Below are 57,671 nucleotides of genomic sequence, written 5' to 3' on the forward strand. Positions count from 1 at the left end.
CGGGTATCACGTAAGTGATGCGGTAGAGGAGCGTTCTGTAAGCCTGTGAAGGTGAGTTGAGAAGCTTGCTGGAGGTATCAGAAGTGCGAATGCTGACATGAGTAACGACAATGGGTGTGAAAAACACCCACGCCGAAAGACCAAGGTTTCCTGCGCAACGTTAATCGACGCAGGGTTAGTCGGTCCCTAAGGCGAGGCTGAAAAGCGTAGTCGATGGAAAACAGGTTAATATTCCTGTACTTCTGGTTATTGCGATGGAGGGACGGAGAAGGCTAGGCCAGCTTGGCGTTGGTTGTCCAAGTTTAAGGTGGTAGGCTGGAATCTTAGGTAAATCCGGGATTCTAAGGCCGAGAGCTGATGACGAGTCGTCTTTTAGACGACGAAGTGGTTGATGCCATGCTTCCAAGAAAAGCTTCTAAGCTTCAGGTAACCAGGAACCGTACCCCAAACCGACACAGGTGGTTGGGTAGAGAATACCAAGGCGCTTGAGAGAACTCGGGTGAAGGAACTAGGCAAAATGGCACCGTAACTTCGGGAGAAGGTGCGCCGGTGAGGGTGAAGGACTTGCTCCGTAAGCTCATGCCGGTCGAAGATACCAGGCCGCTGCGACTGTTTATTAAAAACACAGCACTCTGCAAACACGAAAGTGGACGTATAGGGTGTGACGCCTGCCCGGTGCCGGAAGGTTAATTGATGGGGTTAGCTAACGCGAAGCTCTTGATCGAAGCCCCGGTAAACGGCGGCCGTAACTATAACGGTCCTAAGGTAGCGAAATTCCTTGTCGGGTAAGTTCCGACCTGCACGAATGGCGTAACGATGGCGGCGCTGTCTCCACCCGAGACTCAGTGAAATTGAAATCGCTGTGAAGATGCAGTGTATCCGCGGCTAGACGGAAAGACCCCGTGAACCTTTACTATAGCTTTGCACTGGACTTTGAATTTGCTTGTGTAGGATAGGTGGGAGGCTTTGAAGCGTGGACGCCAGTCTGCGTGGAGCCAACCTTGAAATACCACCCTGGCAACTTTGAGGTTCTAACTCAGGTCCGTTATCCGGATCGAGGACAGTGTATGGTGGGTAGTTTGACTGGGGCGGTCTCCTCCTAAAGAGTAACGGAGGAGTACGAAGGTGCGCTCAGACCGGTCGGAAATCGGTCGTAGAGTATAAAGGCAAAAGCGCGCTTGACTGCGAGACAGACACGTCGAGCAGGTACGAAAGTAGGTCTTAGTGATCCGGTGGTTCTGTATGGAAGGGCCATCGCTCAACGGATAAAAGGTACTCCGGGGATAACAGGCTGATACCGCCCAAGAGTTCATATCGACGGCGGTGTTTGGCACCTCGATGTCGGCTCATCACATCCTGGGGCTGAAGCCGGTCCCAAGGGTATGGCTGTTCGCCATTTAAAGTGGTACGCGAGCTGGGTTTAGAACGTCGTGAGACAGTTCGGTCCCTATCTGCCGTGGACGTTTGAGATTTGAGAGGGGCTGCTCCTAGTACGAGAGGACCGGAGTGGACGAACCTCTGGTGTTCCGGTTGTCACGCCAGTGGCATTGCCGGGTAGCTATGTTCGGAATAGATAACCGCTGAAAGCATCTAAGCGGGAAACTAGCCTCAAGATGAGATCTCACTGGAACCTTGAGTTCCCTGAAGGGCCGTCGAAGACTACGACGTTGATAGGTTGGGTGTGTAAGCGCTGTGAGGCGTTGAGCTAACCAATACTAATTGCCCGTGAGGCTTGACCATATAACACCCAAGCAATTTGCGACTCGAGAGAGACCAGATTGCGGTGTGTGAAGACGAGATGAACCGAAAGTTCGACGCTTGCAAAACACCAGATTCTATTACATACCCAATTTGCTGAAGCGAGGCCGTCTGGCCACGACTCAGTACCCGAATTTCTTGACGACCATAGAGCATTGGAACCACCTGATCCCATCCCGAACTCAGCAGTGAAACGATGCATCGCCGATGGTAGTGTGGGGTTTCCCCATGTGAGAGTAGGTCATCGTCAAGATTAAATTCCAGAACCCCTGTTTGCTAACGCAGACAGGGGTTTTGTTTATGTAGAAGTCCATGAATTTCACCGGCACGTTGCTAGCGCAACGATCTGGTACACAGAATTTCTTGACGACCATAGAGCATTGGAACCACCTGATCCCATCCCGAACTCAGCAGTGAAACGATGCATCGCCGATGGTAGTGTGGGGTTTCCCCATGTGAGAGTAGGTCATCGTCAAGATTGAATTCCGAAACCCCTGTCTGCTAACGCAGACAGGGGTTTTGTCGTTTAAGGGGGGTCTGCGCCGATAATCGGCTGCGTAGCTACCGCCTGTCGGTCTCCCACTCTAAAAGAGGAAGATTCACACAAACCTCTAAGTTTTATTGATTTCTGGCCGAAAGCCTGACGAGCCATGCGTGCACCGAATTAGAGCGGTCGCAGAGTCCGCCTATCACGTTACATGGAATGTTCTACTCGGCACGCTCACCCCCCTTTGGCAAAAAGAAGTCGATGAAATGAATCTCAAGTTCAGTCATAAAATTCTGTTGGCTGCGTCAGGCGTCGTGGTTCTGGCCTTTGCGCTATTCACGCTCTATAACGATTACCTGCAGCGCAACACGATCAGGCAAAACCTCGCGTCCTCTATCCAGCAATCCGGGGAGTTAACCGCCAGCAGTGTGCAGAACTGGCTCGGCGGCCGAATCCTGGTTCTCGAAAACCTGGCACAAAACGTTGCTCATCAAGGGGGCGGCGCGGACCTTCCGGGATTGGTCGATCAACCGGCGCTCACGTCCAACTTCCAGTTCACCTATGTTGGCCAAGTCAACGGTGTGTTCACCCAGCGCCCCGATGCGAAGATGCCAGAGGGCTATGACCCACGTCAGCGCCCTTGGTACAAGCAAGCCGTAGCAGCCGATAAAACCATGCTTACCCCGCCTTATATGGCGGCTGTAGGCGGTCAGATCGTGACAATCGCCATGCCGGTGAAGAAAAATGGAGAGCTGCTGGGTGTGGTGGGTGGAGACTTGAGCCTGCAAACCCTGGTGAAGATCATCAACTCGGTAGATTTTGGCGGTATTGGTCACGCATTTCTGGTCAGTGGTGATGGCCAAGTCATCGTGAGTCCTGACCAGGACCAGGTGATGAAAAACCTCAAGGATATCTATCCTGGCACCCAAGTGCGCATCGAGAAGGTTAACCAAGACGTTGTCCTCAATGGACAAGACCGCATCCTCTCGTTTACGCCAATCAACGGTTTACCGGGGGCTGACTGGTACATCGGCCTGTCTATCGACAAAGACAAAGCTTACGCCGCACTGGGCAAATTCCGCACCTCAGCCTTGATAGCGATGCTTATTGCCGTGGTGGCGATTGCCGTACTCTTGAGTCTGTTGATCCAAGTGCTGTTGCGTCCGCTGACCACCATGGGCGTCGCCATGCAGGACATCGCCCAAGGCGAAGGCGATCTGACCCGCCGCCTCGACGTCACCAGCAAAGACGAGTTTGGCGAAGTCGGTAGCGCATTCAATCAGTTCGTCGAGCGGATCCACGCCTCGATTTCCGAAGTGTCCTCGGCCACACGCCAGGTGCATGACCTGTCCCAGCGCGTGATGGCCTCGTCCAACGCATCCATCATCGGCTCTGACGAACAAAGCGCTCGTACCAACAGCGTGGCGGCCGCTATCAACGAGCTGGGCGCCGCTACCCAGGAAATCGCACGTAACGCCGCTGATGCCTCGCAGCATGCCAGCGGTGCCAGTGAGCAAGCTGACGATGGACGCAAGGTGGTTGAGCAAACCATCCAGGCGATGTCGGAACTGTCGCAGAAAATCAGCCTGTCCTGCACGCAGATCGAAACCCTCAACGCCAGTACCGACAACATCGGCCACATTCTCGATGTGATCAAGGGCATCTCCCAGCAGACCAACCTGCTCGCGCTTAACGCGGCGATCGAAGCGGCCCGTGCCGGCGAAGCTGGGGCGTGGGTTTGCCGTGGTTGCTGATGAGGTGCGCAACTTGGCTCACCGCACCCAGGAGTCGGCAGAAGAGATCCACAAAATGATCACTTCCCTGCAAGTGGGCTCGCGTGAAGCCGTGACCACCATGAACGCCAGCCAGGTCTCCAGCGAAGAAAGCGTCGAAGTGGCTAACCAGGCCGGCGAGCGTCTGGTCAGCGTGACACAGCGAATCGTTGAGATCGACGGCATGAACCAATCGGTCGCCGCTGCTACCGAGGAACAAACGGCAGTGGTTGAAACCCTCAACGTCGACATCAACCAGATCAACCTGCTGAACCAGCAAGGCGTGGCCAATCTCAACGAGACGCTCAAAGACTGCGATGCGCTCTCCCAGCAGGCCAGCCGACTGAAGCAATTGGTCGATAGCTTCAAAATCTGATCCAGGCCGTGTCGGAGCGATACCTCGCTCCGACTGCCCAGCCAAGCAACTGACCTATTGGGCTTATAGCGAGCCCAAATCCACTCACAGAAAACCAATAATCCTGAGATAGTCACAGCCCTTGCGTAACAGCGCGGGGCTCTTTGGCGGATAGTGCGCGCCCATCTGCTCAAGCCCCCATTGAGCGTTGCCGTAATGGATCATCGAAGTGTCGCCGATGTCTTCATCCAGTCCATCAAGGTAGAAGCCCAGTACGCCAAACAACGCATTCTCACTGCGCACTGTTCGCAACGCCCTTTGCCATTGTCCAAGGCTCACCCGTTCGAAGGCATGTCCGGCCTGGCTGAACGCATCGAGGTATTGGTCCCAACTCAAAGGTTGTGGATTGTGCAGGTTGAAAACGTTTCGACTCGCGACAAAACGTGAGCTATGGAAGGCTATGAAGCGCGCCAGAAAGTCCACCGGCATCAGGTCGAAATTCGCCTCTATTCGAGGAACGATCCCCAGCTGCAGCGACCCCTTGAGCATCAATATCAATCGGTTTTTATGGGGCTGGCAGACGCCATTCTGACTGTTGAAGCTGATATTTCCCGGCCGATGGATATTCACCCAGGCCCCCTGTTCGACTGCACGCCCCAGCAACCGCTCGGCCACCCACTTCGAGAGGTTGTAGCCATTTTTTACGTAGAGCGGCAAGGTGCGGCTTGCGGGTGCTTCGAGTACATACCGTTCAGCGTCGATGCTGCTGCAGGCCGACAGCGTTGAAATGAAATTGAAGACCTTCTTACAGTGCGTCTCGCAAAGGCGCAGGCATTCAAACACCGGTTCGACGTTGTCCTTGGCCAGTGCTGTGTAGTCCATCACGTGGTTGACGTGCGCCGCATTGTGCACAAGCACGCCATGGTTGCGAGCGAGGTAGTCGTACGCCTCACAGGACAGGCCCAGGCGTGGTTGGCGCAGGTCGGCGGCGTGCACCTGCACTCGGCTCAGGTCCAAGTGTTCCAGGCGGTATTCACGCAACGCCTGGGTGAATCGGTCCGCCGCCGACTGGCCGGGGAGTGCGCGAACCAGGCACGCTACTTCCTGCGCCCCCCCAGCCAGCAGCGCCTGGACGATATGCACGCCGACAAAGCTGTTCGCCCCCGTGACAATCGCTTTGCGCGGGTCCCCGGCGCGCGCCTCGTGTAGCACTTCAAGCTCCAGGGCTCGGGACGCGTCTTTTTCCATTTGGCTGAACGATGTATCCGGCAGCGCCGCGCCCTCCATCTGCAAGGCCAGCGTACGAATCGTTGGCGCTTCAAAAAACTGGCTCAAGGAGAGGCTGCGGCCAAATTGCTCGCGCAGGCGCAGTAGCAAGGTGGACAGCAGGATCGAATGGCCGCCTAGGCTGAAGAAGCTGTCGTCGATCGATACTTCACCGGTAGACAACCCTAACAACTCCCCCCACAGATTCACCAACTGCGCCTGGACGGGCGTGTGCGCGCTGCACCGGGGCATCGCCTGGGCGCGGCTGTTCGATGCAGCCCGCAACGCCTTGCGATCGATCTTGCCGTTGCTCGACGAGGGCAGGGTTGGCAGTTCGCTCCAGGCCACGGGTTGCATGTACTCAGGCAGCCACTGCCGGGCATGTTCCTTCAGGCTGGCCAGCGTGGCGCCAGGTACGGGCTGGGCCGCAAAGCCCATGATTCTGTGCGCCTGATCAATCACCACCGCCACTTGGCGAAACAACCGACTGCTGCGCAGGCACTGCTCAATCTCCTGAGGCTCGACTCGAAAACCGCGGATCTTGACCTGGTCATCCCGTCGCCCCCCCAACTCGATCCCATCCTGCGTCCATTTCGCCAAGTCGCCGCTGCGGTAAGCCTGCAGTGATTGGCCATTGGGCAACGTCAGCGTGACGAACGGGGAATCGGCCTGCGCTGGCCCGTCCATATAGCCCAGGCTTACCCCCGGTCCTGTGATGTACAGATCCCCCGTCATCTGCTCATCCACCGGTTGCAGACGTTCGTCGAGGATAAAGACTTGGCTGTTAGCAATAGGCAAACCGATGTTGCGATTGCTGTCACCGAGCCGAAACGTTCGATGGGTTGCCAATACCGTGGCTTCGGTGGGGCCGTAGAGGTTGTGCAGGTGGCATTGTCCTGCCATCCGCTCAATCACGTGGGGCTCGCAGAAATCGCCACCAGTGAGCAGATGGGACAGGCCCAATGGCTGGTCCAGCGGCAAGATGCTGAGCAGCGCTGGGGGCAGGAAAGCATGGGTGATGCGCTGCAGGCGGATCAGCTCGACCAATTGCTGAGGATCGAGACGGTGGTCTGCACTGGGGACGATCAACGCTGCGCCTGCCATCAAGGCGGGAAAAATATCGATCAGCGACGAGTCAAAGCTCAGCGGCGAAAACTGCAGGACGCGACTCTGATCGTCCAGCGCTACACAGTGACTGAGCCAGGCGGTGAAATGCGCCAGATTATGTTGGCTGAGCAGCACGCTCTTGGGCTGGCCCGTGGTGCCAGAGGTGAAAAGCACCATGCACGGCGCGTCGGCGTGAGGACGATGGCGCATCAGCGCTTGAATGGGATCGATGCCGTGTGAGGTGAGCGTGGCCACATCGAGTGAAGTAAATCGATCCCGCAACACATGCAGGCCATTTTCCAAAAGTACACAGGCGCCCGCGCTTGTCAGCATGCTGTGCTGGCGTTTTATCGGATGATCCGCAGACAGTGGCAAATACACCGCGCCGCACCCCATTACCGCCAGAATGCTCGCGTAGAGTTCGGTAGATTTTTCCAAGCACACGCCCACCACGGCGGGTGTTTCGATGCCTTCCAACAGGGGCACCAGGCGTTGTTGAATCGCCACGGCTTTTTCCTGAAGTTGACGATAAGTCACCCTGCGACCCGTGATATTCAGGGCGGTACGATGGGCGAAGGTACCAAGGCTGGCTTGCAACCGTTCGATGATGGGCACCTGTGCCGCCCGCAGCAGTGCTGGATCGGCTGTACGGTTGAACCGGTGCATGAACGCCAGCACTTCGAGCCCTTGCAAACCCTGTTCGGGCGAGGTGTCCGGGTTGGTCGTCGAACAGAAATAGCCTGGGTCTCTCGAGAACCCGCTCACCAACGACGCTGCCCATTCCACCAAGGCGTGCGTCGCACGTGCACGCAGTCGCTGGCCATTGCCACTGGGCTCTTCTGCGACATCGTGCACGGCCAGCAGGCGCCGCTCACGGTCGTAGCAGCGAAACTGAAGTTCGGGTAGCCCGTTCTCGGACACTGGGCCGGTTGCCAAGCGCAGGCTCATCCATGGTGCTTCGGTGGATAAGGCTGACGATGGCTTGCTACCGTCTTCAATCACCAGGTCGACCGATCCCTTCCCGACGCTATGCCCGTATTGTTCGAGCACACGCTTGAGGGCCTCCAGCGCTTCGCTGGCAATGCCCCATTCAATTATCAATCGCCTCATGCCGGCCTTCCCGAAGCGGGCAAGTAGTTGTCCAGAGCCCGTGCCACGCAAGGGGTGTGCAGCATGCCGCTGTGCTGCAGGAAACTCATGATGTTGCCAATCAAGGGATGCTGGCGGGTGATGGGAAAGTCCATCGCAACGATTTCATTACGCAGCGCCAAACGAATGTCGGCACTGATATCCAGGTGTTCAATCAGTTGCAGGTCAAAGTTCTTCTGTATTTCGTTGGTCAGGTAATGGGTCAGAAACGTCGGTAGCACGCCTGCAATGCTGTCGCGGTCTTGCGCACTTGCCGACTGCCAGTAGATGCGCACCAGTTGTGTCCAGAACTGCGCGTGGCGCCCTTCATCAAACAGGTGGTCGGCCATCAAGCCGCGCACGGACGATTTCACACTGTCGTCCTTGGAAAAAGCCGCCACGTCATGGGTGACGGTGTTTTCAGCAATGGCCACGACGATCAACTCAACGGCATCGCGCAGGTGCTCCGGTGCCTGCGCCTGCGCTGCCGGCAAGGCGTGGCTCAGTTCGATTTGCACCGGCAGTTCAAGCGGCTGGATGCCGGTTAACGCCACGGCTTGCTGCAGGAAGTCCATCGCCACCAAGGCGTGGTAATCCTCGTCCACCACGACGGTCATCGCGTCGTAGCGGCAGGCGAGAGGCAGAGGCAGCGAAAAGCGATTTTTGGCAATACTGCGAGCCGTCTTGTCGACGATCTCGGTTTCGAAAATGACGACGTCATGGATGAATCGGTAAAAGCTTTGCGTCAGCACAAAATCGCGCCACTGCGAGCAGTGCTTGAGGAACGTCGCACTCAGTACCAGAGGCTGGCGGCATAGGGGATAGATCAGTTTTTCGTCGTTTTCCAACAGGCGGCGCGGGCGTGTGCGGATGGTTGCCCGACGCTCCCAGTCATCGGCAAAGGAGCGGTAGTCGGTGACGCTCATGGACTCACCTCCTGCATTGAGGCCTGCACGTCATCCCAAAAGGTAATGCGGCTTTGCAGTGCAACGAGGGCAGCGCTATTGGCTTGCTGCTGGCGAGTCGGGTCTGTGCCGATCAAACCCTGGAGCACCTGTTCTGCTGCTGGCCCGTGCTCCTGGCTATCCAGCTCGATATGGCGGTTGAGGTAGTGACACAGGGTGGGTGCCTGGCGAGCAATGACGGGGCTGCTGCGCAAAAGGCGCTCGAACATTGATGCAATGACCCCCTCACGACCATGCAGGAAGGCCGCCGCTACGCAGTGAGTGGGAGCGCTGAGTGCGATCTGCCAGGTACTGTCGACAAAGCGGGGCACACCGGGGGGCGCCCCGATCATTTGCAGCGCTGCGCTTATCTCCACGCCCTCATGTTGCAGGTCAATGAAGCGTGCGATGACGCGAGTGTTGGCGCCCACCTCCGCCATAGCGTCCAGGTACAACTCAAAGTGGCTGCAATGGCCCCGCGTCGGGTGTTCGTCCGACTCCTCACCTAGCACGATTTCATTGATCAGGCGTGCGGCTTGCGGATTGGCGGGCGGAAGCCAAGGTATCTGGGTACACGTGAGATCTTGTTGCAGGCGTTTAGTCAGGGTCATGAAGTCCCAGACCGCAAATACGTGACTTTCCATAAAGTGCTGTAATTTGCCAAGCGAAGTTATTTCTGCAAATAGCGGATGGCTGCACAAGTGCAGTTTATTTTGCTCAAGTAAATGATGATGCATGGTTGACGCCTATAAAGTTGTTGCGACTGCTCTAGTTGCAGTAATGGGATGTTGTAGTTGTTAGATGAACGATTAACGTCAAGGCTCGCCCACGCGCAGAGCACCGCCTCGAAACGCGCGAAGCTGTTGGAAAAGTTTGTTGGGTCGGCAAGTGATAATAAGCTGATTAAACGGTTGGATGAACTTATAAATGTATGAGATCTTTTTGCGGCAAAACTTTTTAAGGAGGAAGTTATTTAAAGGCGTGAGAGATTTCCTAATCGGTGCGCGATTAAATTAAGTGTGTTCGTTGATGGGCGGTGTTATCAGCGCGGGACGCTTCCTGATGAGGGAAGTTACCCCGCGTTGCGAAGGCTATAGAGAGCTGCGCCCGCCTTGAAACGTGCCTCTTGTATCTGCAGTGTCGAGGCTGTTGAGGTAGGTATTGATGACCTCCATGCCTCGCATCAAGTGATTACGCAGCGTCAGAATGCTTTCATCGATTTTCTTCTGCGCCGCCAGGCTGAGCAGCTCGCGGTGATCCTCCTGTGACGTCTCGCCCAGCCCCATCGCCTCAAGATTGAAGCGCAGAAACCGCTCCTCTTCATTCAGCCCATGCTCCACCAGCTTGAGCAGGCGATGGTTGGGCGCCTTGCCATACAACACCATGTGAAACACGCGATTGAGGCGGCCAATTTCGCTGTAGTCTTTCTCGGACTCCAGCGCATTGATACAGGCCTCTGCCTCGGCGATATCAGACTTGGTGAGCAATGGGATCGACAAGCGCAAGGCCTCGGACTCCAATAGCATGCGCAGCGCATAGGTCTCAGCCGAGTTGTCCTCAATCAAGGGTGCAACCACAGCACCCTTATGGGTTACCACATGCAAAAGGGATTGTGCTTCCAACTGGCGCAGCGCTTCGCGCACCGGCATGCGGCTGACGCCGAACAGGCTGGCGAGTTCCTGCTGGCGCATAGCGGTGCCACAGGGCAATCGCCCATCGAGAATGGCGTTGCGCAACGTTTCTTCAATAACAGCGCGGGCAGCATGAGCGGGAATAGGCCCGCTGATCTTGATACTGCTCAAAGGGTTCGGCTTCGGCGTCACGGTTACGCTATCCTCCTTTCTTGAATAATAAAGTGTGTTAATTGGATCCAAAGCACACTAGAGATGGCCCAAGCACTTGTCAAACAACCAAAGTTTCTGTTTGTAAGGGCCTACACGGGTATTTTATGCCTCCCACAGCAGACGGTTACAAACTCGTTCCAGCGATGAATGATCTCACTATGCCATTGTTTTTTGTGAGACGAAGCTTCACCATCCCTTGAAATTCCGTCTCTCTTCATGGACTGAACGCCTTGGCGGTAAGTTTTATTCCCTATCGAGTTTTTTGCTGGCTTTTAGCAGCGATCTTACTGGCCAGTCTGATGCTTGGCGGGCTGCATGCCGATTGGGATTTTTCGCAGATCAGCCGCAACGCTTCCGCCTTGTACGGGCCGTTGGGCGAGGGCCAGCAGCGTATTGATGCCTGGCAGCGGCTGCTGGTCAGCGAAAAACAGGTCAGCGAGCCAGAACAGCTCAAAGTCGTTAACCTGTTCTTCAACAAACAAATGACCTACGTGGAAGATATCGATCTCTGGCACGCGGTCGACTATTGGGAGACGCCCATCGAAGCACTCTGGAAGGGCGCCGGTGACTGCGAAGACTACGCCATCGCCAAGTATTTCAGTTTGCGTCACCTGGGCGTATCCAGCGACAAATTGCGCATTACCTACGTCAAAGCCTTGCGTCAGAATCGCGCGCACATGGTCCTGACTTACTATTCGACCCCCGAAGCAATCCCACTGGTGCTCGACAGCCTGATGGACGAAATCCTGCCGGCTACCCGTCGTACCGATTTGATCCCGGTGTACTCATTCAACGCCGAGGGGCTGTACCTGCCCGGCGCCAAGGGCAACAAGAAGGTCGGCGATACCAAACGCTTGTCGCGCTGGCAGGATGTGTTGAGAAAAATGCGTGCGGAAGGCTTCCCAGCCGAGCCTGCCAACTAGGAGTAACTGATCGGATGTCTCTGTTCAAACAGCTATTGATCGCAATCTGTCTGTTCCTGGTGGTCGCCTTCAGCGGCAGCTTCATGGTCAGCCTGGAAAGCTCGCGCACCCAATACGTCAACCAATTGCGCTCCCATGCGCAGGACGCCGCCACGGCGCTGGCGCTGTCGCTCACGCCCAATATCGATGACCCGGCCATGGTCGAGTTGCTGGTCAGCTCGATCTTCGACAGTGGTTACTACGCAAGCATCCGTGTGGTGGACCTGGCCACCGACAAAACCATCGTCGAGCGCAGCGGTATACCCGACAACAATGGCGTGCCCAACTGGTTTGTAAAGTTGATCGGCCTGGAGCCGGCCGGTGGTGATGCGCTGGTGAGCCGCGGGTGGGAGCAGGCGGCGCGCGTCGAGGTGGTCAGCCATCCGATGTTCGCCCTGGCCAAACTCTGGCAGAGCGCCCTGGGCAGCCTTGGCTGGTTGCTGCTGTGCGGCGCGGTCAGCGTGGTGCTGGGTGGGTTGTTGCTGCGCCGCCAGCTCAAACCGTTGGACTACATGGTCAAACAGTCCCACGCGATCGCCCGTCGAGAATTCCTCAGCTTGCCCGATCTGCCACGCACGCCGGAGTTGCGCCGGGTGGTGCAGGCGATGAACCAAATGGTAGAAAAGCTCAAGGCACTGTTCCAGGAGCAGGCCGAGCGCAGTGAAAAACTGCGCACCGAATCCTATCAGGACAACCTCACCGGTCTTGCCAACCGCCGTTATTTCGAGATGCAGCTCAACGCCCGCGTCAGCAACCCCGAAGAAACCAACTCCGGCTACTTGCTGGTGTTGCGCGTCAAAGACCTGGCCGGCCTGAACCAGCGCGTGGGGGGCCAGCGTACCGACCACTTGCTGCAAGCGGTCGGAGAACAACTGCTGCGCCAGTGCGAACCTTACCCGGAAACCCATAACCTCGTTACCCGTATCCGAGGCGGCGAATTCGCTGTGCTGGCGCCTGGGCTCACGCGTGAAGAAGCGCTGCAATTGGCGCAGAACCTTGAAAGCACGCTGTCCAGCCTGCAGGCCACCGGGGCCAGCGACGTGTCGCCCGTGGCCTATATCGGCCTGGCACCGTTCAACCATGGTGATGCGCCGCAGGCCCTGCTGACGCTCGCCGACCAAGCCCTGTCGCAAGCTGAAGGGCAGGGTGACACCACGTGGGCGTGCCTCGATCACAGCGCTGCCGCCAGCGTCGGTGACGATCACCATGCCTGGCACACGCTGTTGGACCAGGCGCTGACCCAACAGCGTTTCGAGCTGTACTTCCAACCGGTCGTGGCCAGCCAGGATCCGCAACTGGTGTTGCATTACAAAGTACTGTCGCGCCTGCAAGATGCTGACGGCCACACCATACCCGCCGGGCGTTTCCTGCCGTGGCTCGAGCGTTTCGGCTGGTCTGCCCGGCTGGACCGCATGATGCTGGAGCAAGTACTCAAACAGATGACCGGCCACAGCCATAACCTGGCCCTGAACCTGTCAGCCGCGACCTTGCAGGACCCTCAGGCATTGCATCGCATTTATGACCTGCTGCGCCAGCACAGCAACCTGGGCCCGCGCCTCACCCTGGAGATCGGCGAAGAGCAATTACCGGAACAGCTCGTGCTGGAACAAATGACCCAACGCCTGCGCGAGCTGGGCTTTTCGCTGAGCCTTCAGCGTTTCGGTGGGCGCTTCAGCATGATCGGCAACCTGGCACGCCTGGGCCTGGCGTACTTGAAAATCGACGGCAGCTACATCCGCTCCATCGACCAGGAAAGCGACAAGCGCCTGTTCATCGAAGCCATCCAGCGCGCGGCCCACAGCATCGACCTGCCGTTGATTGCCGAGCGTGTCGAGACCGAGGGTGAGCTGAAGGTGATTCGCGAGATGGGGATTTTTGGCGTGCAGGGGCAGTTATTCGGCGAACCTGCACCCTGGAAATAACGCAGAACCCATGTGGGAGGGGGCTTGCTCCCGATAGCGGTGCACCAGTCACTGAAGATATTGACTGATTGACCGCTATCGGGAGCAAGTCGAATCGTCGCACCGCCCCTCCCACATTTCGATCCGGTTTGGCTTCAGGAATTAAATAAGCCCTTTCTCATCATCATTGATCAACTGGCTCAATCCACCCAGCGCTTCCCGCGCCTGGTTGCGGTCCATCAATTTCGCCTGGGCCGCGGGCGGCAGGTCAGTCACGCTGATGACGCCCTTGCGGGTGAGCACCTGGATCAAGTCGTCCAGTACCCGGATCATCTCCAGGTCACTCTGCTTGAGTTGGGCCAGGCTGGTTTCTACCACTTCGTTGGCATACCAGGCCTGGATCTCGTGGTGATCGGCCGGCAGCGTTTCGGTGGATTCGGCAAAGGCCGCGGCCTCTACGCGACTTAATGCGCCCTGTGCATCACGTTGCACGTAAAACATAAGAGTCCCTCGAAAATGAGCCACACACCTCAAGCCGCATAGCTGGCCGTGTGTTGATAGCGCGAGTATGCGATGCAATCGGCCGGCAGGGCCAGCAACGTATCGCCCAAATAAATCGGCCGCCTCAGAGGCGGCCGATAAACCGAAGCTTAGGCGGTGTGATCGATCTTGATGGTCGGGTCGGCACCGCTGATCAGCGAGTTGATGCTGGTGTGGGACCAATCGTTGCCTTCCAGCTTGATGGTCACATCCGCATTGGCCAGCCCTCCCGTGGCGTTCAGCTTGCCTTCACTGCTCACTTGCAGGGTCGAAACGCCTTCTACCGTGGTGATCTTCAGGTAGTTGTCGATAGTGCTGTCGGTCTCGCCCTTCAACAGGTCACGCAGGTCGATCCGGTCACCTTCCGACGCCTTGAAGTCCTTGATCACGTCGTTACCGACATCACCTGCCTTCCACACAAAGGCGTCGGCACCCGAACCGCCGATCAGGATGTCGTTGCCCTGGCCCCCGATCAAGGTGTCATTGCCGGTACCGCCCAGCAGGATGTCGTTGCCCTTGCCACCGTCCAGAACGTCGTTGCCACCCTGGCCGAACAGAATGTCATCGCCAGCGCCACCGAGCAGCGTGTCGTTGCCGTCCTTGGCGCCGGACACGTCAAAGTCCGCGTAATGCTCGGTGACGTACTGGTGCACGTTCGACGTGGTGACCGACGCAACCGCCACACCGGTTTTCTGTGCCACGAAAGCCTGCAGGGCGTTGTAACCCTCACCCGTCACGCCGCTGAAGCTCACCAGGTCGCCGAAGAGGATGTCATTGCCGTCGCCGCCGCTGACGGTGTCCGCACCTGGCAGGGTCGCCTCAGTGTGGCCGAGGATGGCGTTGGCCAGGTCCTTCGGATCGATATTGGCCTGTGGCTTGCCATCGCTGTCGTAAGGCTTCAGGTCGCTGAGGCTGATGTCGCTGTTGATGCCGATCGCCTCCACTTGCGACAGCCCGCCCAGCAGCGCAAAGGCGCTCTTGGAATTGGCCAGTGTTGCCGCGTCGGTGCTGTTGCCTCGACCGTCCAGATTGGACAGCTCAAAAGTGCCGTCGCCCTGAGCGCGGACCAGGCCCAGATTGTTGGACGTCCACCAGTAGCCATTCCAGGTCTGCAGTTGAGCGGCACCCGAAGCGTCGATGCTGAAATAATGAGTGTTATCCAGGTACTTGCCGACCGAGGTACCTGGTGTGTAGTTGGCCGTCGTCACTACATCATCGAACTTGACGTTGCCGTACAGCGTCAGGTTGGTCTGCTCGCCGCTCTGGTAGAACGTCGGCTGGCCGTCGGTGATGAAGTACGTCAGGTTGGTCGCACCGGTGTTTTTGGTCGCCAGGTCACTCTGGAAGAAGTTAGCGGTGGTCTTGAACACGTCTTCGTAGTTGGTGCCGCCTTCAGACACCATCGAGTCCAGCACCGCTTTGAGCTGGGCCAGCGCATTAGGGGCATTGAGGTTGATCGCGACCGACTTGTTCACCTGGCTATCGAAGTCGGCCAGGAAGATATTCACCGTGCCCGACGTGTTGGTGCCCAGGCTGTCTTTGAGCGAATTGAACACCGAGGTCAACGAAGCTTTTGCCGCGTTGATCGAGGCGGTGCTCATGCTGCCGGAGCTGTCCACCATGAACGCGATGTTGTAGTTCTTGCCTTGCACCACATTCAGGCCGCCGATATCCGCCACGACGATGTCGTTGCCATCGCTGCCGACGATCGAGTCGCTGCCCGACGTGCCGGTTACCGAGTTATAGGTCGCCGGGTAGACCGTCACAGGCAATTGCGCGGTGGTGCTCGCCGAACCGCCGATGCTTTCGGTAGAGGTCGAGGTGACCGTCAGGTTGAACTGGCCGCTGTAGTAAGTCGGCGGCTTGATGGTCAGGGTGCCCAGGTCCCAGCCAGTGACGTTGACTTCGCCCACGGTTTTGCTCGCGGTGAAGGTGTGTCCCGAAGCATCGGTAAGCACCGAGCCTGCCGGAATGCCGCTGATCTTCAAGGCCAGGCTTTCCGAGCCATCGGTATCGGTGAGCGCGGTGCTGATCTTGGACAGCTTCACGCTGCCGTTTTCCTGGCCTTCGTTGAGTTTGTAACCCACGTAGTAACCGTCACCGTTGCTGCCATGCAGGTCGGACACGGTCACGCCGGCGTTGGTCAGGTCGGTGATGCCGGTGTACAGCGGGACGTTGCTGGTGCTCAAGTTCTGGACTGCGCCGCCATTGACCGACAGGTTGACGTCATAGCTGCCGGGGCCTGCCTGGTTGGCTTGATAGATCTCAACGCTGTAGTAACCGCTGACCGACGGCGTGAATGTGCCGCTGAACTTGCCGCTGTTGGTGCCCCACAGGCCGCTGGCCACGTCCTTGCCGCCGACATTGATCACCAGGCTGTCATCGGCGACGCCGCTGAAGGTGTAGTTCTTGCCCGCTTCCATGTACATCAAGCCGGAGATTTTCCCGCCTGAACCTGGAGCGACGTCGGTGGTGGACTCGACATTGGTCACCACCGCAGTGCTGTTCGGCGTGCCGGCGCCGTCGATGGCTTTTTTCAGCACATCCGGTGCGGCACCGTTGCCGGAGTTGCCCAGCCCGGAAATGCTGCTCCAGGTCTGTTTGATCAGGCCAACCGAGTTAACGTTGTTGTCGGCCACACTCAGGGTGGGTGCGTCAGCCACCGGGGTGATATCCACCTTCACCGTGGCGCTGGTGCCCAGGTCCTTGCCGTCGGTTGGCTGGAACTTGAACTGCGCGTAATCGGCCTGCTTGTTACCAATACCGGTGCCGCCATACCCGTCGACACCGGACTCGTTGGTGTTCGGCATAAAGCGCAACTGGCCGCCATCGATCTGGGCTTTGGTGAAGGTCTGGCCGCTGGTCACGTTGGTCCAGGTCGTGCCGTCGGCTGCCAGGTATTGCAGCTTGCCGGCAACAGGCAAGTCGGTGATTTTCACGCCGAGGCTGGTTGATGGCGAGTCCACGTCGGTCACGCCGAAGTTCGCCCAGGTCAAGGCCAGCGCAGTGTCTTCGATGCCAGTCACAGCGCCACCCGTAGCCGCTGGCGCATCGTTGATTGCCACCACGTTGACCGTGGTGGTGGCGACGTTGGAGTAGTTGCCGCCGTCGGTCACGGTCACGGTAATGGTTCGTGGCGTGGTGCTTGGGTCATGGCTGTTGTTGGTGAAGGTAATGTTCTGGATACGCTGCATGTAATCAGCCAGCGTCGCGCTGCCCGACAACGTCAGGGTGATCGTCCCCGTCTGGTTGTTGGTGCTGACAATAATGCCATTCACGCTGTTGCCCAGGTTCAAGGCGTCACCGGCTTGCGCGTTGGTCAGCGTGACCGTTGCGCCGGTGAGCAGTGTGCTGTCCGGGTCGGTGATCTTGATATCGGTGTCGGCAATCGACACACCTGGCCCGGCGGTGCCTTCGGTGAAGGTGGTCTTGTAATCGTTGCCGCTGGCGCCGCTGGAATTGTTGGCGTCCAGGTCGATCACCGGTGGCGCATCGTTGTCGAGGATGTCCGTGCTGACCGTGCCCTTGTCGATCACCAGGTTCTCGAAGTTACCCCCGGTGGCCTTGTCGATGGTGATGACGATTTTTTCCGTCGGCTCGGTGATTTTGTCGTCGAGCGTGCGGATATCAAACGGCACGCTGCTGGCGCCGGCCGGGATCTTCACGGTGTACACACCGTTGAAGTCCGAACCGTCGGTGGCCGTACCGCTGTACTTGAGCGTAACGGTCACATCGGTTTGCGCCGGGTTGCTCAAGTTCAGGGTGTAATGCGCCGTACCGCCCTCGGTCACCGAAGCGTCGCCGCCGATGCTGAGGGTGGTGTTGGTGACCACGTCCGTGACTTTGGTGACCACAGTGCTGCCATCGACAATCAAGTGCTCGTATTTGTCACCGCCGCTGACGACGGCGTTGATTTTGGCCGTGACGTCATTGGCGCCGATATACGCATCGTTCGCGGCGGTGGTCGTGATGAAGTTGCTGGACTTGCCGTTGCCGATAGTAATGGTCGAGCCGTTATCCAGCTTCACCACCAGGTCGGAACCCACGTTGTTCACTGCCGCGCCATTCTTGTCGACCAGCGACGCGGTGTAGACGATCTGCCCGCCCTCGCTGACCGAACCGCTGGCTTTGAGCATCACGGTCACGTCGTCGATCGTGTCGTTGATCGTGGTGGTCGCGCCGCCCGGAGTGACCGTCACACCCTCGAAATTACCGCCGCTGGTGCCCGTGATCTTGACGGTCTGGGTGCTCTTGTCGATGAACACGTCATCGGTCGGAGCGGGCACCGTCACCGTGCCTACGGTTGCACCTTGCTTGATGGTGATGCTCGAGCCGTTGTCCAACTGCACCACCATGTCGCTGCCGGCTTTGTTGCTCAAGGTGGCGGTGTAAGTGATCTGGCCACCTTCATTGACCGCACTCGGCGCGGTCAGCGTAACGCTGGTGAGATCAGTGCTGCCTGGGGTGTCGGTGACGGTGGTGTTCACCGCTGTAGTACCTGGCACCAGGTTTTCGAAGTGCTCGCCACCGGTTACGCCTTTGATGGCGGTGGTGACGGTTTGATCGCCTTTGTAGACGTCGTTTGGCGCCACGGCGGTGACCGTGCCGCTGGATTGGTTCACACCGATGGTGATGGTTTTGCCGTTATCCAAAGTGACGGTCAGCGGATTGGTGATGTTGCTCACCGGCGTGCCGTTTTTATCCACAAGGGTAGCGGTGTAGACGATGTTGCCGCCTTCGCCGACGGTCTTGGTGGCGGTTAGAACCACGTCGACCTTGTCTATGGTGTCGTTGATTGTGGTCGTTGCGCCGTTGCCTGCAACTTCCAGCTTCTCGAAGTTGCCGCCAGTCGCGTCGGTGATTTTGACGGTCTGAGTGCTCTTATCGATGAACACGTCATCGCTAGGCGCAGGCACAGTCACGGTGCCGGCGGTATCACCCGCTTTGATAGTGATCGACGAGCCATTGTCGAGTTTCAGCGTTACATCAGTACCAGCCTTGTTGCTCAAGGTCGCCGTGTACGTAACCTGCCCACCTTCGTTGACTGCGGTTGGCGCAGTCAGCGTAACGGTGGTGGTATCAGCAGTGCCCGGAGTATCCGTGACGGTGGTATTCACCGCCGTGGTGCCTGGCACCAGATTTTCAAAATGCTCGCCACCGGTCACACCTTTGATGGCGGTGGTGACGGTTTGATCGCCTTTGTAGACGTCGTTTGGCGCCACGGCGGTGACCGTGCCGCTGGATTGGTTCACACCGATGGTGATGGTTTTGCCGTTATCCAAAGTGACGGTCAGCGGATTGGTGATGTTGCTCACCAGCGCGCCGTTTTTATCCACCAGGGTAGCGGTGTAGACGATGTTGCCGCCTTCGCCGACGGTCTTGGTGGCGGTTAGAACCACGTCGACCTTGTCGATGGTGTCGTTGATTGTGGTGGTTGCGCCGTTGCCTGCAACTTCCAGCTTCTCGAAGTTGCCGCCAGTCGCGTCGGTGATTTTGACGGTCTGAGTGCTCTTGTCGATGAACACGTCATCGCTAGGCGCAGGCACAGTCACGGTGCCGGCGGTATCACCCGCTTTGATAGTGATCGACGAGCCATTGTCGAGTTTCAGCGTTACATCAGTACCAGCCTTGTTGCTCAAGGTCGCCGTGTACGTAACCTGCCCACCTTCGTTGACTGCGGTTGGCGCAGTCAGCGTAACGGTGGTGGTATCAGCAGTGCCCGGAGTATCCGTGACGGTGGTATTCACCGCCGTGGTGCCTGGCACCAGATTTTCAAAATGCTCGCCACCGGTCACACCTTTGATAGCGGTGGTGACGGTTTGATCGCCTTTGTAGACGTCGTTTGGCGCCACGGCGGTGACCGTGCCGCTGGACTGGTTTACACCGATGGTGATGGTTTTGCCGTTATCCAAAGTGACGGTCAGCGGATTGGTGATGTTGCTCACCAGCGCGCCGTTTTTATCCACCAGGGTAGCGGTGTAGACGATGTTGCCGCCTTCGCCGACGGTCTTGGTGGCGGTTAGAACCACGTCGACCTTGTCGATGGTGTCGTTGATTGTGGTGGTTGCGCCGTTGCCTGCAACTTCCAGCTTCTCGAAGTTGCCGCCAGTCGCGTCGGTGATTTTGACGGTCTGAGTGCTCTTGTCGATGAACACGTCATCGCTAGGCGCAGGCACAGTCACGGTGCCGGCGGTATCACCCGCTTTGATAGTGATCGACGAGCCATTGTCGAGTTTCAGCGTTACATCAGTACCAGCCTTGTTGCTCAAGGTCGCCGTGTACGTAACCTGCCCACCTTCGTTGACTGCGGTTGGCGCAGTCAGCGTAACGGTGGTGGTATCAGCAGTGCCCGGAGTATCCGTGACGGTGGTATTCACCGCCGTGGTGCCTGGCACCAGATTTTCAAAATGCTCGCCACCGGTCACACCTTTGATAGCGGTGGTGACGGTTTGATCGCCTTTGTAGACGTCGTTTGGCGCCACGGCGGTGACCGTGCCGCTGGACTGGTTTACACCGATGGTGATGGTTTTGCCGTTATCCAAAGTGACGGTCAGCGGATTGGTGATGTTGCTCACCAGCGTGCCGTTTTTATCCACAAGGGTAGCGGTGTAGACGATGTTGCCGCCTTCGCCGACGGTCTTGGTGGCGGTCAGAACCACATCGACCTTATCGATGGTGTCGTTGATCGTGGTGGTTGCGCCGTTGCCTGCAACTTCCAGCTTCTCGAAGTTGCCGCCAGTCGCGTCGGTGATTTTGACGGTCTGAGTGCTCTTATCGATGAACACGTCATCGGTCGGGGCAGGTACAGTCACAGTGCCGACGGTGTCGCCGGCTTTGATGGTGATCGACGAGCCATTATCCAGCTTCAGGGTGACGTCACTGCCTGCTTTATTGGAAAGCGTAGCGGTGTAGGTGATCTGGCCACCTTCGTTGACGGCGGTTGGCGCAGTCAGGGTCACGGTAGTGGTATCAGCTGTGCCCGGGGTATCCGTGACGGTGGTATTCACCGCCGTGGTGCCTGGCACCAGGTTCTCGAAATGCTCGCCACCGGTCACACCTTTGATGGCGGTGGTGACGGTTTGATCGCCTTTGTAGACGTCGTTTGGTGCCACGGCGGTGACTGTACCGCTGGACTGGTTCACACCGATGGTGATGCTCTGGCCGTTATCCAGAGTGACGGTCAGCGGGTTAGTGATGTTAGTAACCGCATTACCTGACTTATCGACGAGCGACGCGGTGTAGACGATATTGCCGCCTTCGCCAACGGTCTTGGTGGCAGTCAGAACCACATCGACCTTATCGATGGTGTCGTTGATCGTGGTTGTTGCGCCGTTGCCCGCGACTTCCAGTTTTTCGAAGTTGCCGCCAGTGGTCTCGGTGATCTGAACGGTCTGTGTGCTCTTGTCGATGAACACGTCATCGGTCGGTGCTGGCACGGTCACGGTGCCGACGGTGTCGCCAGCTTTGATCGTGATCGAAGAGCCGTTATCGAGTTTCAGCGTGACGTCACTGCCAGCTTTGTTGGAGAGCGTAGCGGTATAGGTGACCTGGCCACCTTCATTGACGGCGCTTGGTGCAGTCAGCGTTACAGTGGTGGTGTTGTCGGTACCCGGTGTGTCGGTAACGGTGGTGTTAACCGGCGTAGTACCCGGAACCAGGTTTTCAAAGTGCTCGCCACCGGTCACGCCTTTGATGGCGGCGGTGACGGTCTGGTCGCCTTTGTAAACATCATCCGGCGCAACAACCGAAACGCTGCCGCTCGACTGATTGACGCCAATGGTGATGCTTTGGCCGTTATCCAAGGTGACGGTCAGCGGGTTGGTGATGTTGGTCACCGCCACGCCGTTTTTATCCACAAGGCTGGCGGTGTAGACGATATCGCCGCCTTCGCCCACGGTCTTGGTGGCGGTCAGAACCACATCGACCTTATCGATGGTGTCGTTGATTGTGGTCGTTGCGCCGTTGCCTGCAACTTCCAGCTTCTCGAAGTTGCCGCCGGAAGCGTCGGTGATCTTGACTGTTTGAGTGCTCTTGTCGATGAACACGTCATCGCTAGGCGCAGGCACAGTCACGGTGCCGACGGTATCGCCAGCTTTGATAGTGATCGAAGAGCCGTTATCCAGCTTCAGTGTGACGTCGCTGCCGGCCTTGTTGCTCAGGGTGGCGGTGTAGGTGATCTGGCCACCTTCGTTAACCGCATTTGGCGCAGTCAGGGTCACGGTAGTGGTATCAGCTGTGCCCGGGGTATCCGTGACGGTGGTATTCACCGCCGTGGTGCCCGGCACCAGGTTTTCGAAGTGCTCGCCACCGGTCACTCCTTTGATAGCGGTGGTGACGGTTTGATCGCCTTTGTAGGCGTCGTTTGGCGCCACGGCGGTGACCGTGCCGCTGGACTGGTTCACACCGATGGTGATGCTCTGGCCGTTATCCAGAGTGACGGTCAGCGGGTTGGTAATGTTAGTAACCGCATTACCTGACTTATCGACGAGCGACGCGGTGTAGACAATGTTGCCGCCTTCGCCAACGGTCTTGGTGGCAGTCAGAACAACATCGACCTTATCGATGGTGTCGTTGATCGTGGTCGTTGCGCCGTTGCCCGCAACTTCCAGTTTTTCGAAGTTGCCGCCAGTGGTCTCGGTGATCTGAACGGTCTGTGTGCTCTTGTCGATGAACACGTCATCGCTAGGCGCAGGCCCGGTCACAGTGCCGACGGTTTCGCCGGCCTTAATAGTGATGTTCGAGCCGTTATCCAACTTCAGTGTGACGTCGCTGCCTGCTTTGTTTGAAAGCGTGGCGGTATACGTAATCTGGCCACCTTCGTTGACGGCACTTGGCGCAGTCAGGGTCACGGTAGTGGTATCAGCTGTGCCCGGGGTATCCGTGACGGTGGTATTCACCGCCGTGGTGCCTGGCACCAGATTTTCAAAATGCTCGCCACCGGTCACACCTTTGATGGCGGTGGTGACGGTTTGATCGCCTTTGTAGACGTCGTTTGGCGCCACGGCGGTGACCGTGCCGCTGGATTGGTTTACACCGATGGTGATGGTTTTGCCGTTATCCAAAGTGACGGTCAGCGGATTGGTGATGTTGCTCACCGGCGTGCCGTTTTTATCCACAAGGCTGGCGGTGTAGACGATGTTGCCGCCTTCGCCAGTTGTAGGAGTGGCGGTCAGAACGACGTCAACTTTGTCGATGGTGTCGTTGATCGTGGTGGTTGCACCGTTGCCCGCGACTTCCAGTTTTTCGAAATTGCCGCCAGTCGCGTCGGTGATTTTGACGGTCTGGGTGCTCTTATCGATAAACACGTCATCGGTCGGGGCAGGCACGGTCACGGTGCCGACGGTGTCGCCAGCTTTGATAGTAATCGAAGAGCCGTTATCGAGTTTCAGAGTGACGTCAGTACCCGCCTTGTTGCTCAAGGTCGCGGTGTACGTGATCTGACCACCTTCGTTCACGGCGGTTGGTGCGGTCAGTGTGACAGTGGTGGTGTTGTCGGTACCTGGTGTGTCGGTAACAGTGGTGTTAACCGGCGCGGTACCTGGCACTAGATTTTCGAAGTGCTCACCACCAGTGACAGTTTGAATAGCAGTAGTGACGGTCTGATCGCCTTTGTAGACGTCGTTTGGTGCCACGGCGGTGACTGTACCGCTGGACTGGTTCACACCAATGGTAATGCTCTGGCCGTTATCCAAAGTGACGGTCAGCGGATTGGTGATGTTGCTCACCAGCGCGCCGTTTTTATCCACAAGGCTGGCGGTGTAGACGATGTTGCCGCCTTCGCCAGTGGTAGGAGTGGCGGTCAGAACGACGTCAACTTTGTCGATGGTGTCGTTGATCGTGGTGGTTGCGCCGTTGCCTGCAACTTCCAGCTTCTCGAAGTTGCCGCCAGTCGCGTCGGTAATTTTGACGGTCTGGGTGCTCTTATCGATAAACACGTCATCGGTCGGCGCAGGCACGGTCACGGTGCCGACGGTTTCGCCAGCCTTGATAATAATGCTCGAGCCGTTATCGAGTTTCAGAGTGACGTCACTGCCGGCCTTGTTGCTCAAGGTCGCGGTGTATGTAATCTGACCGCCTTCGTTGACGGCACTTGGCGCGGTCAGCGTGACGGTGGTCGTATTATCAGTGCCTGGGTTGTCTGTGACGGTGGTGTTAACTGGTGTAGTACCAGGCACCAAGTTTTCGAAGTGCTCGCCGCCAGTGACGCCTTTAATAGCTGTGGTGACGGTTTGATCGCCTTTGTACACATCATCCGGCGCAGCAATCGAAACGCTGCCGCTCGACTGATTGACGCCAATGGTGATGCTTTGGCCGTTATCCAACGTGACGGTCAGCGGGTTGGTGATGTTGGTCACCGCCACGCCGTTTTTATCCACAAGACTGGCGGTGTAGACGATATCGCCGCCTTCGCCAACGGTCTTGGTGGCAGTCAGAACAACATCGACCTTATCGATGGTGTCGTTGATCGTGGTCGTTGCGCCGTTGCCCGCAACTTCCAGTTTTTCGAAGTTGCCGCCAGTGGTTTCAGTGATCTGAACGGTCTGTGTGGTCTTGTCGATGAACACGTCATCGCTAGGCGCAGGCACGGTCACTGTACCGACGGTTTCGCCGGCCTTAATAGTGATGTTCGAGCCGTTATCCAACTTCAGTGTGACGTCGCTGCCTGCTTTGTTTGAAAGCGTGGCGGTATACGTAATCTGGCCACCTTCGTTGACGGCATTTGGCGCGGTCAGCGTAACGGTGGTGGCATCAGCTGTGCCCGGGGTATCCGTGACGGTGGTATTCACCGCCGTGGTGCCCGGCACCAGGTTCTCGAAATGCTCGCCACCGGTCACGCCTTTGATGGCGGCGGTGACGGTTTGATCGCCTTTGTACACATCATCCGGCGCAGCAATCGAAACGCTGCCGCTCGACTGATTGACGCCAATGGTGATGCTTTGGCCGTTATCCAAGGTGACGGTCAGCGGATTGGTGATGTTGCTCACCAGCGCGCCGTTTTTATCCACAAGGGTAGCGGTGTAGACGATGTTGCCGCCTTCGCCAGTGGTAGGAGTGGCGGTCAGAACGACGTCAACTTTGTCGATGGTGTCGTTGATCGTGGTGGTTGCACCGTTGCCCGCGACTTCCAGTTTTTCGAAATTGCCGCCAGTCGCGTCGGTGATTTTGACGGTCTGAGTGCTCTTGTCGATGAACACGTCATCGCTAGGTGCAGGCACAGTCACGGTGCCGACGGTTTCGCCAGCCTTAATAGTAATGTTCGAGCCGTTGTCGAGTTTCAGCGTGACGTCAGTACCGGCCTTGTTGCTCAAGGTCGCGGTGTATGTAATCTGACCACCTTCGTTGACGGCACTTGGCGCGGTCAGCGTTACGGTAGTGGTGTTGTCGGTTCCCGGTGTGTCGGTCACGGTCGTATTGACCGGTGTGGTACCAGGAACCAAATTCTCGAAGTGCTCGCCGCCAGTGACGCCTTTGATAACAGCGGTGACGGTCTGGTCGCCTTTGTAGACGTCGTTTGGTGCCACGGTGGTGACCGTGCCGCTGGACTGGTTCACACCGATGGTAATGCTTTGGCCGTTGTCCAGGGTGACGGTCAGCGGATTGGTGATGTTGTTCACCAGCGTGCCGTTTTTATCCACAAGGCTGGCGGTGTAGACTATATCGCCGCCTTCGCCAACGGTCTTGGTGGCGGTCAGAACCACGTCAACTTTGTCGATGGTGTCGTTGATTGTGGTGATCGCACCGTTGCCCGCAACTTCCAGTTTCTCGAAGTTGCCGCCGGAAGCGTCGGTGATTTTGACGGTCTGGGTGCTCTTGTCGATGAACACATCATCAGTAGGCGCAGGCACAGTCACAGTACCGACGGTGTCGCCGGCCTTAATAGTGATGTTCGAACCGTTATCCAACTTCAGTGTGACGTCACTGCCAGCTTTATTAGAAAGCGTGGCTGTGTAGGTGATCTGCCCACCTTCGTTGACTGCGGTTGGCGCGGTCAGTGTGACGGTGGTGGTGTTGTCAGTGCCCGGTGTGTCGGTAACAGTAGTGTTAACCGGCGCGGTACCTGGCACTAGATTTTCAAAGTGCTCACCACCAGTGACAGTTTGAATAGCAGTGGTGACGGTTTGATCGCCTTTGTACACATCATCCGGCGCAGCAATCGAAACGCTGCCGCTCGACTGATTGACGCCAATGGTGATGCTCTGGCCGTTATCCAGAGTGACGGTCAGCGGATTGGTGATGTTAGTAACCGAATTACCTGACTTATCAACGAGCGACGCGGTGTAGACGATATCGCCGCCTTCGCCAACGGTCTTGGTGGCGGTCAGAACCACGTCGACCTTGTCGATGGTGTCGTTGATCGTGGTGGTTGCGCCATTGCCTGCAACTTCAAGTTTCTCGAAGTTGCCGCCAGTGGTCTCGGTGATCTGAACAGTCTGAGTGCTCTTATCGATGAACACGTCATCGGTAGGCGCGGGAACAGTCACGGTGCCGACGGTGTCGCCAGCCTTGATCGTGATCGACGAGCCGTTGTCCAGCTTCAGGGTGACGTCACTGCCCGCTTTATTGGAAAGCGTCGCCGTGTATGTAACCTGCCCACCTTCGTTCACGGCGCTTGGCGCAGTCAGCGTGACGGTGGTGGTGTTGTCGGTACCCGGTGTGTCAGTAACCGTGGTGTTCACCGCTGTAGTGCCTGGCACCAGGTTTTCAAAGTGCTCGCCGCCAGTTACGCCCTTGATGGCGGTGGTGACGGTCTGGTCGCCCTTGTACACATCATCCGGAGCCACAACCGAAACAGAACCACTCGACTGGTTCACACCAATGGTGATGCTCTGGCCGTTATCCAAAGTGACGGTCAGCGGATTGGTGATGTTGCTCACCAGCGCGCCGTTTTTATCCACAAGGGTAGCGGTGTAGACGATGTTGCCGCCTTCGCCGACGGTAGAAGTGGCGGTCAGAACGACGTCAACTTTGTCGATGGTGTCGTTGATCGTGGTGGTTGCGCCATTGCCTGCAACTTCCAGTTTTTCGAAGTTGCCGCCAGTGGTCTCGGTGATCTGAACAGTCTGAGTGCTCTTATCGATGAACACGTCATCGGTAGGCGCGGGAACAGTCACGGTGCCGACGGTGTCGCCAGCCTTGATAGTGATCGACGAGCCGTTGTCCAATTTCAGGGTGACGTCACTGCCGGCCTTGTTGCTCAAGGTCGCGGTGTAGGTGATCTGACCACCTTCGTTGACGGCACTTGGCGCGGTCAGCGTGACAGTGGTGGCATTGTCGGTACCCGGTGTGTCGGTAACGGTGGTGTTAACCGGAGTAGTACCCGGCACCAGGTTCTCGAAATGCTCGCCACCGGTGACGCCTTTGATAGCAGTGGTGACGGTCTGGTCGCCTTTGTACACATCATCCGGAGCTATAACCGAAACGCTACCGCTCGATTGGTTTATACCAATGGTGATGCTCTGGCCGTTATCCAACGTGACGGTCAACGGGTTGGTGATGTTGCTCACCAGCGCGCCGTTTTTATCCACAAGGCTGGCGGTGTAGACGATGTTGCCGCCTTCACCAACGGTAGGAGTGGCGGTCAGAACGACGTCAACTTTGTCGATAGTGTCGTTGATCGTGGTCGTTGCACCGTTGCCCGCAACTTCCAGTTTTTCGAAGTTGCCGCCAGCCGTCTCAGTGATCTGAACAGTCTGAGTGCTCTTGTCGACAAACACGTCATCGCTTGGCGCAGGCACAGTCACGGTGCCGACGGTATCGCCAGCCTTGATAGTGATCGACGAGCCGTTATCCAGTTTCAGCGTTACATCTGTGTCCGCCTTATTGGAAAGCGTCGCCGTGTACGTAATCTGCCCACCTTCGCTCGCCACGGCCGGTGCTGTCAGGGTGACGGTCGTGGTGTCGATGGAGTCGGTAATGGTGGTGACGGCAGGCGTCGTGCTCGGTACCAGGCTTTCAAAATTGCCGCCAGTTGTTCCGGTAATAGTGGTGCTGACAGTCGACCCATTAACGTAGACATCGTTAGCCGGGGTATCGACCACCACTGTGCCTACCGACTCCCCAGCCTTGATAGTGATCACCGAGCCATTGCTCAAGGTGACGCTCACCGGCGTCTGCGCCGGATTGGTCAGGGTCGCGGTGTAGGTGATCTGCCCGCCTTCGGTCACAGTCGAACCCGCCGTCAGCGTAACGGTGGTGGTATCAACCGAATCAGTAATCGTAGTAACGGCAGGCGTGGTGCTCGGCACCAGGCTTTCAAAGTTGCCGCCCGTAGCACCAGTAATGGTGGCGCTAACAGTGGAACCATTAACGTAGACGTCGTTAGCCGGTGTATCTACGGTCACTGTACCGACGGTTTCGCCGGCCTTGATGGTAATCACCGAGCCATTGCTCAAGGTGACGTTCACCGGCCGTCTGCGCAGGATTGGTCAGGGTCGCGGTGTAAGTGATCTGACCGCCTTCGGTGACGTTCGAACCCGCCGTTAGAGTGACGGTGGTGGTATCAACCGAATCAGTAATCGTAGTAACGGCAGGCGTGGTGCTCGGCACCAGGCTTTCAAAGTTGCCGCCGGTTGCACCGGTGATAGTGGTGCTGACAGTCGAACCATTAACGTAGACGTCGTTGGCCGGGGTATCGACCACCACTGTGCCTACCGACTCCCCAGCCTTGATGGTAATCACCGAGCCATTGCTCAAGGTGACGTTCACCGGCGTCTGGGCCGGATTGGTCAAGGTCGCGGTGTAGGTGATCTGCCCGCCTTCGGTCACAGTCGAACCCGCCGTCAGCGTGACGGAGGTGGTATCAACCGAATCAGTAATCGTAGTAACGGCAGGCGTGGTGCTCGGCACCAGGCTTTCAAAGTTGCCGCCGGTAGCACCAGTAATGGTGGCGTTAACAGTGGAACCGTTGACGTAGACGTCGTTAGCCGGTGTATCGACGGTCACTGTGCCGACCGATTCTCCAGCCTTGATGGTAATCACCGAGCCATTGCTCAAGGTGACGCTCACCGGCGTCTGCGCCGGGTTGGTCAAGGTCGCGGTGTAAGTGATCTGACCGCCTTCGGTCACAGTCGAACCCGCCGTCAGCGTAACGGTGGTGGTATCAACCGAATCAGTAATCGTAGTAACGGCAGGCGTGGTGCTCGGCACCAGGCTTTCAAAGTTGCCGCCCGTAGCACCAGTAATGGTGGCGCTAACAGTGGAACCGTTGACGTAGACGTCGTTAGCCGGTGTATCGACGGTCACTGTGCCGACCGATTCCCCTGCCTTGATGGTAATCACCGAGCCATTGCTCAAGGTGACGCTCACCGGCGTCTGCGCCGGGTTGGTCAAGGTCGCGGTGTAGGTGATCTGCCCGCCTTCGGTCACAGTCGAACCCGCCGTCAGCGTGACGGAGGTGGTATCAACCGAATCAGTAATCGTAGTAACGGCAGGCGTGGTGCTCGGCACCAGGCTTTCAAAGTTGCCGCCCGTAGCACCAGTAATGGTGGCGTTAACAGTGGAACCGTTGACGTAGACGTCGTTAGCCGGTGTGTCGACGGTCACTGTGCCGACCGATTCCCCAGCCTTGATGGTAATCACCGAGCCATTGCTCAAGGTGACGTTCACCGGCGTCTGGGCCGGATTGGTCAAGGTCGCGGTGTAAGTGATCTGGCCGCCTTCGGTGACGTTCGAACCCGCCGTCAGCGTGACGGTGGTGGTATCAACGGTGTCGGTAATTTGCGTCACGGCCGGGTTAGGGTCGAGGGTCAGTACCAGGTTGTTGCCGCCGGTGGTGCCGGTGACGGTGACGCTGATCTGGCTGGCGTCGATGTACGGGCTGTCATTGGGCGCCAGGGGTACGTTGACGGTGCCGGTCAGTTGGCCGGACGGGATGGTAATCACCGCGCCGTTGGACAGGGTAACGGTCAGGTCGCTGGTGGACGCCTGGGTCACGGTGGCGGTGTAGGTCAGCACGCCACCGGCTTCGGTGATCGTCGGGGTCGCGCTCAGGGACAGCGTCGAAGGCTGCAGCAATTGGTTGCCCGCATCAGTGGAGCCCTGGCCACCAGTGAGGGTATTAAGTGCAGAGGTACCCTGGCCCAGCGGGCCGGTTGGGAAACCAATGGTCGGGTCGACACGGCCGGCGGTCGCGTCCAGCACGACAAAGCTGTGACCCCCGCCCGCAGCTCCATTACCGGCAGCGGTGGCACCGGCGGCAGTGGCTTCCAGCTCGGTGGTCGGGTCGGCGCCCGCGGCGATGGCTTGCTGCAGTTCGGCAACCGACGGCGCGGCCTGTTCGGTGGCAGCGGCCAGGTCGGCGGTGGAGTCCGGCATGTCGGCGCTCCACTGGGTTTCGCGACCCAAGTCCAATGTGCGCCCATCCGCCAGCTCCAGGCTTACCGCGCCCGACAGGCCGGTGTCTACCTGGTCGCCCGCGAACAGGCGATCACCCTCAACCAGAACGCGGCGCGTCCCTTCCGGAGAAATAACGAACACTTGACCAACAATGCTTTTGACGATGGCAACAACATTGCTCATTAAATATTTCTCCGGCGATCCGTTTCTGGTGGTTTCCATGTGGCCGCTCAGGAAGAGAGCCAAACTGGAGGGGACGTAGTCTAGATAGTTACTGACGTCAAATTATTGGCTAGATTTTTTAGCTATCTTGTTTATGCCAAACTATTGACCTTATGGCCGCCATCCTAAACAATCGCCTCCGTAATGTCACATTGATATTTATGCGGCGAACCGTCCTACATGTGTGAAGCAGTTCCGCTTTTTGAACTTTCCGACGTACGGTCATTACGGTAGCCATTTTCCGACGCGGCGGCGCTAATCGCTGTGATTTGAGACAAGAAGTCCTGGGGAATTTTTTAATGCGTCTGCACCTGCTCAAGGCAATACCGTTCGTTCTCGCCGCCAGTTTCGTACAAGCCCAAACATTGCCCCAAGCCATGCAGCAGGCGCTGGATGTGCACCCTGAAATTCAGGCCGGTGTGAACAGCCGGATCGCCGCCGATTACCAACTGCGTGCAGCCCAAGGTGGTTACCTGCCTCGCGTCGACCTGAATGCCGGTTATGGCCGCGAAGGCACCGACAACGCCACCACTCGCGCCAATAACGGCACCAGCGGCAACCACTGGGACACGCTGAACCGTGGCGAATCCAGCCTGCGGCTGCAGCAAATGATTTTTGACGGCTTTGCCACCTCTAGCGAAGTCGGACGTCAACAAGCCAACGTCAACTCCCGTGCCTATTCCCTGCTCGGTACGTCCGAGCGCACCGCGCTGACCGTCGCCCAGGTCTACCTGGAAGTGTTGACGCGCCGCGAGTTCGTGCGCCTGGCCGAAGACAACTTGCGCAACCACGAACGCATCTACGACCAGATCAAGTTGCGCACCCAGCGCGGTGTCGGTAACGGCGCCGACCAGGACCAGGCCGAAGCGCGTCTGGCCCAAGCCCGCAACAACCTGATCACCGAGCAGACCAACCTGGCGGATGCGCAAACCAACTACCTCAGCGCCGTCGGCCAGATGCCCGACCAGCTCGAGCGCCCTGCGCCATTCATGGCCATGCTCCCGGCCGACCTGAATGAAGCACGTCGCCAGATGCTCGACAACAGCCCGGTGCTGCGCTCGGCCGAGTCGGACATCTCCGCCGCCGAGAAGCAATACGATGCCGCCAAGTCCAGCTTCTACCCACGCTTTGACGCTGAGCTTGGCACCAACGCCGACAACAACGTCGCCGGTGACGCCAACCACAGCAATGGCTGGGAAGCCATGGTGCGTATGCGCTTCAACCTGTTTGCCGGTGGCAGCAACAAGGCTGACCTGCAGTCGAAGTCGTACCAGACCAACCAGGCCCTGGACATCCGCAACAACGCCTTGCGCCAGCTCAATGAAGAATTGGGCCTGGCCTGGAACGCCCTGAACAATGCCAATGCGCAACTGCCGGTGGCCCAGCAATATGTGGACCACAGCACCCGCGTGCGCACCTCCTACCAGCAACAGTTCAGCCTGGGTCAACGTACCCTGTTGGACTTGCTCGACAGCGAGAACGAATTGTTCACCGCTTCGCGTCGCCTGGAAGAGATCAAGAACATTCAGTTATTTACTCAATACCGAATCAAGGCGACCATGGGCGAATTGCTCAAAAGCCAAGGCGTAGTCGCTCCAATGGCCTCCATCGTGCAAAACGATGTGAAGCCCAAAGTCCAGCTGCCTGGGATGAACTGAGTCACCCATAGCCCCATCTGTTAGTCGAGAGTGCACCGCGTGGAATCCGAAGTCAGTCGAGTTCATCTCAGTCACGATCCACGCACGCTGCACGACGACCCGTTACTTGACGGGTTGTTGGCACTCTGCGCCCTGCATCAGAAACCGGCCAGCGCGGCCATGCTCACCACCGGCCTGCCGCTGCCGTCGCAGCGCCTGAGTGCCGAGTTGCTGTCACGCGCTGCCGCGCGTGCCGGGCTGCAAGGCCGGTTGCTGCAACGCAAGCTTGAACAGATCCCGGCCATCGCGTTGCCGGCGCTGCTGTTGCTCAAGGACGGGCGCAGTACCGTGCTGGTCGGTTGGGAAGGCGAGGATCAGGCGCGCGTGCTGCTCAGCGAAAGCGATGGCGGGGAAATGCTGATCAAGCGCGAGCTGCTGGCCGACGACTACATCGGCAAAGTCTTCTTCGCCCAGCCGCAGCACAAATTCGACGTCAACCACGGCACCCTGATTCCTCGGGCGCGGTCCTGGTTTCGTGACACCCTCAAGCGTTCGCGCTGGCTGTATACCGACGCCATCGCTGCCAGTTTCCTGATCAACATCATCGCCATGGCCGCGCCGCTGTTCGTGATGAACGTGTACGACCGCGTGGTACCGAACCAGGCCACCGCCACCCTGTGGGTGCTGGCCGTGGGTATCTGCGGCGCGTACCTGTTCGACCTGGTGCTCAAAAGCCTGCGCAGCCTGTGCCTGGACCTGGCCGGTAAAAAAACCGACCTGATCATCTCTGCCACGCTGTTCGAGCGAATCGTCGGCATGTCGATGAAGTACCGCCCGGCCCGGGTGGGCAGCTTCGCGCAGAACATCCATGAGTTTCAGAGCCTGCGCGACTTCCTCGCGTCGCTGACCCTCACCAGCCTGATCGACCTGCCGTTCACGCTGCTGATCTTTCTGGTGATCGCCATCCTCGGTGGTCATCTGGTGTGGATTCCGGTGCTGGCGTTCCCGATTGCCCTAGGCATCGGCTACGCCCTGCAGAAACCCTTGGTGGCCACCATGGAACGCACCATGGCCCTGGCCGCCGAGCGCCAGTCCAGCCTGATCGAAACCCTCGCCGGGCTGGATGCGGTCAAGGTCAACAACGCCGAGAGCGAGCGCCAGTATGGCTGGGAACAGACCATCGGCACCTTGAGCCGGCTCGAACTGCGGGTGAAGTTGCTGTCGGGCCTGTCGATGAACATGACCCTGCTGATCCAGCAACTGGCCGGCGTGATCATGATCGTGTTCGGCGTGTACCAGATCATCGACGGCAACCTGAGCATGGGCGGCCTGATCGCCTGCTACATGCTCAGTGGCCGCGCGTTGAGCCCGCTGGCCTCGCTGTCGGGCCTGCTCACACGCTATCAGCAAGCCAAGGTCACCATGACCTCGGTGGACCAGATGATGGAGCTGCCTCAGGAGCGCAACTTCGAAGAGCGCCCCATGAGTCGCCGCACCCTGCAAGGCGCCATCGAGTGCCGAGGCCTGAACTTCACGTACCCGAACCAACAGAACGCTGCGCTGAAAAACATCAACCTGGTGATCAAACCAGGGGAAAAAATCGGCATCATCGGCCGCAGTGGTTCGGGCAAAAGCTCCCTGGCCAAACTGATCGTCGGCCTTTACCAGCCCGACTCCGGCGCGTTGCTGGTGGACGGTGTGGACGTGCGCCAGATCGATGTCAGCGAACTGCGCCACAACATCGGCTACGTCGCCCAGGATATCCAGCTGCTGGCGGGCACCCTGCGCGACAACCTGGTCAGCGGCGCACGTTATGTCGAGGACGAAATGGTCCTGCAGGCGGCGGAACTGGCCGGCGTACACGAATTCGCGCGCCTGCATCCGCAAGGCTATGAGCTGCAAGTCGGCGAACGCGGGCAGAACCTGTCCGGCGGCCAGCGCCAGAACGTTGCCCTGGCCCGTGCCCTGTTGCTCAACCCGCCCATCCTGCTGCTGGACGAACCCACCAGCGCGATGGACAACACCGGTGAAGAACGCTTGAAACAACGCCTGCAAGCCGTGGTGCAAAACAAGACCGTGGTACTGGTGACGCACCGTGCCTCGCTGCTCTCCCTGGTGGACCGCCTGCTGGTGGTCGACCGTGGGCAGATCCTCGCGGACGGCCCGAAAGCCGTGGTCATGGAAGCGTTGAAGAAGGGGCAGATCAGTGTTGCTTAACTCCATCAAGAGCGCGGTCGGCCGCTACTTCAAAGGTTCCGATTCGCTGCAGGGCCAGCCGCTGCCTGAGGTCAACAAAGCGCTGATCGAAGACGCGCCGCGGGTTATTCGCCTGACCATCTGGGCCATCATCGCCTTCTTCCTGTTCCTGGTGACCTGGGCGGGCTTTTCCAGCATCGACGAAGTGACCCGTGGCGATGGCAAGGCGATTCCGTCGTCCAAGCTGCAGAAAATCCAGAACCTGGAAGGCGGTATCGTCGCCGAGCTGTATGTAAAAGAAGGCCAGATCGTCGAGGCCGGCGCGCCGTTGATTCGCCTGGATGACACGCGGTTTGTGTCCAACGCCGGGGAAACCGAAGCCCTGCGCCTGGCCATGCAGCTGCGCGTCGAGCGCCTGAGTGCGCAAGTGGATGATCGTCCGCTGAACATCCCCGATGAGGTGCTCAAGGCCGCGCCCAGCCAGGCCGCCAACGAGCGCTCCTTGTATGAAAGCCGCCGTCAGCAGTTGAAAGACGAAGTTGGCGGCTTGCAGGAGCAACTGGTGCAGCGCCAGCAGGAGCTGCGCGAATTCACCTCCAAGCAAGGCCAGTACCGCAGCCAGTTGTCCCTGCAACGCCAGGAAATCAACATGTCCGAGCCACTGGTGGCCCAGGGCGCGGTGTCCCCGGTGGAAGTGCTGCGCCTCAAGCGCGCTGAAATGGAAACCCGAGGCCAGCTGGACGCCACCACCCTGGCAATTCCCCGCGCCGAATCGGCGATCAAGGAAGTGCAGCGCAAGATCGACGAAACCCGTGGCAAATTCCGCAGCGAAGCCCTGACCCAACTCAACGAGGCCCGCACCGAGCTGAACAAGGCTGAATCCACCGGCCGCGCCCTGGAAGACCGTGTCAGCCGTACCCTGGTCACCTCGCCGGTGCGCGGCATCGTCAAGCAGTTGCTGGTTAACACCGTCGGCGGCGTGATCCAGCCGGGCAGCGACATGGTGGAAATCGTGCCGCTGAACGACACCCTGCTGGTGGAAGCCAAGATCCGCCCGCAAGACATCGCCTTTCTGCACCCTGGGCAAGAAGCGGTGGTCAAGTTCACCGCCTATGACTACACCATCTATGGCGGCCTGAAGGCCAAGCTCGAACGCATCGGCGCCGACACCATCACCGATGAAGACAAAAAGACCACCTACTACATGATCACCCTGCGCACCGACCGCAGCCATCTGGGCACCGACGAGAAGCCCCTGCTGATCATCCCCGGCATGGTCGCCTCGGTGGACATCATCACCGGCAAGAAAAGCATCCTCAGCTACCTGCTCAAGCCGATTATCAAGGCGCGGGCTGAAGCGTTGCACGAGCGCTAATCGCTGTCGGCCTTGCGGGCCTCATCGGGAGCAAGCCCCCTCCCACATTTGAATGCGTTCACAAATCAAGTGTGGGAGGGGGCTTGCCCCCGATGAGGCCATCAGCATCACCCCAATGCATATGGATATGTCCTAACAGTATTTAAACTTCCCTTCTTAGATCTATAAATTCACTCCCCTGTCTGCCGGAAGTGAATCCAATGCCCACCATCAACCAAACCTTCGACATCCGCCCCTTCCCCGGCAGTGTCGGCGCTGAGATCATCGGCCTCGACTTGTCCCAGCCGGTCAACGACCACGACTTCGCCCGCATCCATCGCGCGCACCTGGATCACCACGTCATCGTATTCCGCGACCAACGCATCACCCCCGAACAGCAGATCGCCTTCAGCCGCCGCTTTGGCGTGCTGCAAATCCACGTGCTCAAACAGTTTCTGCTGGCCAACCACCCGGAGATTTTGATCGTCTCCAACATCATCGAAAACGGCCAATCCATCGGCCTGGGCGATGCCGGCAAGTTCTGGCACTCGGACCTGTCGTACAAGGAGCTGCCGAGCCTGGGCTCAATGTTGCATGCCCAGGAACTGCCATCCGAAGGCGGCGACACGCTGTTTGCCGACATGCACAAAGCTTGGGAGCAACTGCCCGATCACCTGCGCAAAGCCGTCGAAGGGCGCAGCGCCGCGCATTCCTACACCGCGCGTTACAGCGAAACCAAATTCGAAGGCAACTGGCGCCCCACGTTAACCCCGGAACAGCTCGCCCAAGTGGCCGAAGTGGTGCACCCCATCGTGCGTACCCACCCGGAAAATGGGCGCAAGGCGCTGTTTGTCAGCGAAGGCTTCACCACCCGCATCGTCGGCCTGCCCGATGACGAAAGCCGCGACCTGCTGGCCCAGCTCTACGCTCACAGCGTGCTGCCGGAAAATATCTACCGCCACGCATGGCAGCCCCATGACCTGGTGTTCTGGGACAACCGCTCGCTGATCCACCTGGCCGCCGGCTGCCCAAGCCACCTGCGGCGCAAGTTGTTTCGCACCACCATCCAGGGCGATGTGCCATTCTGAACCAGTAAAAGCCTGCTAGCATTGCGTCCAGTTCACTCCCAACCGAACACGAGTGCTTGGCATGCAACTACCGGACATGAACCTGCTGGTCGCCCTCGACGCCTTGCTCGATGAAGGCAGCGTGGTGGGCGCCGCGCGGCGGATGAACCTGAGCCCGGCGGCCATGAGCCGCACCCTCACGCGGATCCGCGAGGCGGTGGGCGATCCGATCCTGGTGCGCGCGGGTCGCGGCCTGGTGCCGACGCCCAAGGCACTGGAGCTGCAAGGCCAGGTGCGCAACGTGGTGGAGCAGGCCGCTTTATTGTTTCGCTCGGCCGACCAGGTCGATTTGAGTACCCTGCGCCGCCGCTTCAGCGTGCGCGCCAATGACTTCTTCATCGGCGTGTATGGCGGGCGACTGTTCGACACCATGCAGCGCGTGGCGCCGCTGTGCGAACTGCGCTTCGTGCCCGAAGGCGACACCGACGACGAAGCGCTGCGCGAAGGGCGGTTGGACCTGCGGGTGAGCAATACCATGCCCGCCGGTCCCGAAGTGAAGGTGCAAAACCTGTTCTCGACGACGTTCGTCGGACTGGCCCGGGAGGATCACCCGCTGTTCGACGAAGAGATCACCGCCGCACGCTTTGCCAGCTATTCCCACATCAGCATCTCGCGGCGCGGCATTGCTCGCGGCCCCATCGACACCGCCTTGAACGCCCAGGGCCTGGAGCGCCATGTGGCAATGATCGCCCCCGGTTTTCACGGCGCGATGTTCATGCTTCCCGATTCCGACCTTCTGCTGCCGGTGCCCAAGGAAGCCCTCCTGAGCGCCCGGCGCCTGAAGCTGCCGCTGCGCGCCTTCGCCTTGCCGATTTCCCTGCCCACCCTGGTATTGGCGCAATCCTGGCACCCACGCTTCGATAAAGACCCTGCCCACAAATGGCTGCGCGAAACCATGCGCGAAAGCTGCCACGCCACCTGGCTGGAAGCCCAGCCCAGCGGATAGCTCAAGCCGAGCACGATCAAAATGTGGGAGGGGGCTTGCCCCCGATAGCGGTGTTTCAGTTTCACATCAGGTGACTGTTACACCGCAATCGGGGGCAAGCCCCCTCCCACATTAAAAACCCATGCAGTACTAGATGAATTGCGCCTGACGCACTTATAACCTGCCAACAAGTAACTTTTTGTCATGCCAGAGCCTGATTAAACTGCTCGGGTATTTCCTATTCCGAGTTACCTGTCCATGACGTCCCTCGCTGCCCCCGCCCTCGAGGCCGCAGCCAAGCCCACTGCGCTCAGCCCACCGGTGTTCGGCCCGCGTATCATCATCGGTCTGGTCGGCGTGCTGCTGGCGGTGCTGGTGTCCGGTCTCAACGAGATGGTCACCAAGGTCGCCCTCGCCGATATCCGTGGTGCGCTGTACATCGGTTTTGACGAAGGCACCTGGCTGGTCGCGGCCTACACCGCCACTTCCGTCGCTGCGATGGCGTTCGCGCCGTGGTGCGCGGTCACGCTGTCGCTGCGGCGCTTCACCCTGGGCGCGATTGGCCTGTTCACCCTGCTCGGCATCCTGTGCCCGTTCGCCCCGAACTACGAAAGCCTGCTGTTGCTGCGCACCGTGCAAGGCCTGGCCGGCGGCGCGTTGCCGCCGATGCTGATGACCGTGGCGCTGCGTTTCCTGCCGGCCAACGTCAAGTTGTACGGCCTTGCCGGTTACGCACTCACGGCCACCTTCGGCCCGAGCCTGGGCACGCCGCTGGCGGCGCTTTGGACCGAATACGTCGGCTGGCAATGGGCGTTCTGGCAGATTGTCGGGCCGTGCCTGGTGGCGATGGCTGCCGTCGCCTACGGCTTGCCGCAGGATCCGCTGCGCCTGGAACGCTTCAAGCAGTTCAACTGGCGTGGCCTGCTGCTGGGCTTTCCGGCGATCTGCATGCTGGTGATCGGCTTGCTGCAAGGCAATCGCCTGGACTGGTTCGAGTCGGGTCTGATCACCTTTCTGCTCAGTGGCGGCACAGTGTTGATGGTGCTGTTCATGCTTAACGAATGGTCGCAACCGCTGCCGTTCTTCAAGCTGCAGATGCTGGGCCTGCGCAACCTGGCGTTCGCGTTGATCGTGCTGGCCGGCGTGCTGATGGTGCTGACCTCGGTGATCATCATCCCCTCAAGTTTTCTTGCTCAGGTCCAGGGCTACCGGCCGCTGCAGACCGCGCCGGTGATGCTGCTGATGGCGTTGCCGCAGTTGATCGCGCTGCCGTTGGTGGCGGCGCTGTGCAATCTGCGCTGGGTCGATTGCCGCTGGGTGCTGGGCATTGGCCTGGGCATGCTGGTGGTGTGCTGTCTCGGCAGTTCGCACCTGACCTCGGCGTGGATTCGCGATGATTTTTACGGTTGGTACCTGCTGCAGATCTTCGGTCAGCCGATGGCCGTTCTGCCGCTGCTGATGCTGTCCACCGGCAGCATTCAGCCCATCGAAGGGCCGTTCGCCTCGGCGTGGTTCAACACCGTCAAGGGCTTGTCCGCTGTGATCGCCACCGCCGTGCTGGACACGCTGACCACCCAACGCGGCCATTACCACTCGACCATGCTGGTGGACCGCCTGGGCAACTCGCCCCTGGCCGACGCTGACGCGCCAGGCCTGGCGCACCGCCTGCACGAGCAGGTCGTGGTGCTCACGTCTTCGGACCTGTATGTCGTCATGGCGGGCGTCGCGGTGGCGTTGATCCTGCTGATTTTCTGGATGCCCACGCGGATTTTTCCGCCTCGCGCACCGACCTGACCCCAAGGACTTCTCATGAAACGCAAAGACAAAATTGCCGTCTCCGTCATCGCTGTATTTGCCGTGGGCGTGCTGGTGTATCTGGTTGCGCCGGGCATCGTCGGCAGCCAGCGCCAGACCACCAACGACGCCTTCGTCGCCGCCGACTTCACCCTGGTCGCCCCTCGCGTAGCGGGCTTCATCAAGGAAGTGCGGGTGGAAGACAACCAGCGCGTCAAGGCCGGCCAGTTACTGGCGCTGATCGACGACCGCGATTTCCGCGCCGCCGCCCAGGCCGCCGACGCCGACACCCTGGTCGCCCAGGCCCAACTGAAAAACGCCACCGCGACCCTGGAGCGCCAAAGCTCGGTGATCGCCCAGGCCCAGGCCACCGTGGCGGCGGATCGCGCCGAAGTGGCGTTTGCCGAACACGAACTGAACCGCTACAACCACCTCGCCGGCGTCGGCGCGGGTACTGTGCAGAACGCCCAACAAGCCAAGACCCGTATCGACCAGGCCACCGCGCGCCTGGCCAAATCCACTGCGGTGCTGGCAGCCGAACGCAAGCAAGTGGAAATCCTCACGGCCCAGCGTGACGCCGCTGAAGGTGGTCTCAAGCGCGCCCAAGCTGCGCTGGAGATGGCCAGTTATCAGCTGTCCTACACGCGCATCGTCGCGCCGGTGGACGGCATGGTCGGTGAGCGTGCGGTACGGGTTGGCGCCTATGTCACGCCGGGCAGCAAGATCCTCGCCGTGGTGCCGCTGGCCGAAGCCTATGTCGTGGCCAATTTTCAGGAGACCCAACTGTCCCACATGCAGGCCGGCCAAGCCGTGCAGGTGCGGGTCGACAGCCTCGATGGCGAGGTGCTTAACGGCCATCTGGAAAGTCTGGCGCCGGCTACAGGGGTGACCTTTGCCTCAGTCAAGCCGGACAACGCCACCGGTAACTTCACCAAGGTGGTGCAGCGTATTCCAGTGAAGATTGTGCTGGAGCCGAACCAGCCGCTCACCGAACGCCTGCGCGTCGGTATGTCGGTAGAAGCCAGCGTCGACACCCACGCAGCGCAACGAACTGAGGTGGCCCAGCAATGAGACACCTCGCCTGGCTCACCCTGAGCCTGATCAGCTTGAGCGCCTGCACCGTCGGCCCGGATTTCCAACGGCCGCAAGCTCCCCAGGTGGCCCAATGGAGTGAGCCGCAGGGGCGTCAGGCGGCCAGCCGCGCCAACAGCGACCCGTTGCAGGAGCGCTGGTGGGACGTGTTCCACGACGCACAGTTGTCGGCCCTCACACGCCGCGCCCTCAGCGATAACCTCGACCTGAAACTGGCCAGCAGCCGCCTGCAACAAAGCCGCGCTGTGCGCCAGGTGACCACCGCCGAGCGCTATCCCAGCCTCGATGCCGGCGGCGCCTACCAGCGTAAGCGCAACAGTGGCAAAGGCTTGAGCGACCCCTCCGGCGAGAACGGCCGTGCAGCGTTCAACCAATGGGACATGGGTTTTTCCGCCGCCTGGGAGCTGGACTTCTGGGGCCGGGTCAAGCGCGAGACCGAAGCCGCGGACGCCACCCTGCAAGTTGCGGAGAACGACCGCCGCGCCGTGTTGCTCTCGGTGCTGGCCGAGACCGCCCAGGATTACATCCAACTGCGTGGCGTACAGAACACCCGCGCCGTCACCGAGCAGAACCTCGACGTCGCCCGCCACAGCCTCAAGCTTTCGCAACTGCGCCTGGCCGATGGCGTGGCGACCGACCTGGACGTGGCCGAAGCCGCCGCCCAGGTCGCCGCCATTGAGGCGCGCCTGCCGGACTTGCAGCAGCGCCAGGACCAGTTGATCAACGCCCTCAGCCTGTTGATGGGCGAACCACCGCAGGCCCTGCACGCGCAACTGTCCAAGGACGCCGCCGTGCCGCAGACCCAGCGCCAGGTCGCTATCGGCCTGCCGTCGGAGCTGGCCGAGCGCCGCCCGGACATCCGCCAGGCAGAAGCTCGTCTGCACGCTGCCACCGCCAGCATCGGCGTGGCCAAGGGTGATTTCTACCCGCGCATCACCTTGTCCGGCAGCCTCGGCTCCCAGGCCATGCAGCTCTCGGATCTCGGCTCCTGGGGCTCGCGCGCCTTTGCCTTCGGCCCGCAGTTCAGCCTGCCGCTGTTCAACGGCGGGCGCCTGCAAGGCATGGTGGATCTGCGCGAAGCCCAGCAGCAGGAAGCGGCGCTGGCCTACCAGCAAACTGTGCTGCGCGCCTGGCATGAAATCGACGATCAGTTGACCCGCTACAACGCCAGCCAACTGCGCCGCGACAGCCTCGCCGAAGCCGTGCGCCAGAACCAGATCGCCCTGACCACCGCACAGCACCAGTACGTCGAAGGCGTGGCGGATTTCGTCAACGTGCTCACCGTACAAAGCGCGCTGCTGGCGACCCAGGAGCAGTGGGTAGAAAGTTCTACCGGTGTGTCATTGGCCATGGTTGGCTTGTACAAAGCCTTGGGTGGCGGCTGGGAGTCGGTGTATCCGCTGGCGCGTTCAGATGCGCAATAGGGCGGACGTGACGTCGTCTTCGGCTGCGCACCCGGGTCATGCGATCAGCTGCGTTTCAAACCGGGAGCATACCGTGGAAAGCATGCCGGCATCGGCACCGCTGCAGCCTGCCGCCTCAAAAAAACCGGAGGCTTCTCGCACGACGGCATATACGTCAGTGACGATGGATCTTGCTTCATCCATCCCCAACCCAAAGCGCTCAGGCGTACTCAGCAAATTGCTGATAGACGATACCCTTCCCTCATTCCCGATGATGAGCGCCTGCAAGCCTAGTTGCGTTGGGTGGGGCAGTACGTCGAATACTGGCGCAAGCGAGTAGCCCGACGAGCTGGTCAAAAGTAGTCCGGTTTGTTTCAGGTGGTCGTCGCTATTTCCGATGAGCACATTGAACGCCATACGCCGGTAAAGCTCACGCATGTCGAGCGTTGCATCGTCGCTGACCTTCTTCAAAACGTCCGCGATTCTGGAATAGGAAACGTCACTATCAACCGCGCCAACGCGCATTCTCGGCTTCTCGACGCTCACCAAAGAGTTACAGCTGACATAGTGCTCGCGCCCCGTTCCTTCATGCCGGTCAAAACGCTCGACCATCAACACCGGTCTGCCGGCTACCTCGACCAACTTGTGCCCCGCTGCCGGTAGACCCGCCGCGTTCGCCATTTGCAGGCTGGCAAATTCAGCACGGGGCTGATCGAAAACATCGTCGCTGCGGCCGAACTTGGCAATCCATTCCTTACCTTCATGAGTCACGGTGACCTTGGGTCTGGCGCCGCCCATAGAGCTTCCGAACTCGAATAGCCGTGCGATTTCCGCAGGGAGGTCCACATCGCCTTTCTCCACTTGATCGAGGCCCACCATGATTTTTTCGAGATCTTCAAATTGTGGCGGCTTGTGCAGGGTAGGTAACAGATGGCGCGAAGCACTGAAAAGCAGGCAACCAACCCCGGCACCCCGCGAGGCAAGCAGCCATTCGATGTCGTTTTGCGGATGCTGTTTGTGGGTGGCCAGCAGAACACGCCGGCCCCAATTGTCCGGAGTGGCGTCGTCAAGCACCCCAAACATGCGCGTGGAGGAATACTGGTTGGGGGTCAGTGGCAAATTCAGCGGGTCAATCGCGAATGCGTTGGGCCGCGCGAGCCAGCTGTTCGCGTAGCGAAAAACGAACCCGCCCCCGTACATGGCCACTTCACCGACGGGAACCGGATCACCGAATGAGTGAGCCGAAAAAACAAATGCATTACCAATCGGCTTCCAGGACATGAGGGTCTCCTTCTGTGCGAATTCGGTCAGGCTCACGGGCGAGGCTCAGGGTAATCCCCACTTGGTCAAGGTCTGGCGATGCGATGCTCGCCATCCCTTCCTCCAGGTCCATCGCGCTGAGCACATTCATCAGTACACCGAGGGATACACCGGCTTCGCCCTGTCTCAGCCGTTGATACGTCTGCCGGGTGATGCCCGCGCGACTGCATATCGTGGAAATCTTCAGCCGACGACGAACACGGGCTATTTCGATACCGTTTCCAATACCTTTCATCAGCTCATCGCTTCGCTCTGAGATGTACCCTTTGTGGGCGTTGGGCTTTTTATTGGATTGCATGATATATCAACCTTTAATTGGCTAAAGGTAACTTATATCATCCATATTGTTTAATCCAGTTTGAGAAATATCCAGCTCGATGCGAATGCCAGTCCCTGTAGGAGCGAGCTTGCTCGCGAAAGCCTTCCAGGCAACGCGTTCATTCTGGATAGACGCGCAGGCCCTGAGTTCTTCGCGAGCAAGCTCGCTCCTACAGAGAAGCATTCGGCTCAATGCCGATCTAAGGGTTTTGCAAGAACACCACATACCCCCGAAACCACTCGCTCCCCTGCAAATATCCCGGCGCTTGCCACTCCCCGCCCTGAATCAGGCCAACCTTGAACGGCACGCCCAGCCGGTTCATCCGGGGCAGATACGCGGCGTAGTCGGGAATGCTGTGGCGGCCTTGATAGGTTTGCACCACCACTTCGTCCACCACGCCTTTGAGTTGGGCGATGGCGGTGGGGTCGGCGTTGCTGCTCCAGTCCATCAGGCCGGTGATGCTCAAGCGCAGGTCAGCCGGCAGGCGGTGGCGCAGATCGCGCAGGAAGGCGGCGTATTCGTGCAGGTATTGGGTGCGAGCGTCGAAGTCGATCTGGATGCCGACCACCGGGTTGCCCGCCTCACGCCAGCGTTGTACCTGGCCGAGCAGTTGGGTGTAGACCTGTTCCGGCCATCGCAGGGTGTGGGCGCGGTACACCACCCAGATGTCGCCCTGGGTGATACGCGGCACGCTCATGCCCTGAGCGATCAGGCGCACACCGCGTTGCGGTGCGCGGCGTGTGGAGTTGATCTGGCCCTGGAGGATGTACAGCGTTCTGGCCTGCTTGATCACCGGCTGGGGCGCAACGCCGCTCCACAGCCAGAAGGCGTCGTAGTCGCGAGCGTCAACGGCGCCAAAGGCCGGGCTTGCCAGCAACAGCAGGCCCAGCCACAGGGTTTTCACCAGTAATACTGCAGCGATTTGCCCCACTGGCTATCGGCGAAACCGGTCTTGAGCTGACGGAACCAGCCCTTGCGCACGGCGGGTGCCACATCTTCGCCGCCGCAGCTGTTGTAGCCGGCCGGCGCGTAGCAATTGATCGCGCGAAACAGTGCGTAAGCCTTGTCGGTTTTCGCGGCCTTGGGGTTGGCGATCACCTGCTTGTAGCCGTCCAGGCGCGAGAAAGTTTCACCTTTGAACTCCGAGGCGGTGCCGCCAAGGCTGCCGGTGGCGCGGGCTTGTTCCAGCGGCATGCCGTCCAGGCCATTGCGCAGGATGAATTCACCCAGGCAGTTGAGGGCTTGCGGGTTTTTCGCCTCGCTCTGCAAGGCGGCAGCGGTTTGCGCGATGCTGGGGCAGGCGTAGCCGGATTCGGCTTTATCACCGTTCCACTGGAACAGCGTCAGGCTCTGCCCGCTGCTGTAGGTGTAACCCAGGCTGGTGCCAAGTTTGTCTTCAGACAGCGAGGCTTGCTTGAGGTCGTCGGCGAACGTGGCGAACTGGCCGTGCAGCAGGTCCTTGTACAGCAGCACGAATTGCGCGGTCTGGCGTTCAGTCGGGTCGCTGGCCTTGGCGATCTGCTGGCGCAGCAGGTCGGGCCCGGCGACGTTGCGCAGCAGGATGTAGCGCACCTGCCTGGCACTGATCGGCGAGTCGGCGGCGAACACCTTGGCCAACTGGCCGCTGCGCTCGTAGTTCATCGCCAGCGCCAGCTCCAGTTGGTCGCGTTGCAACGGTTGCTTGGCCAGCGGCAGCAGTTGCAGCCACAGCGCTTCGGCGCCTTTCCAGTCTTGCTTGGCTTCCATGGCCAGGGCGCGCAGGGTTTGCTGGCTGAAGGCAAAGTAATCCAGGTTAGACGGCACATCCGTCGGCAGGTGCTTGAGCGCAGCGTCTGGCTGATGCTCCACGTACAGCGCATACGCCGCTTGCAGGTAGTCGAACAGGGCCGGCTCGTTGGCGAAGGTGCTCTTTTGTTTATCGAGGTCTTCGCGGCTCAACAGCGGCGGGGTGTGAGCGCGCATGGCCATCAGGTCGTTGACCAGTTGCAGCATCGGGCTGTTCGCCGCCGGGTTGCGGGCCATCAGCAATTTAAGGTCGGCTTCTTCCACCAACGCGTCCAGACTGACATTGCGCTGGGCCTCGGTGGCCTCGGTGAACTGCCAGGTGAAGTCTTCGGCGAGTTTGGTCTGGTCATTCGCCAGCCAATGCACGCGGCGCAGCAGGCCATGGGCGGACGCCACGTAAGCGCCTTGTGGGTAAGTTTTCAGGTAGCCGAGAAAGCCTTCTTCGGCGTCGCTCAGCGCGGACTTATCCACCTGCTCGCGCTGGGGCATGCCGTATTCGTCGAACGCTTGGGCCTGGGCCTGGTTCAGCGAGGTGCGCGCGGTCATGTACAGCGCAGTTTCCTTCAGCCAGGGCACCTCGCTGGTCGAGGCGGCGGCGAAACCGCGCTCGGCGTTACCGAAGCGGCCGCCGTAGAAATCAGCGGCGGCCTGCAGATACGTGCGAAACAGTTGGGCGTTGGCCGAAGGGGTCAACTGCGCGTCCACCACCTGCGCGTCGCCGTCACAGGTGGTCAGCAGCTGTAAACGGGCTCTGACCAGCACGTCGCGCTCGGCGGGCGGCATGTCGGCTTTGATCACCTGGCTGATAAACGCTGTGGCGCTGTCGTCATCATTGCTGCGGCAGCGGCTGCCTTCGCCACTGAGGAAGGCTTGGCCTGCGGTTGTGTAGTCCTCACGCTTGATGCCCAGCGGCTGAAGCAGGGTGTCGAGTTCGGCGGTGCGCGAATCGTCGGCTTGGTTATCCGGTTCATCCTCGCCGGCCGGAATCGGAACCAGGCGGTACACCGGAAACGGCACCGGGCCGAAACCCTGGGCCAGGTCGTCTTCGCCCAAGGCATTGGGCGCCAGTGGCGCGGTTTTCTTGTCGGCCAGCAACAGGCGCAGGTTGACCCGGCTGTCGTTGCCTGGGCTGAGGAAGGGCTGGTTGCTGCAGGGTTCAAGACTGTCACGCGACACCCGCCAATCGGGGTAGCACGAGTCGTCGGAACTGGCCTGGGCTGCCAGGGGAATACCGGCCAGCAGGGCCAGAGCCAGAGGTGACAGCAAACCGATGCGCATAACGTTTCCTTGATCCTGGGTCCTTGGAGGACGGCAATCATAGCCTGATCCGACAAGCGCTTCGGTGAAGGCCTACGCAAATTGCTGATTTGTCCGATTCCGGCAGCCAATCCAGGGCTTTTGGCCTAGAGTGGCGCTGGTGTGCGTAGGCAATCAGAGCAATGCCAGGGGAATTGAGGTGCGTCGGTCTGTGGTAGAGCAAAACGAAAATATCCGGGCCGTGCCTGCTTTGAATCGCCTGACCTGGGAGGGCGCGGGTTGGCTCAGCCGCCTCTGGTGGGTGCCGGTCCTGGCACTGGCCATTGCCCTGCGGTTTTACCACCTGACCTCGGCGGCCATCTGGGGGGACGAAGGCTCAAGCCTGTTGCTCAGCGAATACGCGGCGACTGACCTGTGGTTTCACGCCGCCCACGATGTGCACCCGCCGCTGTATTTTCTGCTGCTGCGCGGCTGGATCGAGGTGTTTGGCGACAGCATCGGGTCGATCAGAAGCATGAGCGCGATCCCCGGTGCCGTTGTGGTGGGCCTGGGTATCTGGCTGACGCAGCAACTGTCTACCCGTCGCGCCGCAGTGCTGGCCGGCCTCCTGCTGGCGCTGCTGCCCACCGCGGTGCGCTACAGCCAGGAAGTGCGCATGTATTCGCTGCTCGGCGTCTGGCTGCTGGGCGCTACGCTGGCGCTGGTGTACTGGATGCGCCAGCCCGAACGCACGCGTTATCTGGCCGCTTATGTGGTGCTGATGAGCGCAGGTTTCTACACCCATTACTTCACCGCGCTGTGCGTGCTGGTGCATTGGGCGTACCTGGGGTTGCAGCCGCCTGGCCAACGTTTGATTACGCGTAAGGCATGGTGGCTGGCCAACGTCACGATTGTGCTGTTGTACCTGCCCTGGCTACCCAACCTTTTGAACCTGGTGCAGCACGTCGACCAGCTCAAGGTGGGCGGCGACATTGGCTGGGAAGATCCGGTCAATCTGCTGTCCCTGCCGTCGATGATCTGGCAGTTCCTGTTGCAGGATGAAGCGGTTGAAGTCTGGCCGCCGCTGTTCTGGCTTTTTCCGTTGCTGTTGGTTGCAGTGGTTGCAATCACTGCCTGGCACTTCCGGCCGGCGCGCCTGCTGGCGCTGTTTTTCCTGTTGCCGTTGCTGCTGGTGTATGGGGTTTCGTTTATATCGCCGGTGTTTATCGAGCGTTATCTCACGGTGTACGCCTTGGGCTTGCCGATCCTCATTGCGCTTGCCATCGACCGCCTGCCGTCACGCCTGGCATGGCTGGGTGCGGCACTGTTTGTGCTGGTTGCCGGCGTGGAGTTGTTGGGGTTGAAGAATACGTTCACGGTGGATGAACAGGACCAGTTCAACGTGCCGGTGGAGTTCATCAATCGCAATTACCAGGAAGACGATCGGATCGTGCTCAGCGACATGCTGTGGTACCTGAGCTACGTGTATTACGACCAGACCGATGCCCAGTTGCAGCTGTTCACACCGCCCAAGCCCGACGGAACCTCGACCCGGCCGAATGCCTATGGTTTTGGCACGCTGGTGGACCAGGACGGTGGGCGCATCTACCTCGATCATTTGTCGGCACTGCCCGCCGACACCCGCCGGGTGTGGCTGGTCAGCAGCAACGAAGCGCCCGATGAATTCGCGCCGCTGCCAGACGGCTGGCGCGAACTCAGCCGCCAGGAGGGCGGCGGGGCGAGGGCAAGGTTGTTCGTGCTGTGCAACGCACCCGCGCCGCAACCTGAAGGCTGCCGCTAGACTTTCCCCAACCTGCTTATGAGGAGTGCACCATGGAATCGCCTGTACACAGCCTGCCAGCTTTGTTCAAACAGCTGGGCCTGCCGGATGACCCGGTCAGTATCGAGCAATTTGTGGCGGTTCATTCACCCCTCAAGCCCGAGTTGAAACTGGCGGATGCGTTTTTCTGGAGCGACAGCCAGAGGGCGTTTTTGCGCGAGGAAATTCTGGAGGACGCGGATTGGGCAGTGGTGGTGGATGAGTTGAATGTGATGTTGCGGGGCGGGCGAGGCGGTTAAAAAGATGATCGTCCCCCGCTATGTGGGAGGGGGCTTGCCCCCGATAGCGGTGGGTCAGTCAGCAGGTTATCGCCTGTTTCACCGCAATCGGGAGCAAGCCCCCTCCCACATTTCTTCTACAGTGTTGTCACCCAATCACTCCACTTATCCGCGAAAGTGTTTCAAAACTTGACGATCCTACCGTCATCCACCATATTGATAGTTAGCAAACTAACTGTATGCGAACGATCCCGTGCCTCATTCCCTCGAACTACTCCAGATGAACCTCAGCAGCAGCATGGTGGTGGGCGCCCGTAACTGGCGCAAAATCTGCCAGACCACGCTGGTGAGCTATGGCATTTCCGAAGCCTGCGCCGTGCCGCTGTTGATGATCGGTCGTCTGGGCGACGGTGTGCACCAGGTCAAGGTGGCCCAGGCTTCCGGTATGGAAAGCCCGTCGCTGGTGCGTCTGCTCGACCGGCTCTGCAATGACGGCTATGTATGCCGCACCGAAGACCTCCACGACCGTCGCGCCAAGGCCCTGAGTCTCACCGAGCGCGGCCGTGAGCTGGTGCAGGCGGTGGAAGCGCAACTGGTGCGCCTGCGCAAGGAAGTCCTGGTGGATATCGCCGCCACGGACCTGGAAGCCGCACTGCGTGTGCTGCGGGCCTTCGAAGCGGCCGAGGCGGTTACGCCTTGAACGGATTCTTCACTGGCTTTCCGCCCGCGCGCGACTGGTTCTACGGGGTGCGCACGTTCGCCGCCTCGATGATTGCGCTGTACATCGCCATGCTCATGCAAATGCCGCGTCCCTACTGGGCGATGGCCACGGTGTATATCGTCTCCAGCCCCTTTGTCGGCCCCACCAGTTCCAAAGCGTTGTACCGCGCCATCGGCACCTTGATGGGCGCGGCGGCGGCGGTGTTTTTTGTGCCGATGTTCGTGCAGTCGCCCTACATCCTGGTGGTGGTGATCGCGCTGTGGACGGGCACCTTGCTGTTCCTCTCCCTGCACCTGCGCACCGCCAATAACTACGCGCTGATGCTGGCCGGCTACACCTTGCCGCTCATCGCCCTGCCGGTGGTGGATAACCCGCTGGCGGTGTGGGATGTGGCGGAGGCGCGTACCGAGGAGATCTTCCTCGGCATCGCCGTGGCTGCCGTGGTGGGCGCGATGTTCTGGCCGCGTCGCCTGATGCCGGTGTTCGATGGCTCGGTGGCCAAGTGGTTTAGCGACGCGCAGGTCTACAGTCAGCGCTTTCTCACACGCGATGTGGACCCGGAAGCGGTCAGCAGCCTGCGCGGCGGCATGGTCGCCACCTTCAACACCCTCGAATTGATGATCGGCCAGTTGCCCCACGAAGGCGCGCGGCCGCAGACAGTGCGCAACACCAAGGAACTGCGCGGGCGCATGATCCACCTGTTGCCGGTGATCGACGCGCTGGACGACGCGGTGTACGCCATCGAACACCGTGCCCCGGAGTTTCTCGATCAGCTCACACCGCTGCTCAAAGAGGCCAACGCCTGGCTCGAAAGCACCACCCAGGCCGCTCCCCTTGAACGCTGGCGCGAGTTGCGCGACAAGATCGACGCCGCGCAACCCCAGGGCGAAGCGCTGGACGATCGCCACACGCTGCTGTTCTCCAACGCCTTGTACCGCCTCGGCGAATGGGTGGACCTGTGGCAAGACTGCCGCAGCCTGCAAGCCGCCATCGGGTGCGAAAGCCAGGACACCTGGCGCGCCGTTTACCGCCACTGGCGCCTGGGCCGGCTCACGCCCTTCCTCGACCGTGGCCTGATGTTCTACTCGGCGTTTTCCACCGTCACCGCGATTATCGTGGCCTCGGTGCTGTGGATCCTGCTGGGCTGGACCGACGGCGGCAGCGCGGTGATCCTCGCCGCCGTCGCGTGCAGCTTTTTTGCCTCGATGGATGACCCCGCGCCGCAGATCTACCGGTTCTTTTTCTGGACCGCCATGTCGGTGCTGCTTGCCAGCCTGTACCTGTTCCTGGTGCTGCCCAACCTGCACGATTTCCCCATGCTGGTGCTGGCGTTCGCCGTGCCGTTCATCTGCATCGGCACCCTCACCGTGCAGCCACGGTTTTACCTGGGCATGCTGCTGACGCTGGTCAATACCTCATCGTTCATCAGCATCCAGGGCGCCTATGACGCGGATTTTCTCAACTTCGCCAACGTCAACCTGGCCGGCCCCGTGGGTTTGCTGTTTGCCTTTATCTGGACCCTGATCGCCCGGCCCTTCGGTGCTGAACTGGCGGCCAAGCGCCTGACCCGTTTCAGCTGGCGCGACATCGTCAGCCTTACCGAACCTGCGACCCTGGCCGAACACCGGCACATGGCCGCGCAAATGCTCGACCGCCTGATGCAGCACCTGCCGCGTCTGGCCCTCACCGGCCAAGACACCGGCACCGCCCTGCGCGACCTGCGCGTGGCGCTGAACCTGCTCGATCTGCTCGCCTATTCGCCGCGCATCCTCGGCGTACCTCGTGTGCTGCTCAACCAAGTGGTCGAAGGCGTGGGCGGTTATTTCAAGGCCTGCCTCAAGGCCGGTGAACGCTTGCCGGCGCCCAGCGGTCTGCTGATGACCCTGGACCGCACGCGCCGCGCCCTCAACGGCCAGGGCCTGCAAGACGCCGAAGACACGCGCCTGCACCTGCTGCATGCACTGGCCGGCCTGCGCCTGGCGCTGCTGCCTGGCGTGGAATTCATTGGCGGGACAGAGATGCAAGCGCCGTTACCGGATGGAGCGCCTTTATGATCGGTGACCTGGATATCAGCGGCGTATTCCTGCCCACGCTGCTGGTGCTGATGGGCATTACGTATGTGTTGTTTCTGGTGGTGCACGGGTTGTTGACGCGCATGCACTTCTATCGCCTGGTCTGGCACCGGGCATTGTTCAATGTGGGGCTCTACGCGCTGTTGCTGGGCGCGGTGGACTCACTCAGTCGATACCTGATGACATGAAAAAACCTTTTTTGACCATCGGCCGTGTAGTCCTGACGTTACTGATCGTGAGTTTCGCGGTCGTCGTCGTGTGGCGCATGGTCATGTACTACATGTTCGCCCCCTGGACCCGTGACGGGCACATCCGTGCCGACATTGTGCAGATCGCCCCGGACGTGTCCGGGCTGATCCAGCGGGTGGACGTGCGCGACAACCAGTTGGTGACCAAGGGCCAGGTGCTGTTCGCCGTCGATCAGGACCGCTTCAAGCTGGCCCTGCGTCAGGCCCAGGCCGCCGTGGCCGATCGCCAGGAAACCCTGGCCCAGGCCCAGCGCGAGTACAAGCGCAACCGTGGCTTGGGCAACCTGGTGCCCAGCGAGCAACTGGAAGAAAGCCAGTCCCGCGTGGCCCGTGCCCAGTCAGCCTTGGCCGAGGCGCAAGTGACGGTGGATTCCGCCCAGCTCAACCTCGACCGCTCGGTGATCCGCAGCCCGGTGGACGGCTACGTCAACGACCGCGCGCCGCGCACCCAGGAATTCGTCACCGCCGGGCGCCCGGTGCTGTCGGTAGTGGACAGCAATTCCTTCCATATCGACGGCTACTTCGAAGAAACCAAGCTCGACGGCATCCGCGTCGGCATGGGCGTGGACATCCGCGTGATCGGCGACAACGCCCGTCTGCATGGGCATGTGCAAAGCATCGTCGCCGGTATCGAAGACCGCGACCGCAGCAGCGGCTCCAACCTGCTGCCCAACGTCAACCCGGCGTTCAGCTGGGTGCGCCTGGCCCAGCGGATTCCCGTGCGTATCGCCTTTGACGATGTGCCGGCGGACTTTCGCATGATCGCCGGGCGGACGGCGACGGTGTCGATCATCGACGACAAGACCAACGACGGAGCCCAGCCATGAAGCAACTGCTGGCCACCGCTGCGCTGGGGGTATTGCTGTCGGCCTGCCAGGCGGTAGGCCCGGACTACTCGCTGCCGGACACGGCGGCCATGAACCGAGGCGACCTGCAAGGCGCCATCGCGGGGCAGGGTAATAATGTAGTGTCGGCGCCCGTGCCGACAGACTGGTGGAAGCTCTACAACGACCCGCGCCTGGATGAGCTGGTGCGCCAGGCCATGGCCTCCAACACCGACCTGCGCGTGGCCGCCGCCAACCTGCAACGTGCGCGCTACCAGACCCAGCAGGCTGAATCCGCAGGCGGCTGGAGCGCCGGCGCCAAGGCCGAAGCGCAGCGCCTGCAGGAATCGGGCGAAGCCTTCTTGCTGGCCGACAAAGTGCCGGTGGGCAACATCGGCAGCGTGGGCATCACCACCTCGTACCAGTTCGACCTGTTTGGCACTTTGCAGCGCGGCATCGAAAGCGCCCAGGCCAGCGCCGATGCGGCCCAGGCGGCCGCCGACATCGCGCGCATTACCCTGGTGGCCGATGTGGTGCGCTCCTACACCCAGGTCTGCGCGGCCAACGAAGAGCTGGCAATCGCCAACGAATCTCTCGACCTGCAAGCCCAAAGCACCAAGCTCACCCAGCGCCTGCGCGACGCCGGGCGTGGCGATGAAACCCAGGTGACGCGCTCGCAAACCCAGTACAAATCCCTGCGCGCCGATATGCCGCGCTACGAAGCGGCGCGCCAGGCGGGGCTGTTCCGTTTGTCGATGCTGCTGGCCAAACCGCTTGATCAACTGCCGGCCGGTACCGGCAGTTGCGCCGAGCTGCCGCACATTGCTCAGCTGTTGCCGGTGGGCGACGGCGCGGCGCTGCTCAAGCGCCGCCCCGATGTGCGCCAGGCCGAACGCCAATTGGCTGCTGCCACCGCGCGCATCGGCGTGGCCACCGGCGCCTTGTATCCGGACATCGCCATCGGCGCCACCGTGGGCACGGTCGGCTTGCTCGACAACCTCGGCCAACCGGCGACCAATCGCTGGGGCTTTGGCCCGATGATCAGCTGGACGGTGCCGACCAACGGCGCCCGCGCGCGCATCCATGAAGCCGAAGCCGCCACCCAGGGCGCTCTGGCGCATTTCGACGGGGTGGTGCTCAACGCCATCCGCGAAACCCAAACGGGCCTCGCGCAGTACACCGCCATGTTGCAGCGCCGTGAGGCGCTGGCCGACGCCGAACGCTCGGCGCATGAAGCGGCGGACCAGACCCACCGCTTCTTCCAGGCCGGGCGCGAGTCGTTCCTCGCCGACCTGCAAGCCACCCGCACCTACACCGCCATGCGCGCGCAATTAGCGGAGGCCAACACCCAGGTTGCGATGAGCCAGATCGATCTGTTCCTGGCCCTGGGCGGCGGTTGGGAAAGCGGACGAACGCACGGTGTAAAACCCGGCAAACCATGAGGTGATTGCTATGCTTTGTCAGGTGAGGCGCCGTGAAGCCTCGCTTGACACTGCTCGCGTTTGCTCATGGGGATTGCATGCAATGAAAAACCCTTATGCTCCCGCTTTCTGGTGCGTGCTCTTCGCACTGGTGCTGCTATCGGCCGCGTATTTCTACGGGGTCATGCTCGCCCACCAACTCGACAAGGCCATGGTGTTTCTCGACAGCGCCTGCCTGGTCATCGGCACCTTGTCCATCGGCGTGGTGGCCTGGGCGTCCTATCAAAACCAACGCGTGAAGCGCAAATTGCTGGAGCAGGGCAAGACCCGCGTCGCGATCTGGGACACCAAGGTTGCCCTGCGCCGTGTCGAAACCGTGTTCGACCGCTATTTCTGGGGCAGCTATTGGCAACCCGGTCGCACGTTCCAGGAAGTGATGGGCGACCTCACCGGCACGCCCCTGGAAAAAAGCCTCGAAGTGCTGAAAAAGCAGTGCGTGGTGCTCGACCGGCAGGTCGCGGAGGGCAGGCACTGGCTCAATAACGCGCGGGAATTATCCGATGTCGCCACGCAAATGGCCCGTGAGCGCTACCAGCTGGACTTCTGCGACCCCAAGGCCGACACCCCCGGCAATGCCGTGATACACCGCGAGTTTGAGGTGTTGGTCTACACCTGGACGGCGCGTCTGAAGAGTTTTGATCACCAACTGGACGAAATTGAGCTGGAGTACTCCTGAACTCCTGCTGAACTGATCCCTCTGAAAGGCTGGGCCGTTTACGCCCGCCAGTGCTAATCTTCCCCCGCCTTTCGGCCATACGGGCCAGTATTGTAGGAGCGAGCTTGCTCGCGAAAAACTCATCGACACCGCGGTTATTCAGAATGCACGCGTTATCGTTGACGTTCTTCGCGAGCAAGCTCGCTCCTACAGTTCAAGGAAGACAGCCCTCTTCTCACAGGATTTGATCAGGTCACTTCATGAATAAGCCAGCAGTCGTTCTTTTGGGTTTCGTTGTCGCCGTTGGCGTCGTCAGTGCAGGCGGCGCCTGGTACACCGGCAAACAGCTGGAGCCGGTTCTGCAAACCGCGATCCAGAACGCCAACAAGGAACTGCAGACCTCCATGGCCGGCGTTGACGGCAGCGTGTCCCTGGAGCTGGTGTCCCTGGACCGTGGCGTGTTCAGCAGCACCGCCCACTACCGCCTCAAGGGCCAGGGCAGTGTGTTCGGCGAGCAAAACCCGAACCCCGAGCTGCTGTTTGTCGACCATATCGAACACGGCCCGCTGCCGTTTTCGCGCCTGGTCACCCTGAAGTGGCTGCCGGTCATGGCCACCAGTCACTACGAGCTGGAAAAGAACGCCACCACCGAGCAATGGTTCTCCGCCAGCAAAGACGTGTCGCCGCTCAAAGGCGTGGCCAATATCGGCTACAGCCGTTCGGTCAACGGCAACGTCGAGCTGTTGCCTCTGGAGTTCAAGGATGACAAGTCTTCGGTGAGCTTCTCCGGCGCCAACGTTGAGTTCGACAGCAGCGCCGAAGGCCAGAAGGTCAAGGCTGACGGCTACATGAACAGCCTCAAGATCGCGGCCGTCGATGCCAATGGCGATGCGTTCGAAGCCGAACTGGCCGGCCTGACCGTCGCCAGCAACCTGGCCAAGTCCACGTTCGGTTTCTACACTGGCCAGAACACCGTCGAGCTGACCGACACCAAGGTCACCTTCGGTCCGCAGAAAACCGTGCTGACCCTCAAGAGCTTCGAGCAGAAAGATTCCAGCGAGACCAAGGACAACAACCTGGCCGGCCGCGTCGACTACAAGATCGACGAAATCGGTTACCAGGGTAAGCCTGTCGGCTCGGCCGCCATGGCCGTCAGCATGAAGAACGTCGATATCCCGGCGATGCTGGTGCTGACCAAGCTTTACCAGGACAAGATGCAGCCGGTGCAAGCCGCCGCCGCTGCCGGCCAACCCGCGCCGGAGCTGCAACTGACCGAAGCCGAGCAGACCCTTGCCGAAGCCAATATCAACCAGATGCTGGCCGCCAAGCCGCAACTGGCGGTGGAAAACCTGTCGCTGAAAACCACCCACGGCGAAAGCAAGTTCAATTTCGTGCTGGACCTGGCCAAGCCGGCCTCCATGGAACTGCCGCCGGTTGAGCTGGGCAAGCAGATGATCTCGCTGCTGGACGCCAACCTCACCCTGTCCAAGCCGATGATTGGCGATGTGGCCGCGCTGCAGGCGCAGGTCGGCGGCGTGACCGACCCGAAAGCCATCGAACAGCAATCGCAGATGGCGGCCGAGATGGTCAGCGGTGTGGCGGTTGGTACTCAACTGGCAACCCTGGAAGGCACCGATGTGGTCTCCAAGCTGCACTACGCCAACAACGAAGTGACCCTCAATGGCCAGAAGATGACCGTCGAGCAGTTCATCAGCTTCGTCATGTCCAAAGCTGGCGCCATGGGCGGCGGCCAGTAAGCCAGCCTGAAATGCGGTAAAAAAATGTGGGAGGGGGCGAGCCCCCTCCCACATTTGTTTCTGTGCCTGGCAAAAATTCCCTTTCTGCCAATTCTGAACAATTGTTCTGAATTACCCTGGCCACTGGCTGGCTAAGAGATAGTTCCTCACAGGAAAGCTAGGTCGGGTCCCGAGACGCCGACACCCTGATGCCTCTCGCTCAGGATCACCCATCGTTGCGGCTTTCCTTGTAAGGAAGCCGACGACATGTTGCCAATCCATTCACTCAGCGCTTCAGGCCGGTTGCGGCTGCTCATCGCAGCAGCCCTGTGCAGCCAATTGCTCATGCCCGGCTATGCCCTGGCAGACCCCCGCCTATGACGCCCTGATCATCCAGGCCCGCAACGGTCACTTCACGCCGGCTCTGACGCAGCTGCGCCAACTCTCCGCCGAACGCCAAACCCCAGGGCAGGTCAGCGATCACCTGGTGATTGCCGGTTGGGCCGGGCAGGACGCCGAAGTGCTGCAGGTGTACGAAGCCCAGGGCAAACATCGCAACCTCAGCAGCCAGGCGCTGGCCACGGTGGCGCGCACGTATCGCAACCAAAAACAGTGGGCCCAGGCCGAGACGGTCTACCGCCAGGCGCTGTTGCGCGAACCGAATAATATCGACCTGCAACTGGGCCTGGCACTCACCCAGGCCGATGGCGGCAAAGCCAGCGAGGCGGTGCAACGCTTGCGCGCGCTGGTGGCCGCGCAACCGAACGATCCTAACCGTCGCATGGCCCTGGGCTATGCGCTGAGCCGTGCCGGCTTGAACTACGACGCGCTGTTTGAATTCGACCAGGCGTTTATCCGCGCCGGTGACAAGCCCGACGTGGCGCGTGAATACATCGTCGCCCTGCAAAAGGCCCGCTTGCCGGAAGCCGCGCTGCGCTTGTCGGCCAAGCGCCCGGGCCTGGTGGACGCGGTGACCCAGCGGCGCCTGGAAGGTGACCTGGCCGCCGAGCGCGTGCGCATCGCCGAGTTCGCCACGCGCACGGAAAAAGAACGCTACGTGGTGGCCG

30 protein-coding genes, 3 rRNA genes and 2 pseudogenes (2 of these 35 running past the window's edge) are annotated in these 57,671 nt (G+C 60.0%); 24 read left to right on the forward strand and 11 right to left on the reverse strand.

What is annotated here, in order from left to right; translation table 11 throughout:
- The 4 genes and pseudogenes from QF045_RS03550 to QF045_RS03565 all read left to right on the forward strand — a co-directional run.
- A 23S ribosomal RNA gene (locus QF045_RS03550) occupies nt 1–1,740 on the forward strand; it begins 1,152 nt to the left of the window's first position.
- A 155-nt stretch (nt 1,741–1,895) separates the two neighbouring features.
- Nucleotides 1,896–2,011 (forward strand): 5S ribosomal RNA (gene rrf, locus QF045_RS03555).
- A gap of 109 nt (nt 2,012–2,120) precedes the next feature.
- Nucleotides 2,121–2,236, forward strand: a 5S ribosomal RNA gene (gene rrf / locus QF045_RS03560).
- A gap of 275 nt (nt 2,237–2,511) precedes the next feature.
- Nucleotides 2,512–4,393: pseudogene (locus QF045_RS03565) on the forward strand (methyl-accepting chemotaxis protein).
- A gap of 84 nt (nt 4,394–4,477) precedes the next feature.
- On the opposite strand, the gene QF045_RS03570 reads toward QF045_RS03565, so the two are convergent.
- The 4 genes from QF045_RS03570 to QF045_RS03585 all read right to left on the reverse strand — a co-directional run bounded on the left by QF045_RS03570 (nt 4,478) and on the right by QF045_RS03585 (nt 10,640).
- On the reverse strand, nt 4,478–7,855 hold the full coding sequence (locus QF045_RS03570) for an amino acid adenylation domain-containing protein (RefSeq protein WP_306491075.1): 3,378 nt from the start codon (nt 7,853–7,855) through the stop codon (nt 4,478–4,480).
- Nucleotides 7,852–8,799: a diiron oxygenase gene (locus QF045_RS03575; RefSeq protein WP_306491076.1), complete on the reverse strand. Its 948-nt coding sequence runs from the start codon at nt 8,797–8,799 to the stop codon at nt 7,852–7,854. The genes QF045_RS03570 and QF045_RS03575 overlap by 4 nt, the downstream gene beginning before the upstream one ends.
- A complete protein-coding gene (locus tag QF045_RS03580; RefSeq protein WP_306491077.1) occupies nt 8,796–9,554 on the reverse strand; it encodes a DUF3050 domain-containing protein in 759 nt (252 codons plus the stop codon). The genes QF045_RS03575 and QF045_RS03580 overlap by 4 nt, the downstream gene beginning before the upstream one ends.
- A 354-nt stretch (nt 9,555–9,908) precedes the next feature.
- The gene (locus QF045_RS03585) at nt 9,909–10,640 is read right to left on the reverse strand and encodes a GntR family transcriptional regulator (protein ID WP_306494847.1); all 732 of its coding nucleotides are present in this window, start codon (nt 10,638–10,640) and stop codon (nt 9,909–9,911) included.
- A 251-nt stretch (nt 10,641–10,891) separates the two neighbouring features.
- Between QF045_RS03585 and lapG the strand changes: the two genes are divergently transcribed.
- The gene (gene lapG, locus QF045_RS03590; RefSeq protein WP_373424390.1) at nt 10,892–11,584 is read left to right on the forward strand and encodes a cysteine protease LapG; all 693 of its coding nucleotides are present in this window, start codon (nt 10,892–10,894) and stop codon (nt 11,582–11,584) included.
- A 14-nt stretch (nt 11,585–11,598) separates the two neighbouring features.
- Nucleotides 11,599–13,545 (forward strand): cyclic di-GMP receptor LapD, encoded by a 1,947-nt coding sequence (gene lapD, locus QF045_RS03595; RefSeq protein ID WP_306491079.1) that lies wholly within the window; start codon nt 11,599–11,601, stop codon nt 13,543–13,545.
- A 141-nt stretch (nt 13,546–13,686) separates the two neighbouring features.
- Here the strand turns inward: lapD and QF045_RS03600 are convergent, their stop codons facing one another.
- From QF045_RS03600 to QF045_RS27665, 3 genes are all read right to left on the reverse strand, one after another.
- Nucleotides 13,687–14,025 carry a hypothetical protein gene (locus tag QF045_RS03600; RefSeq protein ID WP_057725300.1) on the reverse strand — a complete coding sequence of 113 codons (339 nt, stop codon included), beginning with the start codon at nt 14,023–14,025 and terminating at the stop codon, nt 13,687–13,689.
- A gap of 149 nt (nt 14,026–14,174) precedes the next feature.
- Complete coding sequence (locus tag QF045_RS03605) at nt 14,175–28,469, reverse strand: immunoglobulin-like domain-containing protein (protein WP_373424393.1); 14,295 nt, start codon at nt 28,467–28,469, stop codon at nt 14,175–14,177.
- Nucleotides 28,384–30,582, reverse strand: a complete 2,199-nt coding sequence (locus tag QF045_RS27665; RefSeq protein WP_373424394.1) for a retention module-containing protein — start codon at nt 30,580–30,582, stop codon at nt 28,384–28,386. Before QF045_RS27665 ends, QF045_RS03605 begins: the two co-directional genes overlap by 86 nt.
- A 338-nt stretch (nt 30,583–30,920) precedes the next feature.
- Here QF045_RS27665 and QF045_RS03610 point away from each other — a divergent pair, with 338 nt between their 5' ends.
- From QF045_RS03610 to QF045_RS03645, 8 genes are all read left to right on the forward strand, one after another.
- Nucleotides 30,921–32,279, forward strand: coding sequence for a TolC family outer membrane protein (locus tag QF045_RS03610; protein ID WP_306491080.1), 1,359 nt, complete (start codon nt 30,921–30,923; stop codon nt 32,277–32,279).
- Between the two features lie 39 nt (nt 32,280–32,318).
- The gene (locus QF045_RS03615; protein WP_306491081.1) at nt 32,319–34,475 is read left to right on the forward strand and encodes a type I secretion system permease/ATPase; all 2,157 of its coding nucleotides are present in this window, start codon (nt 32,319–32,321) and stop codon (nt 34,473–34,475) included.
- Entirely contained in the window at nt 34,465–35,829 is a 1,365-nt protein-coding gene (locus QF045_RS03620; RefSeq protein ID WP_124384539.1) for an HlyD family type I secretion periplasmic adaptor subunit, read from the forward strand. The genes QF045_RS03615 and QF045_RS03620 overlap by 11 nt, the downstream gene beginning before the upstream one ends.
- Nucleotides 35,830–36,029: 200 nt before the next feature.
- Nucleotides 36,030–36,896, forward strand: a complete 867-nt coding sequence (locus QF045_RS03625) for a TauD/TfdA family dioxygenase (protein ID WP_306491082.1) — start codon at nt 36,030–36,032, stop codon at nt 36,894–36,896.
- Nucleotides 36,897–36,957: 61 nt separating this feature from the next.
- Nucleotides 36,958–37,881, forward strand: a complete 924-nt coding sequence (locus tag QF045_RS03630; protein ID WP_306491083.1) for a LysR family transcriptional regulator — start codon at nt 36,958–36,960, stop codon at nt 37,879–37,881.
- A 237-nt stretch (nt 37,882–38,118) separates the two neighbouring features.
- The gene (locus QF045_RS03635) at nt 38,119–39,654 is read left to right on the forward strand and encodes an MFS transporter (RefSeq protein ID WP_306491084.1); all 1,536 of its coding nucleotides are present in this window, start codon (nt 38,119–38,121) and stop codon (nt 39,652–39,654) included.
- Nucleotides 39,655–39,669: 15 nt separating this feature from the next.
- Nucleotides 39,670–40,725 (forward strand): HlyD family secretion protein, encoded by a 1,056-nt coding sequence (locus QF045_RS03640; protein ID WP_306491085.1) that lies wholly within the window; start codon nt 39,670–39,672, stop codon nt 40,723–40,725.
- Complete coding sequence (locus tag QF045_RS03645; RefSeq protein WP_306491086.1) at nt 40,722–42,170, forward strand: efflux transporter outer membrane subunit; 1,449 nt, start codon at nt 40,722–40,724, stop codon at nt 42,168–42,170. Before QF045_RS03640 ends, QF045_RS03645 begins: the two co-directional genes overlap by 4 nt.
- 36 nt (nt 42,171–42,206) lie before the next feature.
- On the opposite strand, the gene QF045_RS03650 is transcribed toward QF045_RS03645, so the two are convergent.
- From QF045_RS03650 to QF045_RS03665, 4 genes are all read right to left on the reverse strand, one after another.
- The gene (locus QF045_RS03650) at nt 42,207–43,430 is read right to left on the reverse strand and encodes a type II toxin-antitoxin system HipA family toxin (RefSeq protein ID WP_306491087.1); all 1,224 of its coding nucleotides are present in this window, start codon (nt 43,428–43,430) and stop codon (nt 42,207–42,209) included.
- Nucleotides 43,408–43,767 carry a helix-turn-helix domain-containing protein gene (locus QF045_RS03655; RefSeq protein ID WP_306491088.1) on the reverse strand — a complete coding sequence of 120 codons (360 nt, stop codon included), beginning with the start codon at nt 43,765–43,767 and terminating at the stop codon, nt 43,408–43,410. Before QF045_RS03655 ends, QF045_RS03650 begins: the two co-directional genes overlap by 23 nt.
- 220 nt (nt 43,768–43,987) lie before the next feature.
- On the reverse strand, nt 43,988–44,692 hold the full coding sequence (locus QF045_RS03660) for a DUF3142 domain-containing protein (RefSeq protein ID WP_306491089.1): 705 nt from the start codon (nt 44,690–44,692) through the stop codon (nt 43,988–43,990).
- Nucleotides 44,689–46,851, reverse strand: coding sequence for an outer membrane assembly lipoprotein YfiO (locus tag QF045_RS03665; protein ID WP_306491090.1), 2,163 nt, complete (start codon nt 46,849–46,851; stop codon nt 44,689–44,691). The genes QF045_RS03660 and QF045_RS03665 overlap by 4 nt, the downstream gene beginning before the upstream one ends.
- Nucleotides 46,852–47,029: 178 nt before the next feature.
- Between QF045_RS03665 and QF045_RS03670 the strand changes: the two genes are divergently transcribed.
- The 10 genes and pseudogenes from QF045_RS03670 to pgaA form a co-directional block, all read left to right on the forward strand.
- Entirely contained in the window at nt 47,030–48,610 is a 1,581-nt protein-coding gene (locus tag QF045_RS03670) for a glycosyltransferase family 39 protein (protein ID WP_306491091.1), read from the forward strand.
- 32 nt (nt 48,611–48,642) lie between these two features.
- Nucleotides 48,643–48,888 (forward strand): DUF2789 domain-containing protein, encoded by a 246-nt coding sequence (locus QF045_RS03675; protein ID WP_306491092.1) that lies wholly within the window; start codon nt 48,643–48,645, stop codon nt 48,886–48,888.
- Between the two features lie 259 nt (nt 48,889–49,147).
- On the forward strand, nt 49,148–49,567 hold the full coding sequence (locus QF045_RS03680) for a MarR family winged helix-turn-helix transcriptional regulator (RefSeq protein WP_306491093.1): 420 nt from the start codon (nt 49,148–49,150) through the stop codon (nt 49,565–49,567).
- Nucleotides 49,564–51,642, forward strand: coding sequence for an FUSC family protein (locus tag QF045_RS03685; protein ID WP_306491094.1), 2,079 nt, complete (start codon nt 49,564–49,566; stop codon nt 51,640–51,642). Before QF045_RS03680 ends, QF045_RS03685 begins: the two co-directional genes overlap by 4 nt.
- Nucleotides 51,639–51,848: a DUF1656 domain-containing protein gene (locus tag QF045_RS03690; protein ID WP_003187469.1), complete on the forward strand. Its 210-nt coding sequence runs from the start codon at nt 51,639–51,641 to the stop codon at nt 51,846–51,848. The genes QF045_RS03685 and QF045_RS03690 overlap by 4 nt, the downstream gene beginning before the upstream one ends.
- Nucleotides 51,845–52,735, forward strand: a complete 891-nt coding sequence (locus QF045_RS03695; RefSeq protein ID WP_306491095.1) for an efflux RND transporter periplasmic adaptor subunit — start codon at nt 51,845–51,847, stop codon at nt 52,733–52,735. Before QF045_RS03690 ends, QF045_RS03695 begins: the two co-directional genes overlap by 4 nt.
- Complete coding sequence (locus tag QF045_RS03700) at nt 52,732–54,174, forward strand: efflux transporter outer membrane subunit (protein ID WP_306491096.1); 1,443 nt, start codon at nt 52,732–52,734, stop codon at nt 54,172–54,174. The genes QF045_RS03695 and QF045_RS03700 overlap by 4 nt, the downstream gene beginning before the upstream one ends.
- 82 nt (nt 54,175–54,256) lie before the next feature.
- Nucleotides 54,257–54,889: an NADH:ubiquinone oxidoreductase subunit N gene (locus QF045_RS03705; RefSeq protein ID WP_306491097.1), complete on the forward strand. Its 633-nt coding sequence runs from the start codon at nt 54,257–54,259 to the stop codon at nt 54,887–54,889.
- A 239-nt stretch (nt 54,890–55,128) separates the two neighbouring features.
- Nucleotides 55,129–56,625, forward strand: coding sequence for a YdgA family protein (locus QF045_RS03710; RefSeq protein WP_306491098.1), 1,497 nt, complete (start codon nt 55,129–55,131; stop codon nt 56,623–56,625).
- Between the two features lie 246 nt (nt 56,626–56,871).
- A pseudogene (pgaA, locus tag QF045_RS03715) lies at nt 56,872–57,671 on the forward strand (poly-beta-1,6 N-acetyl-D-glucosamine export porin PgaA); it runs 1,682 nt beyond the window's last position.

Source organism: Pseudomonas sp. W4I3, from assembly GCF_030816195.1.
GTDB lineage: Bacteria > Pseudomonadota > Gammaproteobacteria > Pseudomonadales > Pseudomonadaceae > Aquipseudomonas.

What these genes read in the sequence shown, in the direction of transcription:
- QF045_RS03655 (WP_306491088.1), bottom strand. Translation starts at nt 43,767, where the DNA reads ATGCAATCCAATAAAAAGCCCAACGCCCACAAAGGGTACATCTCAGAG.
- QF045_RS03610 (WP_306491080.1), top strand. Translation starts at nt 30,921, where the DNA reads ATGCGTCTGCACCTGCTCAAGGCAATACCGTTCGTTCTCGCCGCCAGT.
- QF045_RS03630 (WP_306491083.1), top strand. Translation starts at nt 36,958, where the DNA reads ATGCAACTACCGGACATGAACCTGCTGGTCGCCCTCGACGCCTTGCTC.
- QF045_RS03570 (WP_306491075.1), bottom strand. Translation starts at nt 7,855, where the DNA reads ATGAGGCGATTGATAATTGAATGGGGCATTGCCAGCGAAGCGCTGGAG.
- QF045_RS27665 (WP_373424394.1), bottom strand. Translation starts at nt 30,582, where the DNA reads ATGAGCAATGTTGTTGCCATCGTCAAAAGCATTGTTGGTCAAGTGTTC.
- QF045_RS03645 (WP_306491086.1), top strand. Translation starts at nt 40,722, where the DNA reads ATGAGACACCTCGCCTGGCTCACCCTGAGCCTGATCAGCTTGAGCGCC.
- QF045_RS03700 (WP_306491096.1), top strand. Translation starts at nt 52,732, where the DNA reads ATGAAGCAACTGCTGGCCACCGCTGCGCTGGGGGTATTGCTGTCGGCC.
- QF045_RS03600 (WP_057725300.1), bottom strand. Translation starts at nt 14,025, where the DNA reads ATGTTTTACGTGCAACGTGATGCACAGGGCGCATTAAGTCGCGTAGAG.
- QF045_RS03675 (WP_306491092.1), top strand. Translation starts at nt 48,643, where the DNA reads ATGGAATCGCCTGTACACAGCCTGCCAGCTTTGTTCAAACAGCTGGGC.
- QF045_RS03705 (WP_306491097.1), top strand. Translation starts at nt 54,257, where the DNA reads ATGAAAAACCCTTATGCTCCCGCTTTCTGGTGCGTGCTCTTCGCACTG.
- QF045_RS03710 (WP_306491098.1), top strand. Translation starts at nt 55,129, where the DNA reads ATGAATAAGCCAGCAGTCGTTCTTTTGGGTTTCGTTGTCGCCGTTGGC.
- QF045_RS03625 (WP_306491082.1), top strand. Translation starts at nt 36,030, where the DNA reads ATGCCCACCATCAACCAAACCTTCGACATCCGCCCCTTCCCCGGCAGT.
- QF045_RS03635 (WP_306491084.1), top strand. Translation starts at nt 38,119, where the DNA reads ATGACGTCCCTCGCTGCCCCCGCCCTCGAGGCCGCAGCCAAGCCCACT.
- QF045_RS03665 (WP_306491090.1), bottom strand. Translation starts at nt 46,851, where the DNA reads ATGCGCATCGGTTTGCTGTCACCTCTGGCTCTGGCCCTGCTGGCCGGT.
- lapD (WP_306491079.1), top strand. Translation starts at nt 11,599, where the DNA reads ATGTCTCTGTTCAAACAGCTATTGATCGCAATCTGTCTGTTCCTGGTG.
- QF045_RS03640 (WP_306491085.1), top strand. Translation starts at nt 39,670, where the DNA reads ATGAAACGCAAAGACAAAATTGCCGTCTCCGTCATCGCTGTATTTGCC.
- QF045_RS03580 (WP_306491077.1), bottom strand. Translation starts at nt 9,554, where the DNA reads ATGCATCATCATTTACTTGAGCAAAATAAACTGCACTTGTGCAGCCAT.
- QF045_RS03695 (WP_306491095.1), top strand. Translation starts at nt 51,845, where the DNA reads ATGAAAAAACCTTTTTTGACCATCGGCCGTGTAGTCCTGACGTTACTG.
- QF045_RS03690 (WP_003187469.1), top strand. Translation starts at nt 51,639, where the DNA reads ATGATCGGTGACCTGGATATCAGCGGCGTATTCCTGCCCACGCTGCTG.
- QF045_RS03650 (WP_306491087.1), bottom strand. Translation starts at nt 43,430, where the DNA reads ATGTCCTGGAAGCCGATTGGTAATGCATTTGTTTTTTCGGCTCACTCA.
- QF045_RS03575 (WP_306491076.1), bottom strand. Translation starts at nt 8,799, where the DNA reads ATGAGCGTCACCGACTACCGCTCCTTTGCCGATGACTGGGAGCGTCGG.
- QF045_RS03680 (WP_306491093.1), top strand. Translation starts at nt 49,148, where the DNA reads ATGAACCTCAGCAGCAGCATGGTGGTGGGCGCCCGTAACTGGCGCAAA.